This is a genomic window from Nocardioides furvisabuli (genome assembly GCF_021083185.1).
Taxonomy (GTDB): Bacteria; Actinomycetota; Actinomycetes; order Propionibacteriales; family Nocardioidaceae; genus Nocardioides; species Nocardioides furvisabuli.
Window position 1 is genome coordinate 113,302 of the sequence record NZ_JAIGQB010000005.1, and the last position, 56,008, is coordinate 169,309.

Genomic DNA, 56,008 nt, shown 5'->3' on the forward strand with positions numbered 1-56,008 from the left:
CCCCCGGCGTCGCGTCCTCGGCGTCGTCTACTCCGGTGCCGTCGAGGCCGTCGGCCCGGGCGTCGAGGGCGTCGCGGTGGGCGACGAGGTCGTCGGGATGACCGGCGCCGGCATGGGCGCGCACGCCGAGCTCGCCGCCGTGCGCGCCGACCGCCTCGTGCCGAAGCCGGCGTCGGTGTCCCATGCCGACGCCGCAGCCGTCATCTTCGGCGGCACCACTGCACGACACGTGCTGCAGGACGTGGCGACCCCCGGGAGCCGGGTGCTCGTCAACGGCGCGTCGGGCGCTGTCGGGTGCGCGGCCGTGCAGGTCGCGCACCTCGCCGGGGCTCGGGTCACCGCCGTCTGCAGCGAGCGCAACGCCGACCTGGTCCGCTCGCTCGGGGCCGCCGAGGTGGTCGACCACCGCCGGACGTCGGTGCACGACCTGCCCGCGGCGTACGACGTCGTGCTCGACGCGGTCGGCAACCTCGACCGTCGCTCGGGCCGCCGCCTGCTCACGCCCGACGGCGTGCTCGTGCTCGCCGTGGCGAGCCTGCTCGACACCGTGCGGGCCCGCGGCGCCGTGCGTGCGGGGCCGTGGCCGGAGGACCCGGCCCACTTCGCCTGGCTCCTCGACCGCCTCGCGGCCGGCGAGCTGCAACCGGTGGTCACGCAGACCGTGCCGCTCGCTGACATCGCCGAGGCGCACCGCATCGTCGACTCCGGCCGCAAGGTCGGCAACCTGGTCCTCACCCCCTAGCTGCGGCCGCCGCCGTCCCCGGGGTGGGGAACCAGCGGGCGATGACGACGGACTGGCCGAGCGTCCACGCCGAGTTGCAGACCCAGTAGGCCAGCAGCGTCACCGGCACGACACCGCCCGCGACCAGCAGTCCGAGTGCCGACAGCGCGGGCATCAGCTGCTGGACCGACAGGACCGCCTCGGGCATCCCCTCGGTGAGCGTGTTGCGGGCCACGACGTGGCGCTGGGTGACGTACGACAGCGCGGCAGCCGTGACGGCGAGCCCGGCGACGACGGCGAGGTGGGCCGGCCCACCCCCGAGGTAGCCGCTGCCGGCGAGCGTGACGCCGAGGATCGACGCAGCACCGAGGGACGACACGAGCCCGGGGCCCATCGCGCCGACCGCGGTCCCGGAGGCGACGTCCGAGAGCAGGTGGTAGAGCGCCAGCCACACAGGGAGCTGCAGCAGCACCGGCAGGCAGCCGAGCCGGCTGACGCCGTGCTCGTCGGAGACCCGCCGCCGCTCCTCGAGGTGGCGGCGCAGGGCCTCGGCGTCGGGGCGGTCCCCGAGGCGGCCGGACAGCTCGCGCAGGTGGGGCCGCGCCCGCGCGCCGGCGTGCGCCTGGCGTACGCCGTGGACGACGACGGGGAGCAGGGCCAGGCGCAGGACGACGACGACGGCGGCGACGCACAGCAGCCAGGTGGCGCCCGCCGTCGGGTCGGCGCCGAGGGTCGTGAGGGCGTCATGGGTGGCGGCGAGGACCGCGGCGAGGGCGTGCGAGATCGGTTCGAGCAGGGACATGAGGAGGCTCCTGGAGGTGGGACGGGTCGGACGGACGTCGCAGTGCGACGGGTCAGACGAGCCCGGGAGCGCGCGGGCGCTGAGGGTGGTGGATCACGTCGGTGGAGCGTCCGGCCAGGTGCACCAGCACCTCGCCGGCCCACCTGGTGGGCAGCATCAGCGCTCGCACGAGCGGCAGCACGACCACGCGGCGCGAGCCCAGGAGGGCCGTGGCCGCGGTGCTGAGCGCAGCAACCAGGAGCACCGACTCCGCAGAGGCCATCGGTGCCACCACCGACGCCGCGAGCACCGTCGCGACGCCGACGAGGAGCAGCGTGAGGACGGACCGGACCCGCGCGAGGAGCTCGCCGACGGTCCGGGTCATGACCGACAGCGTACGCCCGGGGCGGCGCGGGGCGGGCCGGGCCAGGTCAGTGCAGCTCGTGGGCGCCGAGGTCGGCGCGGTCGGCGGACGGGCGGCGCACCAGGCGGGTGGGGTGGGCGTACTCCAGGAGCGGGCGCCAGCGGCGCGGGACGCGCACGCCCCGATCGACGGCGGGCGAGGAGGCGCGCAGGCGGTAGTCGTGCGCGGCGGCGTCGACGAAGCCGCGCGGACCCACGCGCCGGTTGGCGCGAGCGCTCACCGGTGGACGGCTGGTCAGCTCGCCCGCACCGAGCAGCAGGTTGTTGCGCAGGTGCGCGAGCGCCCCGTCGGCGAGCGCGACGAAGGTGCCCGAGGTGCGGCGGTTGACGAAGGTGTTGTGCACGACCCACAGGGTGCGGGAGGAGTGGGTGAGCCCCTCGGCGCCGTAGGACACGAGCGTGGAGTTCTCCGAGCGCGGGCCCTGGACGACGACGTTGCCGGCCACGAGGGTCCGTCCGCCGTTGGGCACGTCGATGGAGTAGCTCGCGGTGGCCCCGGCGTCGTCGATGCGGTTGGCCACGATCGTGGTGCGCGCGGCGCGCGACTTGAGCTCGTGGCCGACGTCGGCGCCCCAGAGCCAGCTCCCGGTGACGGTCAGCGAGCGGACCGCGCCGACGTAGAGGTTGTGGGTGTAGCCGTCGCCGGCGCCGCTGCGGAAGAAGCGCGAGCGACGGATGACGATGTCGCTGTCGGGGTCGGCGCCGGTGAGGATGCCGTTCTGGTTGTCGTGGAACCAGCTGCGCGTGACGGTGAGGTCCGTGCCCTCCTGCCGGATGCCGGCGCCGTTCTGGTCCGGCACGGCGGCGCCGCTGAACTCGATGCGGTCGATGCGCGTGCGGTCGCCGGCGACGACCCAGATGGCCTTGCCCTGGGCGCTGCGGCCGGCGGCGCGCAGGTGGGCGCGACCGCCCACCCCGCGCAGCGTGAGGTCGTCCTGGGTCCAGGTGGCCACGTCGCCGTCGTAGGTGCCGGCGTCGATGAGCACGGTGTCGCCGTCGCCTGCCACGGCTGCGGCCTGGCTGGGTGCGGTCAGCGCCCGGTCCGGCCCGACCCGCCACGTGCGCGGGACGTCGACGGCGTACGCCGTCGGGGTCAGTGCCGCCGGGGCGGGCGCGAGGCCGAGGAGGCCGAGCGTGAGGGCGAGGGCCCCGGCCGTGCGCATCAGAGGCCCGCGGCCCCGCGCAGGTCGCCCTTGATCGCGTCGAGCCGGCCGGCTGCGGAGATCCGGGCCGCGTCCACGTCCTCCTGGCCCACGGGGATGACGACCTCGAGGTAGCACTTGACCTTCGGCTCGGTGCCGCTCGGACGCACGATGACGCGCGCGCCCTCGACCAGCGTGTAGCGCAGGCCGTCGGTCGGGGGGAGCAGGTCGGAACCTTCGGAGAGGTCTTCCACGCGCTCCACCGCGAGCCCGCCGAGGGTGCTCGGCGGGGTGGCGCGCAGGCGCTCCATCGTGGCGGGGATGTCGGCGAGGTCCTCGAAGCGCACCGAGAGCTGGTCGGTGGCGTGGAGGCCGTGCTCGCGCGCGATGTCGTCGAGGATGTCGGGGAGACCGCGACCCTCGGCCTTGGCGGCGGCGGCGAGCTCGCAGACCAGCAGGAGTGCGGAGACGCCGTCCTTGTCGCGGACGTGCTCGGGGTCGCAGCAGTAGCCCAGTGCCTCCTCGTAGCCGAAGGCCAGGCCCTCGACGCGGCCGATCCACTTGAAGCCCGTCAGGGTCTCCTCGTGCGGCTGGCCGGCGGCCGCGGCCATCTTGCCCAGCAGGCTCGAGGACACGATCGAGTTGGCGAACACGCCGGTGGCGCCGCGGTCGATGAGGTGGTGGGCGAGGAGGGCACCGACCTCGTCGCCGCGCAGCATCCGCCAGCCGTGGGCGTCCGGCACGGCCACCGCGCACCGGTCGGCGTCGGGGTCGTTGGCCACGACCAGGTCGGCGCGGTGCTCGGCCGCGAGCGCCATGGCGAGGTCCATCGCGCCCGGCTCCTCGGGGTTGGGGAAGGACACCGTGGGGAAGTCGGGGTCGGGGTGCTCCTGCTGCTCCACGACGTGGGGCGCGTCGAAGCCGGCTGTCTCCAGCACCTGCGCGACGGTGGTGCCGCCGACGCCGTGCAGCGGCGTGTAGACGATGGAGAGGTCGCGCGGCCCGTCCTGGGCGAGGCCGGCGACGGTGTCGAGGTAGTTGTCGACGATGTCCTCGCCGACGACCTTGCCGGCGTCGCCGCGGGGGAGGTCGGCCAGCGGACCGACGGCGGCGATCCGCTCGGCGATCTCCACGTCGGCCGGCGGCACGATCTGGCTGCCGTCGCCGAGGTAGACCTTGTAGCCGTTGTCCTCGGGCGGGTTGTGGCTGGCGGTGACCATCACGCCGGCCGCGCAGCCGAGCTCGCGGATCGCGTAGGCGAGCAGCGGGGTCGGGAGCGTGCGGGGCATCACCAGTGCCTTGAGGCCCGCGCCGGTCATGATCTCGGCGGTGTCGCGGGCGAAGACGTCGGAGTTGTGGCGGGCGTCGAAGCCGATCACCACGGACCCACCGGCGTGGCCGGTGTCCTCGAGGTACGCCGCGAGGCCGGCCGCGGCGCGCGTGACGACGACGCGGTTCATCCGGTTGGGCCCGGCGCCGAGCGCGCCACGCAGGCCCGCCGTGCCGAACTCGAGGGTGCCGGCGAAGCGGTCGGCCAGGTCGGTCTCCTCGCCGCGCTCGGCGGCGTCGACGAGGGCCTCGAGCTCGGCGCGGGTGTGCTCGTCGGGGTCCTCGGCGGCCCAGGCGCGGGCCTGCTCGAGCAGGGGGGTCAGGTCGGTCATGGGCGCACGCTATCGGGCGCGGCTAGCGTGTGCGCGTGCCCGCCCTCGTCCGCTCCGTCAACGCCGGCCCCCTGGCGACCGTCCCCGGCATGAAGCGACCGAGCGCCATCCGCAAGCACCCGGTCGACGCGATCGAGGTGCGCGACCCGGGCCCGAGGCGCGGCGGCCTCGGCAGCGGTGTGGTGGGCGACGAGATCGGCAGCCGCCGCCACCACGGCGGCGGGACCCAGGCGGTGTACGCCGTGGCGCGCGAGGAGATGGACTGGTGGGGCGGCGAGCTCGGGCGGGCCCTGGCCGACGGCATGTTCGGCGAGAACCTCACCACCACCGGGATCGACGTCGATGCCGCGGAGGTCGGCGAGCAGTGGCGCGTCGGGCCCACCCTGCTGGAGGTCTGCGGACCGCGGGTGCCCTGCGGCACCTTCGCCAAGCACATGGCCGAGCCACGATGGGTGAAGCGGTTCGCCGAGCGCGGACGGACCGGTGCCTATCTCGCAGTCCGCGAGCCGGGGACCATCACGGCCGGCGACCCGGTCGAGGTCGTGCACCGGCCCGGGCACGGGCTGACGGTGCCGATGTTCTTCCGCGCCGCGATGGGCGACAAGGAGCAGGCGGCCGTCCTCCTCGACGCACAGGTCCTGCCGCAGGTCGAGCACGAGTGGCTGGCCTCGCGCCAGTGACCTCAGGGGGAGGTCCCGGCGCGGGGCCAGCCAGCCGGTGCGTGCGGGTGGGTCAGGACAGCGCGGCCACCGCGGCGTCGTAGTCGGGCTCTTGGCCGATCGCGTCGGTGAGCTGGGTGTGCAGCACGGTGCGGTCGGTGTCGAGGACGACGACTGCACGGGCGAGCATGCCCGACCAGGCGCCGTCGGCCATGGCGACGCCGTAGTCCTCGCCGAAGCTCGAGCGGAAGGCCGAGCCCACCTCGACGGCCTCGATGCCCTCGGCGCCGCAGAAGCGGGCCTGGGCCAGCGGCAGGTCGACCGAGACGTTGACGACCGTGGTGTCGGCCAGGCCGGCGGCGAGCTCGTTGAACTTGCGCACGCTCGCCTGGCACACGCCGGTGTCGATGCTGGGGAAGATGTTGAGCACGACGCGCCTGCCGGCCGCGTCGGCGTCGGTGACGGGCTGGAACTTCAGTCCCACCAGGTCCCAGCCAGGTGCCTGCGAGCCGACCGCGGGGAGCTCGCCCACGGTGTTGACGGTGTTGTCGCCGAGTTGTGTGGTTGCCATGGGCGCAAACCTAGCCGCCCCGCACACCCCGGTCGTACGCCACCCGGGCGCCTGCGGACGGCCCTAGAGTGCCCTCCATGCCCCCCATGGCTGCCAACGACCGCACCGCCGTGATCATCGACGTGCTCCGCGACGCCTTCGCCCCGCTCATGCGGGCCGATCCGGCCGCCTTCCGGGCCAAGTACCGCACGATGGCCCGCGACCCGCACGCGTTCTACCGCGGCACCGCGTGCCTGTTCTACAACGACGTCACGTCCGAGACCGACGACTGGTCGCGCCACGGCGCCGAGCGGATCTGGATCCACGGTGACCTGCACGTGGAGAACTTCGGCACCTACCTCAACTCCGACGGCCGGCTGGTCTTCGACATCAACGACTTCGACGAGGCCTACCTCGGCCGCTTCACGTGGGACCTCCAGCGCTTCGCCGCGAGCCTAGCGCTGGTCGCGTGGCAGAAGGCCCTGCCCGAGGACGCGATCCGCAAGCTCATCTCGCGCTACGCGCGCTCCTACCTCTCCCAGGTCAACCACTACGTCGCCTCCGACTCCGACGACGACTTCGAGATCACCCTCGACACCGCGCACGGGCCGGTGCTCGTCGCCCTGGAGGAGGCGCGGTCGATGCGCCGCGCCGACCTGCTCGACGACATGACGGTGATGCAGAAGGGCATCCGCACGTTCGCCGACAGCGCGTCGACGCGTCGGCTGCCGCGCGAGGAGCGCACCGCGGTGGTGGCCGCCTTCCACGACTACCTCGGCACGATCCCGCAGTCCAAGCGCTTCGACCGCGAGCTCTTCTACGAGCTGCGTGACGTCGTCGGCAAGTCCGGCTTCGGCATCGGCAGTGCCGGGCTTCCGGCGTACAACGTGCTGCTCGAGGGCTACAGCCAGGCCCTCGACAACGACGTCGTGCTCAGCATGAAGCAGGCCAACATCCCCGCGGTGAGCCGCTTCGTCGACACGGCTGTCGTCGACGCCTACTTCGACCACGAGGGACACCGCACCTCGGTCAGCCAGCGAGCACTGCAGGTGCACACCGACCCGCTGCTGGGGCACACGGAGGTCGGCGGTGTCGGCTACGTCGTCGCCGAGGTCTCGCCGTACGAGGTCGACCTCGACTGGGAAGAGATCAACGAGCCGGCCGACATGCGCGCGGTCGTCGAGCTGCTGGGCCGGGCGACGGCCAAGATCCACTGCGCCTCGGACGAGGACAGCGAGCAGGACCTCATCGACTTCCAGGTCGAGGAAGCCATCGCCGCCTCCCTCGAGGGTCGGCGCAACGACTACGTCGCCTGGCTGGGCGACTGGGGCATCGCGTACGCAGAGCAGGTGCGCCAGGACCACGCACTGTTCGTCGACGCCTTCCGCGAGGGCCGGGTCGGCATCGCCGCCACCTGACCCCGCGGAGGGCGCGCACGCCTCAGGCGTCGAGCGCCCTGGAACCGCGGGTCGGACCTGCGGAAGTCGCTGTCCTCGAGCGAGCCGGTGCTGATCGCGCCGGCACGGCTAGGTTCGACGCATGAGCGCATCCCGGCGGGACCTGGCAGGCGCGGCCGTGGTGGCGGGGCCCGGCCTCGTGCTGGCCGCGGCCGGGCTGTTCCACCCCCACTCGCTGTCCTGGGCAACGGCTCCTCGCTGGACCGTGCTGCACGTGATCGCCCTGTTCGTGTTCCCCCTGGTCGGCGTGGCGCTGATGTGGCTGGTGCGCGGACGACAGGACCCCGTGGCCTGGCTGGTGCGCGCCAGTGCCTTCGTGTATGCCACCGCCTACACGGCGCTCGACGTGATCAGCGGCGCCAGTGCGGGCTACGTGACCTGGCGGCTGGGCGAGGGCGCCTCCCGGCCGGACGAGGTGCGCTACCTCTTCGCCCTCGGGGGGCGCCTCGGTGAGGTGGGCTCGTGGGCGCTGATCGCATGTGCGGTGGTCGTGGCGGTCGACGCCGTGCGTCGGATCGGGCGGCTCGCACTCCCGGGGCTGCTGCTGGTGCCCGGAGCCTGGCTGGTCCACGTCGACCACATCTTCGCGCCCGCCGGGGTCGTCGGGATGGCGCTGGTCGGTCTCGCGAGCGGGTGGCTCGCCCATGCGAGATCGGCGACACCGAGGTCCTGAAGGTCGCAGAGCCCACCGATGGACGTCGAGGAGTACCGAGCCCCCCGTGCCCTCGAGCGCGACGACATCGCCTCGCGCCTGCTCCACCCGGGCCTCCACCTGGGCCTCCACCTGGGCCGTGAGGTCGTTCAGCCGAGCGCGGGGCGGTGGAACCGGGCCGTGGCGAACGGGCCGCCGACGAACTCCGCCTCGGCCGCGTCGTCGGGACCGGGCTCGATCCGGTCGGCGAAGACCTCGGCGTCGTCCTGCGGCTCGTAGCCCAGCCGCCGGCCCGGCTCGAGGTCCCACCAGGCGCGGGTGTTGGCGCTGATGCCGTGGAGGATCGCGAAGCCCGGGGCCGGAGCGGTGAGCCCGGCCTCGACCATGCGTACGCCGTCCGCGTGCGAGAGCCACGTCGAGAGCCCTCGCAGGCTGGTCGGCTCCTCCAGGAACGAGCCGATGCGGCACACGACGGCGTCGATGCCGTGGCGGTCGGCGAAGAGGTGCAGCAGTGCCTCGGCCGCCACCTTGGCGACGCCGTAGTAGGTGTCGGGGCGGGGGAGGGCACGCTCGGTCAGCTCGCCGTCCGTGCGGGGCGTGCGCCCCACCGCGTGGTTGGAGGAGGCGTAGACGATGCGCGTCACGTCGTGGGCCACCATCGCGTCGAGCAGTGCCGCGGTGGTGACGACGTGGGAGGTCAGCTCGTCGGGCAGCGCGAGCTCCTCCGGCGCGCCGGCGAGGTGCACGACGGCGTCGATGCGCTCCTCGGCGAACACCGCCGCCACGGCGTCGGGGTCGGCGCAGTCGGCCTCGTGCCAGGCGAAGGGCGAGCCCTCGGGGCCCGGCACGAGGTCCAGGCCCACGACCTCGTGACCGACCTCGGCGAGCCCGACCGTGACGACACGGCCGAGGCTTCCCGCCGCGCCCGCGACCAGGACCCGCATCAGACCACCACCCCGATCAGATCTTGGAGACGACCTGGCTGAGCAGGCCGCCCATCCGGCTGGCGGCGGCCTTGCCCGCCTCGAGGACCTCCTCGTGGTTGAGCGGCTCGCCGCTCAGCCCGGCGGCGAGGTTGGTGACCAGGCTGATGCCGAGGATCTCCATGCCTGCCTCGCGGGCCGCGATCGCCTCGAGCGTGGTGCTCATGCCGACCAGCTGGCCGCCGAGGACACCGGCCATCCGGACCTCGGCGGGCGTCTCGTAGTGCGGCCCGGGGAACTGGACGTAGACGCCCTCGTCGAGGCTCGGGTCGATCTCGCGGCACATCGCGCGCAGGCGCGGGCTGTAGAGGTCGGTGAGGTCGACGAAGTTGGCGCCGACGATCGGGCTGGTCCCGGTGAGGTTGATGTGGTCGGAGATCAGCACCGGCTGGCCCGGCTGCCAGCCCTGCTTGAGCCCGCCGCACCCGTTGGTCAGCACGATGGCCGCGCAGCCGGCCGCCGCCGCCGTACGGATCGGGTGGACGACCGCCGCGACGCCCTTGCCCTCGTAGAAGTGGGTGCGGGAGAGGAAGACCAGGAGGTTGCGCTCGCTCCCCTCGGAGTCAGTGCAGCGGATCGAGCGGATCTTGCCGCTGTGGCCTGCGACGGCCGCGGCGCTGAAGCCCGGCAGGTCGGTGGTGTCTATCTCGGCGGTGGCCTCGCCGAGGGCGTCGACGGCCGGCAGCCAGCCCGAACCCAGCACGAGGGCGACGTCGTGGCGCACCACTCCGGTCAGCTCGGCGAGCCTCGCGGCGGCGGCAGTGGCGGCGTCGTACGGGGTCTGGTCGCTCATGGGCCGCACTCTAGGGCCAGCGATCCGACGGTCGGAATCTAGAGCCCGGTGGAGCGGCACGCGCGCCTGCGCAGGGCCGCGACGTAGTCCTCGGGCGCGCCGGCGGCGTCGGCGGCGTCGGCCAGCACGCCGAGGTAGGACGCCGACGGCAGGCCGCCCTCGTAGGCGTCGAGGACGTAGGCCCACACGACCAGCGGTCCGGTCAGCGTCTGCACCCGCACCTTGGTCTTGCGGTAGAGCCCGGTGTCGGCGGCCTCCCAGCCGTCGAGGGCGCGCTCGTCCTCGGGGGTGACGTCGTAGACCGCGACGAAGACCTGCTCGAAGGGGTCCTGGACGATGGTCGACAGCGCGCCGTCCCAGCCGTGCTCCTCGCCGCCGAAGGTGAGCCGCCAGCCCGCGAGCCAGCCGGTGGAGTGGAGGATCGAGTGGGGGCAGCGCTCGCCCATCCGGGCGGGATCGAGGTTCGTCCCGTAGGCGGCGTAGAGCGTCACGGGCCACAGGCTACCGAGCCCGGACCTCGGGTGGTCCCCCCGCGGACGGGAACACTAGGCTGGGGGCGTGACCGACACCCACTTCGACACCCTCGTCCTCGGCGCCGGCCCCGGTGGCTACGTCGCCGCGATCCGCGCAGCCCAGCTCGGCCAGAAGGTGGCCGTGGTGGAGGAGAAGTACTGGGGAGGTGTCTGCCTCAACGTCGGCTGCATCCCCTCCAAGGCCCTGCTGAAGAACGCCGAGCTGGCGCACACGCTCCAGCACGAGAAGGCCAAGTTCGGCATCGAGGGCGACGCCACGATGGCGTTCGGCCCCACCCACAAGCGCAGCCGCGACGTGAGTGCCGGCATCGTCAAGGGCGTCCACTTCCTGATGAAGAAGAACAAGATCACCGAGATCGACGGGTGGGGCACGCTCACCGGCCCGACCGGGATCGACGTCGAGAAGGACGGCCAGAAGACCGGCTACACCTTCGACAACCTCATCATCGCCGCCGGCGCGACCGTGCGCCTGGTCCCTGGCGTCGAGCTCAGCGAGAACGTCGTCACCTACGAGGAGCAGATCCTCACCGACCAGCTCCCCGAGTCGATCATCATCGGCGGGTCCGGCGCGATCGGCGTCGAGTTCGCCTACGTGATGGCCAACTTCGGCGTCGACGTCACGATCGTGGAGTTCCTCGACCGGATGGTGCCGACGGAGGACGCCGACATCTCCAAGGAGCTGGCCAAGCAGTACAAGAAGCTCGGCGTGAAGGTGCTGACCTCCACCGCCGTGAAGAACGTCGAGGACACCGGCTCCGGGGTCAAGGTCACCGTCGCCCCCGCGGCCGGCGGCGACGAGCAGGTGCTCGAGGCCGGCAAGTTCCTCGCCGCCTTCGGCTTCGCGCCGCGCGTCGAGGGCTACGGCCTCGAGAACACCGGCGTCAGCGTCACCGAGCGCGGCGCGATCGAGATCGACGACTTCGGCCGCACCAACGTCGAAGGCGTCTACGCCATCGGCGACTGCACCGGCAAGATGATGCTCGCCCACGTCGCCGAGGCGATGGGTATCGTGGCCGCCGAGACCATCAACGGTGCGGAGACCATGCCGGTCGCCTTCGACTTCGTCCCGCGCGCGACCTACTGCAACCCGCAGATCGCGTCCTTCGGCTACAGCGAGGCGCAGGCCAAGGAGAAGGGCTACGACGTGAAGACGGCGTCCTTCCCCTTCAGCGCCAACGGCAAGGCCATGGGCCTCGGGGAGCCGATCGGCTTCGTCAAGGTCGTCGCCGACGCCGAGCACAACGAGATCATCGGCGCCCACATGATCGGCCCCAACGTGACCGAGCTGCTGCCGGTGCTCACCATGGCCCAGCAGTGGGACCTCACCGCCGACGAGGTGGCCCGCAACGTCTTCGCGCACCCGACCCTGGGTGAGGCCGTCAAGGAGGCCGTCCACGGCATCGCCGGCCACATGATCAACTTCTGAGGCCAGCAGCCACCGAGCTCGCGAGGTGGATGCGTCGGCCGAAGAGGTCGAGTGCCGCCGCGGCTGAGGAACGAAGCCGCGACGCGGTGTATCGAGACCTAGGAAGATCGAAGTGACCATGAGCATCAGCAATCACATCGTCATCATCGGCGGCGGCCCCGGCGGCTACGAGGCCGCGCACGTCGCCGCCCAGCTGGGCGCCGAGGTCACCGTCGTCGACACCGACGGTGTCGGCGGCTCGGCCGTGCTCACCGACTGCGTGCCGAGCAAGACGCTGATCGCCACGGCGGAGCTGATGACCGACATGGCCACCGCGCAGGAGCTCGGGGTCAACTTCCACGACCACCAGGGTGACGCGGCGACGGCGATCGCCGTCGACCTGGCCCGGGTCAACGCCCGCGTGAAGCAGCTCGCCGCCGACCAGTCGAGCGACATCGCGGCACGACTCGACCGCGACGGCGTACGCGTCCTCACCGGCCGCGGTCGCCTCGGTGCCGACATGGCCGTCGAGGTCACCACCGACGGCGGCAGCGAGACCCTGCAGGCCGACGCCATCATCCTCGCGACGGGCGCCGCGCCGCGCACGCTGCCGAGCGCGCAGCCCGACGGCGAGCGGATCCTCACCTGGGAGCAGGTCTACGACCTGACCGAGGTGCCGGAGAAGCTGATCGTCGTCGGCTCCGGCGTCACGGGCGCGGAGTTCGCGAGCGCCTACCTGTCCCTCGGCATCGACGTCACCCTCGTGAGCAGCCGCGACCGGGTGCTGCCCGGCGAGGACGCCGATGCCTCCGCCGTCCTCGAGGACGTCCTGACCCGCCGCGGGATGAACGTGCTCGGCCAGTCGCGGATGCAGTCGGTGACCCGCGACGGCGACACCGTCACCGTGACGCTCACCGACGGCCGGACCGTCTCGGGCAGCCACTGCATCCTGGCGCTCGGCTCGATCCCCAACACCGCCGACCTCGGGCTCGAGGAGGCCGGGGTGGCGACCGACGAGGGCGGCTTCATCACCGTCGACCGCGTCTCGCGGACCTCGGCCCGCGGCATCTACGCCGCCGGCGACTGCACCGGCGTGCTGATGCTCGCCTCGGTCGCGGCGATGCAGGGACGGATCGCGATGTGGCACTTCCTCGGCGACGCGGTGGCCCCGCTGGACCTCAACAAGGTCTCGTCCAACGTCTTCACCTCGCCCGAGATCGCCACCGTCGGCTGGTCGCAGCAGGCCGTGGGCGCCGGCGAGATCACCGCCGAGGTCGTCATGCTGCCGTTGGCCGGCAACGCTCGGGCCAAGATGCAGGGCGTGCGGGACGGGTTCGTCAAGCTCTTCTGCCGCCCCGGGACCGGCATCGTCGTCGGGGGAGTGGTCGTCGGGCCGCGGGCCTCCGAGCTGATCCACCCGGTCTCGATCGCTGTCGCCGAGTCGCTCACCGCCGACCAGCTGGCTCAGGCGTTCACCGTCTACCCCTCGATGAGCGGCTCGATCGCCGAGGCCGCCCGGCGCCTGCACCGGGTCTGAGCGCGGGGCCTGTCCGCGCCTCCGGGCCGGGCCCGGGCTGGCACGCCGGGCACCACCAGGTGCGGCGGTTGGCGGCGTCACCCGGCACCTCTGCGGTGACGCTGATCGGTCCGCCGCAGCGACGGCAGCCGCGGCGCTGGCGCCCGGTGACCCAGTGGTCGTCGCCCCTGGCCGAGGAGCCGGTGGTCACCTGGTAGGCGCCCTCGACGGTCGCCGAGTGCCGCAGCATCGTCGCGGAGCGCTCCACGAGGCGCTCGACGTCGACGTCGCCGACCGGGGTCCACGGGCTGACGCCGGTGAGGAAGGCCAGCTCGTTGGCCCAGAGGTTGCCCAGCCCGGCCAGCGCGCGCTGGTCGAGCAGGGCGCTGACCAGCGGACGCCGCGGGTCGGCCGCGAGGCGGCGTACGGCTTCGGCGGGGTCCCAGTCCTCCCGCAGCGGATCGGGGCCGAGGTGGCCGACGAGGTCGTGCTCGCGGTCGGTCGGGACCAGGTCGAGGTCGTGGAGCCGGATGCCGTGCACCGTGCGGTCGTCCTCGAGGCCCAGGACGAGCCGCACGTGGGGGTGGAGCTTCGCCGGCAGCCGCTTGCCCGGCGCCAGCGTCGACCAGGACCCGTCCATCCTGAGGTGGCTGTGGAGCGTCGCCGCCGGCGACCCGGCGGTCGCGGAGAGCCGGGTCAAGAGGTGCTTGCCGTGGGTGTCGTGGCCCAGCACCTCCCGACCCGCCACGTCCCGCGTCGCCAGCCGCGGGGTGCGGAAGTCCGAGCGCACGACCGTGTGGCCACGCAGCTGGCGGTCCAGCCGGCGCGCGAGCTTCCAGACGCTGTCTCCCTCGGGCACCCGGCCAGTGTCACAGGCGGGTGCGACACCGGGTCACCCCGAAGGGACCGTCGACCCCGCTCGCTCCGTCGGTCGTCTGGTCGAGGTGGGCCCGGCGCGCCGCGCCGTGGGACGCCCTCAGCCGTCTCCACCGCCCCCTCCGCCGTCGCCACCTGCGCCGCCGACGTCGCCCCCTGGGCCGATCCCGCCGTCACCCCACCCGGAGTAGTCGTGGCCGCCGATCATGCCGCTGTCGGACCACGCGCCTGGGTCGCTCCACGCCGCCGCGATCGGCAGCTGGGGCCCGCCTGCCCGGCTGGGGAGATCAGCGCCGGCGTACGCCATGGTCAGGCGCTCCGCCTCGATCCTGCCCTCGGCAACGAGCTCGGCGTACCACCCGCCGGCCCAGGCGGCGTAGCGTGGTCCGGACGCGAACCACGCGACGCGCCGGTCGCCGAGGCGCACGAGCCGGACCTCGGGCTGTTCCCCGGCCGTGAGCCGCTCGGCGTCGCGGAAGCAGACGGGGACCTGGCGCGCCACCCCTCCCGTCGGCGCCCACTCGACGTCGCGCGAGGCCGGGCCGTGCGCCGGGTCGAAGAAGCACGGGGGCCTGCGCGCGGGGCGTGCCTCACCCGCCTGCGCGGCCAGCACGCATGCGTGGTGGAAGCGGCCGTCGGCCAAGGAGCTGGTCACGCCGCTGACGTCCGAGGTCGCCGACGAACGGGCGAGTGCAGCCTTCGCCTGCTCGTAGGCGTCGAGGGCCCGCTGGTAGTCCGAGCTCATCTGCTCGTCGAGCTCGGTGCCGAGGGTGTCGAGGTGGAGGCCGCTGAGCTCCTCGCCGAAGCGGGTGACGTCCTCGTCCGCGGCACGCCTCACCATCCGGAAGGAGTCCAGCTCGGCCAGCTCCTGCTCGCGCCTCTCCCGTCGGCGGCGGCCCATCATCTCTCCACTGTGCCACCGATCGGGTCTCCGCGGACCCCTGCGGGGGTTCGTCCTCCGCCTGTATTCTCGGTGGTTCTGCTCGCTGATGTCTCGGGGGAGAACCCACGCCATGTCCATCACCGTCCGCCCACGACGTGCCCGCCGGCTGCTCGCCGCCGCCGCGGGTCTGCTGCTGGTCCCCGCCCTGGCCACCGGCGCCTCGGCCGAGGGCGGCGAGCGCCGCGCGGTCGAGACCTGGCCGACCCCCGGCAGCACCGCCATCACGGTGACCGGCCACGGCTTCGGGCACGGCCACGGGCTCTCGCAGTACGGCGCCCTGGGCGCCGCGGAGCAGGGCCTCACGTGGCAGCAGATCGTCGGCTTCTACTATCCCGGCACCACCTGGGGCCGCATCGGCGGCAAGCTGCGCATCTGGATCACCGCCGACACCGGCCGTGACGTCCAGGTCGTCTCCGAGCGCGCGATCAAGGTGACCAGCCTCGCCCGCCAACGATCCTGGCGCCTCCCGGCCGTGGGTGCGAGGAAGTGGCGCCTGGTCGCGCAGGGCAGTGACACCGCGGTGCAGTGGAGCAGGGGTGGGCGCTGGAAGACCTGGCGGACCGTCCCGGGCGAGGCCGAGCTCTCCGCGGCCGACGGGGTGCTCACGCTCGTCGTGCCGGGCGCCCGCCGCGACTACCGCGGCACCCTGCAGTCCGTGGCACCCCGCGGGGGCAAGCGGATCACCGTCAACAAGCTGGGCATGGAGGCCTACCTGCGCGGTGTCGTGCCGCAGGAGGTGCCGGCGCTCTGGGAGCCCGACGCGGTCAGCGCACAGTCGGTGGCCGCCCGCACCTACGCCGCCTTCGAGCGGCAGGCGAGCAAGGGTGAGCGCTACGACCTCTGCGACACCACGCAGTGCCAGGTCTACGGTGGCGTCGACGTCGAGCACCCGGCAGCGACCGCGGCCATCAGGGCCACCCGGGGCCAGGGCGTGCTCTACGACGGCCAGCCGGCCTTCACCCAGTTCTCGGCCAGCAACGGCGGTTTCTCCTCGGCCGGGTCCATGCCCTACCTCGTCGCGCAGCCCGACCCCTACGACGGCCTCGCCAACCCGACGTACTCGACCTGGAAGAAGACCCTCGACGACACCATGGTCGAGAAGCAGTGGCCCGCCATCGGCGACCTCACCAGCATCGAGGTGACCGCCCGCGACGGCAACGGCGACTGGGGCGGTCGGATCACCGACATGGCCTTCGTCGGCACCAGGGGCACCGCGCGCGTCGACGGCGACACCGTCCGCTCCGCCTTCGGCCTCAGCTCCGACTGGTTCACCTTCGCGGTCGAGCCGCGGCAGAAGGGCCGGGCGCGGCAGTGAGGGGCACCGGACGACTCGCCGCCACGCTCGGCGCCCTCGTCCTCGCGACCACGGCGTGCGAGGCCGGCGGCGCGAGTGGGAGCGACCTCCCCGGCCTCGTCGAGCCCGAGGTGAGCTCCGGCATCGACTACGTCGCGCTCGGTGACTCGTTCTCGGCCGGCCCCTTCATCGGCACCATGCGCAGCGACCCCGAGGGCTGCGCGCGCTCGCGCGACAACTACCCTGCCTTCCTCGCCGACTGGCTCGACGTCGCGAGCTACACCGACGTCACCTGCTCGGCGGCCACGACGACCGACCTCTACGGCACGATGACGATGTTCAACGGCGCCACGACGGGTCCACAGCTCGATGCCGTGACCGCCGATACCGACCTGGTGACGATCGGGATGGGGGGCAACGACTTCCGGATCTACGACTCGCTCATCCGCTGCCAGAGCGGCCAGCCGTGCGCCGTCGACGACCTCACCGCCGACGCCCGCAAGGTCGCAGGTCGCATCGAGAAGGCCGTACGCCGCATCACCAATGCCGCTCCCGCGGCGAGCGTGTTCGTCGTCGGCTACCCCGACATCCTGCCGACCCAGGGCACCTGCCGCGCGGTCGGCGTCCGGGCCGACGTGCTCGGGCCGGTCGCCGAGGTCGCCGAGGTCCTCAACGCCTCCCTGCGACGCGGCGCGGAGGCGGCGGGAGCGTCGTACGTCGACATGGAGTCCGCCTCGGAGGGGCACGACGTCTGCGCCAAGGGCCGGGCGTGGGTCAACGGGCCGCAGCTCCGTCCCGGTGTCGCCGCGCCGTTCCACCCCAAGGTCAACGGCATGCGCGCCGTGGCCGTCGAGGTCTTCGGCGAGTTCACCGGCGAGGAGCCGGAGGTCACCGAGTACGCCGAGCCCGACCCCGACGTGATCGTCCTCAACGAGGGCTGATCGCCAGCACCAGGTCGCCGCCCTCGACGGCCTGCGTGGTCCGCACGGCGAGCCGCGACACGGTCCCGGCGACGGGTGCGGTGATGGAGGCCTCCATCTTCATCGCCTCGATCGTGGCGACCGTCTGCCCGGCCTCCACCTCGTCGCCCTCGGCGACCGACACCGTCACCGCCCCGTCGTAGGGCGCGGCCACGTGGCCCGGCGTCCTCGGGTCGGCCTTCTCGGTCGACACCTCCTCGGCCGCGACGCTGCGGTCACGCACCGACACCGGACGCAGCTGGCCGTCGATGGTGGCCATCACGTTGCGGTAGCCGCGCTCGTCGGGCTCGCTGATCGCCTCGAGGCCGAACAGCATCTCGCGTCCCTCGCGCACCAGCACCCGGTGCTCCTCGCCGCGGCGGAGGCCGTAGAGGTAGTCGACGGTGGAGATCGCCGACAGGTCGCCGTAGGTCTCGCGCGAGTCGTGGAAGGCGGCGTTGGGTCCGGGGAAGAGCAGCTCGTTGAGCGTCTCGCGCCGGTCGGTCCCCAGGCTCGCCTGCTGCTCGGGGGTCAGGGTCTCCGTGGGCTGCTTCCAGGCGCGGCCGGCCAGCGCCTTCGTGCGGAAGGGCTCAGGCCAGCCGCCGGGCGGATCGCCCAGCTCGCCACTGAGGAAGCCGATCACCGAGTCCGGCACGTCGTACGACGCCGGGTCGGCCTCGAACTCGGCCGGGTCCGCACCCGCGGCGACGAGCGCCAGGGCGAGGTCGCCGACGACCTTCGAGGACGGGGTCACCTTCACGACGTTGCCGAGGATGTCGTTGGCTGCGGCGTACATGTCCTCGACCTGCTCGAACTTCTCGCCCAGGCCCAGCGCGATCGCCTGCTGGCGCAGGTTGGAGAGCTGGCCGCCGGGGATCTCGTGGCGGTAGACGCGACCGGTGGGGGCGGGAAGGCCCGACTCGAAGGGCGCGTAGACCCGGCGGGTGGCCTCCCAGTAGGGCTCCATCGCGTTGACCGCGGCGAGTGACAGCCCGGTCTCGCGCTCGGAGTGGTCGGTCGCGGAGACCAGCGCCGAGAGCGCCGGCTGCGACGTGGTGCCGGCCATCGCGGCGCAGGCGGCGTCGACCGCGTCGACCCCGGCGTCGATCGCGGCGAGCAGGGTGGCGAGCTGGCCGCCGGGGGTGTCGTGCGTGTGGAGGTGCACCGGGAGGTCGAAGCGCTCGCGGAGCGCGGTGACCAGGGTGCGTGCGGCCGGGGCGCGCAGCAGGCCGGCCATGTCCTTGATGGCCAGCACGTGGGCGCCGGCGTCGACGATCTGCTCGGCGAGGCGGAGGTAGTAGTCGAGGGTGTAGAGCTTCTCCCCGGGCGAGGACAGGTCGCCGGTGTAGCAGAGCGCGACCTCGGCCACGGACGTCCCGGTGCCGCGCACGGCCTCGATGGCCGGGCGCATCTGGGAGACGTCGTTGAGGGCGTCGAAGATCCGGAACACGTCGATCCCGGTCTCGGCGGCCTCCTGGACGAAGGCCTCGGTCACCTCGGTGGGGTACGGCGTGTAGCCGACGGTGTTGCGCCCGCGCAGCAGCATCTGGAGGCCGATGTTGGGCACCGCCTCGCGCAGGGCGGCCAGCCGCTCCCACGGGTCCTCGGAGAGGAAGCGCAGCGCGACGTCGTACGTCGCCCCGCCCCAGCACTCCAGCGACCACAGCTGCGGCGTGGTGCGGGCGACGTGGTCGGCGACCGCGACCAGGTCGCGGGTGCGCACGCGGGTGGCGAGCAGCGACTGGTGGGCGTCGCGGAAGGTGGTGTCGGTGACGGCCACGCGGTCCTGCGCGCGCAGGCGGCGGGCGAACTCGTCGGGCCCGATCTCGCGCAGCAGCTGCCGGGTGCCGTCCGGCACCGGCTGGGAGCGGTCGAGCTCGGCGAGCTTGCTCGCCGGGGCGACGGTGACCGGGGCAGCGCCGTGCGGCTGGTTGACCGTGACGTCGGCGAGGTAGGCCAGCAGCTTCGTGGCGCGGTCGCGGCCGAGCTGGGCCTTGAGGAGGCCGGGGTGGTCCTCGATGAAGGAGGTTGTGACACCCCCGGCGGCGAAGTCGGGGTCGGCGAGGACGCCCTGGAGGAAGCCGACGTTGGTGGACACCCCGCGGATGCGGAACTCCAGCAGCGCGCGCCGCGCCTTCTGCACGGCCGCCTCGAAGGTGCGCCCACGACAGGTGAGCTTGGCGAGCATCGAGTCGAAGTGGGGGCTGATCTCGGCGCCGGTGTAGGTCGTGCCGCCGTCGAGGCGTACGCCGGGCCCGCCGGGGGAGCGGTAGGTGGTGATCTTCCCGGTGTCGGGCCGGAAGCCGTTGGCCGGGTCCTCGGTCGTGATGCGGCACTGGAGCGCGAAGCCGCGGGGCTGGACGGAGTCCTGGGTGAGGTCGAGGTCGGCGAGGGTGGCACCCGCGGCGATGAGCATCTGCGACTGCACGAGGTCGACCGCGGTGACCTCCTCGGTCACGGTGTGCTCGACCTGGATGCGGGGGTTCATCTCGATGAAGACGTACTTGCCGCTGGGGTCGAGGAGGAACTCGACCGTGCCGGCGTTCTTGTAGCCGATCTCGCGGGCGAAGCGCACCGCGTCGGCGCACATGCTCATCCGGACCTCGGGGTCGAGGTTGGGTGCGGGCGCGATCTCGACGACCTTCTGGTGGCGGCGCTGGACCGAGCAGTCGCGCTCGTAGAGGTGGATGACGCCACCCTCGGACCCGGTGCCGTCGGAGAGGATCTGCACCTCGATGTGGCGCGGGTCGACCACGGCCTGCTCGATGAAGACCGTCGGGTCGCCGAAGGCGCCCTCGGCCTCGCGCATGCAGGTCTCGATGGCCTCGCGGAGGTCGGCACGGTCGTCCACGCGCCGCATGCCGCGCCCACCGCCGCCGGCGACGGCCTTGACGAAGAGCGGCGCCTCGATCTGCTCGGCCGCGGCCAGCAGCTCGTCGACGTCGGTCGACGGCGGCACCGACTCCAGCACGGGGACGCCGGCGGCCTTGGCCGCGGCGATCGCACGGGCCTTGTTGCCGGTCAGCGTCAGCACCTCGGCGCTCGGGCCGATGAAGGTGATGCCCGCCTCGGCGCAGGCCTCGGCGAGTGCGGGGTTCTCCGAGAGGAAGCCGTAGCCGGGATAGATCGCGTCCGCCCCGCACCTCACCGCCACCTCGACGATCGCCTGCGGGTCGAGGTAGGCGCGGACCGGGTGGCCGACCTCACCGATCTGGTAGGCCTCCTCGGCCTTCATCCGGTGCTCGGACCAGCGGTCCTCGTGGGGGAAGACGGCCACCGTGCGCGCGCCGATCTCACGCGCGGCACGGAAGGCCCGGACTGCGATCTCGCCACGGTTGGCGACGAGCACCTTGGAGAACATGGACCGCACGCTATCGAGTGACGGGTGTGACCTGGGTTACTCGTCCGTACCTCGGGCGGGGTCAGGCGGTCGCGCGCTCCTGCTCACGCCACTTCGACGTACGACGGAAGTGGCTGGGGCACCGCTGCTCTGCCCGGCCCAGGGGCGAGCTCAGTCCTTGATCTCGCAGATCACGGCGCCGTTGGTGACCGTGGCGCCGACCTCGGCCTGCAGGCCGGTGACGGTGCCGGCGCGGTGGGCCTTGAGGGGCTGCTCCATCTTCATCGCCTCCATGACGACCACGACGTCGCCCTCGGCGACCTCCTGGCCGTCGGTGACGGCGACCTTGACGATGGTGCCCTGCATCGGCGAGGTGACCGCGTCGCCCGACGCGGCGGCACCGGCCTTCCTGGCCGAGCGCTTGGGCTTCTTGGCGCCACCCGCGGAGCCACCGGCGGACAGACCGCCGAGCCCGGCGGGGAGGACGACCTCGAGGCGGCGTCCGCCGACCTCGACGGTGACCTTTTGGCGCTCGCCGGCCTCTGCTGCCTCCGCGGAGTCGCCGGAGTAGGGCTCGATCTGGTTGTCGAACTCGGTCTCGATCCACTGGGTGTAGACGGTGAACTCGCCCTCGCCCGACGGGGTCGAGGCGCCGACGTAGGCCGGGTCGGACACGACCGCGCGGTGGAAGGGGATGACGGTCGGCATGCCGTCGACGACGAACTCGTCGAGGGCACGGCGCGAGCGCTCGAGCGCCTGGGTGCGGGTGGTGCCGGTGACGATGAGCTTGGCGATGAGGGAGTCGAACGAGCCCGGGACGGTCTCGCCGTTCTCGTAGCCGCCGTCGAGGCGTACGCCGGGACCGCTGGGCGGCGACCACGCCGACAGCGTGCCGGGGGCGGGCATGAAGTTGCGCCCGCCGTCCTCGGCGTTGATGCGGAACTCGATCGAGTGGCCGCGGACCTCCGGGTCGCCGTAGCCGAGCTCCTCGCCTGCGGCGATGCGGAACATCTCGCGGACCAGGTCGATGCCGGTGACCTCCTCGGACACGCAGTGCTCGACCTGCAGGCGGGTGTTGACCTCGAGGAACGAGATGGTGCCGTCCTGTGCCACGAGGAACTCGCAGGTGCCGGCGCCGTAGTAGCCGGCCTCGGTGAGGATCCGCTTGGACGACTCGTAGAGCTCGGTCATCTGCTCGTCGGTGAGGAACGGCGCGGGGGCCTCCTCCACCAGCTTCTGGTTGCGGCGCTGCAGCGAGCAGTCGCGGGTGGAGACCACGACGACGTTGCCGTGCTGGTCGGCCAGGCACTGGGTCTCGACGTGGCGCGGCTTGTCGAGGAACTTCTCGACCAGGCACTCGCCGCGACCGAAGGCGGTCACGGCCTCGCGCACGGCGGACTCGTAGGCGTCGGGGATCTCCTCGAGCGTGCGGGCGACCTTGAGGCCGCGACCGCCACCACCGAAGACGGCCTTGATGGCGACCGGGAGACCGTTGGCCTTCGCGAACTCGACGACCTCGTCGGCGTCCTGGACGGGGTCCTTGGTGCCCGGCGCGAGCGGCGCGTTGGCCCGGTCGGCGATGTGCTTGGCCTTCGCCTTGTCGCCCAGCGCCTCGATCGCCGCGGGCGGCGGGCCGATCCAGATCAACCCGGCGTCCATGACGGCCTGGGCGAAGTCGGCGTTCTCGGCGAGGAAGCCGTAGCCGGGGTGGATCGAGTCAGCGCCGGACTTCTCCGCGATCGCGATGATCTTGGCGATGTCGAGGTAGGACTCCGCGGGCGTGGCTCCGCCGAGGGAGTGCGCCTCGTCGGCCAGGCGGACGAAGAGCGCGTCGCGGTCCGGGTCGGCGTAGACGGCGACGGAGCCGATGCCGGCGTCCTTGCAGGCGCGGATGACGCGGACGGCGATCTCGCCGCGGTTGGCGATGAGGACCTTCTTCAAGCTCACGCGGGGACTCCTGGATCGGCTGTGCGGTGGACGGGAGGCGTGCCGCTCGGCAGGCTACCGCGAGGCGAGGATGGCGCGACCGACAGCCTGATGCACCGGACGTACGACGCGCGCGTAGGCGATGCCGACTGTGAGCGACGCCACAAGGGCGAGCCACTGGTGGCCGGCGTCCTCCAGGGCGGGGTAGACCTGCCAGTGGGTGAGGTAGATGAACAGGCTCGCGCCCGCCAGGACGCCGGCGGCCCGCGCCAGCACGGGCGGCAGGGACACGTGCGGGAGCCACAGCATGAGCAGGAAGCCGCCCAGCACGATCGCCTCGCGGTGGGGCTGGCCGAAGAAGCCGATCGTCAGGCCCGCGGCGAGCGCGGTGACGAGCAGGCGCCGGCGGGTGTCGTCGGCGCGGGCCGCGACCCAGCCGAGGGCGAAGAAGAACGCCACCACGAGCGTCGTGTAGCGCTCCGTGGCACCGGCGCGCAGGCCCACGTCGAGGAAGCGCGCCAGGGCGGTGACCACCAGCACGCCCAGCGCGAAGCCGAAGGGCGTGCGCCGCTCCAGCCGGTGCAGGCGCGGGACGCAGGACACGGCGAGCGCGGCGGCGGTGATCCAGACCAGTGACTCCAGGAACCACAGCTGCCACTGGTCGTCCCACTCGGTGCCGTTGACCACCTCGCGCACGAAGAGCGCGGTCGTCAGGTCGTAGCTGCCGATCAGCAGCGCGACACCGCCGACCCAGATCAGCGACGGGACCACGAGCTGGGCCAGGCCCGACAGACCGTGGCGCAGCCGGTCGCGGGCACCCCCCGCAGCGGAGAGCTGGAAGCGGGCGAAGTTGAAGCCGGCCAGCGCGAGCAGCAGGTGCGCGCCGCCCTCGAGGCCGACCAGGTCGACGTGGCTGGCCACGACGAAGACGATCGCCAGCGCGCGCAGCGCGACGGTGGTGTCGAGGCGCGCCCACCGGCGTGGGCGGGCCTCGCCCTCCACCGGGCGGGCGGCCAGCGCCTCGAGCTCGGCCAGGGGGCGGGTGTGCCACCCCGCGGGCAAGCCCTGCGGGAAGTGGGCGGCGAGCCGGGTCGCGAGCTCGACGTAGGACAGCGAGTCGCCGCCGAGGTCGACGAAGGAGTGCGACTCGGCGGCGTCGGGGCGGCCCAGCACGCGCACGAAGTCGGCGCGGACGGGGTCGAGACCGGCGGCCTCGGACGGGTCGGCGGCGGACTGCTCGGCGAGGTCGGCCAGGTCGCCCAGCGCGGAGTAGTCGGTCTTGCCGGTGCTGGTGAGCGGGACTTCGGCGAGCACCGTGACGCGTACGGCATGGGCGGGCAGGCCGCTGTGGCTCGTCGCGAGCGAGCGGGCGGCCCCGCTCGCGCGCCCGTGGGTGAGGAACACGTGGACCATCCGCTCGGTGGCCACCACCCGGGCGTGGCGGTCGAGGGTGGCACGCAGGGTCTGCTCGACGGCGTCGAGGTCGATGCGCAGGCCGAAGACCTTGCCGTAGCGGTTGCGGCGCCCGACGACCTCGAGGAGGCCGTCGACCCGGCGGGCGAGGTCGCCGGTGCGGAGCTCGGTGGTGACCCGGCCGAGCGCGAGGTCGGCGGGCGCCTCGGCGTAGCCGAGCATCACGTTGGGCCCGGTGTAGACCAGCTCGCCGATGCCGGGACGGTCGTCCACGGTCTCGTCGAGGCGCAGCTCGCCGCCGGGGATGGCGACGCCGATCGCGCCCGGGTGGTCCTCGGCGAGGTCCGGCGGCAGCCAGGCCATGCGTGCGGTGGCCTCGGTCGCGCCGTACATCACGACCAGGTCCCACCCGTGGCTGCGCCCGAAGCGGCTCCAGCGGCGTACGGCGTCGGGGTCGAGGCGTCCACCCGCCTGGGTCACCTGACGCAGGCGGGGGAGGTCGCGCTCCTCGAAGCCGCTGGTGGCCAGCAGGTCGAAGGTGTGCGGGACGCCGGCGAGGGTCGTGGCGCCGGCGCGGGCGAAGAGGTCCCAGAAGCACTCGTCGACCACGCTCAGAGAGGTCAGCACGACGCTGGCGCCCGCGACGAGGTGGGAGTGCAGCACCGACAGGCCGTAGCAGTAGTGCAGGGGCAGTGCCGTGATCGCGCGGTCGTCGGGGGTCAGGCGGAGGTAGTCGGCGATGGCGGCGGCGTTGCTGGCCACGTTGTCGCGCGAGAGCCGCACCAGCTTGGGCGACCCGGTCGTGCCCGAGGTGCTCAGCAGCAAGGACAGGTCGGGGTGCAGGTCGTGCGCAGAGACGTCACGGCGTACGTCGTCGGGGGCGCCGGTGGTGCAGACGATGTCGGGGTCGTAGGCAGCGACCATCGCGGCGCGCTGGGCCTCGCGCCCGTCGGGCACGACGAGCGCGACGTGGCCGTGCTGGAGCGCGGCGAGGTAGGCGACGAGGGCCTCGAGGTCGTTGGCGCCCTCGACCAGCACCAGGCGACGGGCCGGTCCCCAGCTGCGCGCCCGGTCCGCGACGCGACGGGCGAGGTCGCAGTGGCTGAGCACGTCGTCGCCGTCGAGGATCGCCGGGGCGTCGCCGAAGTGCGCGTGGTGCAGGACCTCGGTGGTCGTGCCGGTGGGCTGCTGCGGGGAGTGGGACGTGAGGGTCACGGCAGCCCCGCGGGACGGTAGGCCCGGACCAGTCCCGTCACCCGGAGGTGGACGGGGTCGCCGGCGACGGGGTGGCGCACGCCGGCCATCCGGGCGAGCACCGACGTGCCCTCGTCGAGGCGCACCTGCACGGCGCAGTCGTGGCCGTAGTAGCTGACCTCCTCGACCGTGCCGGGCACGCCCTCGGCGTGGGTGAGGTCGACGAAGACCTGCTCAGGACGCACCATCAGGGCCACGTCTCCCTCGGCGGGGGCGGTCAGCACGACCTCGCCGAGCGCGCACGTGGCGCGCGTGCCCCGCGCGGCGCCGGGCAGCACGACCGCGCGGCCCACGAACTCCGCCACCTGCGGGTCGCTGGGGGAGAGGTAGACCTCGCTCGGCGGCGCCGACTGCACCAGGCGCCCGCCGCGCATCACCGCGACCTGGTCGGCCAGGGAGAGCGCCTCGTTCTGGTCGTGGGTCACCAGCAGCGCGGTGGTGTGGGTGGCCTGCAGCGCCCGGCGCACGGCGCGCGCGGTGCTGCCGCGCAGCCCGGCGTCGAGGGAGGAGAAGGGCTCGTCGAGCAGCACGACCGCCGGGGCGGGCGCCAGCGAGCGGGCCAGGGCCACGCGCTGCTGCTGGCCGCCGGAGAGCTCGTCGGGGCGGCGGTCGCGGAAGTCGCGCGGCAGCTCGACGAGGTCGAGCATCTCGGCGACGCGGTCCCCGCCGGTCGTGCCGCGCTCCTCGCGGGACAGGCCGAAGGCGATGTTGGCGGCGACGTCCAGGTGCGGGAAGAGCGCGCCCTCCTGGGGGACGTAGCCGACCCGGCGCGTCTGCGGGGGCATGGGGCGTACGCCGTCGCCGGCGACGACGGTGCTGCCGAAGGCGATCGTGCCGGACTCCGGCACGAGGAAGCCGGCGATCAGGCGCAGCAGGGTCGTCTTGCCGCAACCCGAGGGGCCCAGCACGGTCGTGAAGGAGCCGTGCGGGACCTCGAGGGTCACGTCGTCGACCGCACGGGTGGTGCCGAACGACTTGGTGACCCCGGTGATGGTCAGGGAGCTCATGCGGGGACCCTCTCCTCGACGACGGCGGTGGCGGTGGCGGGGCTGTCGGTGCGCATCAGCAGCACCGTGGCAGGGATGGAGACGAGCACCAGGAGCAGCGCGTAGGGGGCGGCGGCGCCGTAGCGCAGCTCCGAGGAGGCCGACCAGAACTCGGTGGCCAGGGTGCTGGTGCCGATCGGCGAGAGCATCAGCGTGGCCGTCAGCTCGGTGGAGATCGCGAGGAAGACGAGCGCGGCGCCGGCGCCCAGGCTCGGCGCGATCAGGGGCAGCGTCACGCGGCGCGCGGTCGCGAGCGGGCCGAGCCCGAGGCCGTGCGCGACGTCGTCGAGCACGACCGGCGCCTGCTCCAGCCCGGCACGCACGGTCACCACGGCACGCGGCAGGAAGAGGATGGCGTACGCCGCCACGAGCAGGCCCGCGCTCTGGTAGACCACCGGCACCACGCGCAGCGAGGCGACCACGAGGGCCAGGCCGACGACGATGCCGGGCAGCGCGTTGGCGACGTAGGTGCTGCGCTCGATGACCGTCGAGGCCCAGCCGCGGTGGCGCACCGCGAGCCAGACCACCGGGATCGCGGCGAGGGTGGTGGCGACCGCGCCGGTCAGGGCGAGGACGACGGTGGAGACGAGCGCCTGGGTGAGCTCCCCGAGCGGGAACTCGGTCGAGGTGCCGACGAGCAGCCAGCGGAGGAGCGAGAACGCCGGCACGCCGATCGCGAGCACCACGACCGCGCCGACCGTGGCGACCAGCGGCCAGCGCCACGTGCCGAGGGTCAGCGGGACGGCGCCGCGGGCGGCGCCGCGGCCGAGGCGGGCGTAGCGCCGGTCGCCGCGCAGGCGCAGCTCGGCCAGCAGCAGCACCAGGCACAGCAGCACCAGCACGCCCGCCATCGCGGTCGCGGCGGCGCCGTTGAAGGTCGAGCCGTACTGGTCGTAGATCGCGGTGGTGAAGGTCGGGAAGCGCAGCAGCGACAGCGCGCCGAACTCCGCGAGCAGGTGCAGGCCCACCAGCAGCGCGCCGCCGAGCAGTGCCGGGCGCAGCTGGGGCAGGACCACGGTGCGGAAGGTGCGGGTGCGGGAGTGACCGAGCGACCACGCCGACTCCTCGAGCGCGGGGTCGAGGCGGCGCAGCATCGCGACGACGGGGAGGTAGACGAGGGGGTAGTAGGACAGCGTGACGACGAGGAAGGCGCCGCCGAACCCGTTGATGCTGCGGTCGAGGGAGACCCAGGCGTAGCCGTTGACGAAGGCCGGCACGGCCAGTGGGGCCACGAGCAGGCCGTGCCAGAGCCGGCGTCCGGGGAGGTCGGTGCGCTCGACGAGCACGGCGAGTGCCACGCCGAGCACGGACGTCGCGGCCATGCAGGCAAGGGCGAGCGTCACGGTGTTGCGGAGCAGCTCGGCGATCCGCGGCCGGGCGATGAGCTGCCACAGGTCGACCGGGCCGATGATCACGACGTAGGAGGCCACGTAGGCCAACGGGACCAGCGCCAGGAGTGCCACGAGCGCCCCTGCTGCGAGCAGCAGGGGCGGCGTGCGGCGCCCGGAGTCGGTCAGAGCAGGCCCGCCTCGGTCATCAGGTCGGTGACCTGCGGGCCGTTGAGCGAGGAGACGTCGACCTGCGGCGGCTCGAGCTCGCTGAACGGCTTGACCTCGGGGTCGAGGCTGGCGTCGGGGTTGAGCGGGTACTCCAGGGCGTACGACTCGGCCATCGCCTGCTGGGCCTCGGTGCCGGTGAGCCAGGTGAGGAACTCCTCGGCCTCCGCCTGCTTCTCGCTGCTCGCGAGGATGCCGGCACCGGAGATGCTGAGGAACGCGCCCGGGTCCTGGTCGCCGAAGAAGTGCAGCGCGGAGGTGTCGGAGTCGGCGCCGTTCTCCTCGCGGTCGCGGTACCAGTAGTAGTGGTAGGCGATGCCGGCGTCGACCTCGCCGGAGTCCACCGACTGCATCACGACGAGGTTGTTCTGCACGATGACGCCGTTGGCCTTCAGGCCCTCCAGCCAGGCGCGGGTGGCCTCCTCGCCCTCGAGCTCGAGGACGGCGGACACGATCGCCTGGAAGTCGGCGCCGGTGGGGGAGAAGGCCACGCGGCCCTCCCACTCGGGGTCGGCGAAGTCGAGGATCGATGCGGGCATGTCGGCCTCGGTCATCGAGTCGGTGTTGTACATCGCGACGGTGGAGCGGGCCAGGAAGCCGGTCCAGGCCCGGTCCGCGGGGACGTAGTCGTCCGGGATGGTGGCCGTCACGGCCTCGGGCAGCTCGGTGAAGAGCCCGGCGTTGTCCACGATGGTCATCGCGGGGGAGTTCTCGGTGAGGAACACGTCGGCGGGCGAGTCCTCGCCCTCCTCGGTGATCTGGTTGGCCATCTCGAGGTCCTTGCCGTGGCGCAGCTCGACGTCGAGGCCGGACTCCTCCTCGAACAGCGGGATCAGCTCGTCGAGCAGCTGCTCGTGCTGGGCGTTGTAGATGACGAGGTCGGGGGAGCCGAAGACCCCGCAGCCCGACAGGGTCGAGGCGGCGAGCAGGGTGCTGGCGAGCGCCACGTTGACGCGCGTGGCCGAGCGGCGGGGAGAGGTCGTCACTAGGGCATCCTTACTTTGCTTAGGCTCACCTAACTGTAGTGGGGAGTCGTCCGCGTGGATGAATCCGGACCGGGTGACGCCCGTCTCATCGGGGGTTAGCGATCGCTAACCTGATCGGGCTAGCATGCGAGGCATGACTTTCGAGCTGTCCCCCGAGCACGAGCAGTTCCGTCGCAGCGTCCGCGACTTCGCGGAGGCCGAGATCGCGCCGCACGCGGCGCAGTGGGACCGCGAGCACCACTTCCCGACCGACGTCGTGCAGAAGATGGGCGCGCTCGGCCTGATGGGCCTCACCGCACCCGAGGAGTTCGGCGGTGCGGGCATGGCCGGCGAGGACGGCGGCTTCACCTCGCTGTGCCTGGCCATCGAGGAGGTCGGCCGCGTCGACCAGTCGATGGGCATCACGCTCGAGGCGGCGGTGGGCCTGGGCATCAACCCGATCCTGACCTTCGGCACCGACGAGCAGAAGACGACCTGGCTGCCCGACCTCATCGCCGGCGAGAAGCTCGCCGGCTTCGGCCTCACCGAGCCCGGCGCGGGTTCCGACGCCGGGGCGACGAGGACGAAGGCAGTGCTCGAGGGCGGCGAGTGGGTCGTCAACGGCTCCAAGCAGTTCATCACCAACTCCGGCTCGTCGATCACCTCGCTGGTCACCGTGACGGCCCGCACCGGCGAGCGCGCCGACGGCCGCCCCGAGATCTCGACGGTCATCATCCCCTCGGGCACGCCCGGCTTCACGGCCGAGAAGGCCTACGACAAGCTCGGCTGGCACGCCTCCGACACCCACCCCCTGTCCTTCAGCGACGTACGCGTCCCCGAGGCCAACCTCCTCGGTGAGCGCGGTCGCGGCTACGCCCAGTTCCTCGCCACGCTCGACGACGGCCGGGTCGCGATCGCCGCCCTCGCGGTCGGCTGCATCCAGGCCTGCCTCGACATGTCGGTGCAGTACGCCGGCGAGCGCCAGACCTTCGGCGGTCCCATCGGGCGCAAGCAGGGTCTCGCCTTCCAGGTCTCCGACCTCCAGGTCATGCTCGACGCCTCGCGCCTGCTGACCTACAAGGCGGCCGCGATGAAGGACGCGATGGACGCCGGCAAGCCGGTTTCGATGGGCGCCTTCAAGCAGGCCGCCGCCGTCGCCAAGCTCTACGCCACCGAGTCGGCCGTGACCGCCACCCGCATCGCGACCCAGGTCTTCGGGGGCTACGGCTTCATGGAGGAGTACCCGGTCGTCCGGTTCTACCGCGACGCCAAGGTGCTCGAGATCGGCGAGGGCACCTCGGAGGTCCAGCGGATGCTCATCGCGCGGGGGCTCGGCCTGCCGGTCGAGTGAGGCGGGTCGTCAGGTGTTGTCGGTGATTCGTCGAAGGGCGTTCCGCCGGGAGGAGTAGATCTGCTCCACTGGGGCATCACCCACGTCCTCGGAAGGCTCCTCATGCGCGCTCGTCTTGCCGCCGTGCTCTCCACCGCCGCCCTGGCACTCGCCCTGGTGGCTCCGACCGGGCCCGCGGCCGCGAGCACGGGCGGGACCGTCGACTCGGCCAACCGCTACTCCGGGGTCGGCATGATCGCCTTCTACGACGACGGCGGTCGCTACCGCTGCTCCGCCACGCTGGTCAGCCCGACCGTGCTCCTCACGGCGGCCCACTGCACGTCCGGCACCGACGGCAAGACGGCCGTGACCTTCTCCCTGCTCGTCGACGACGCGGCACCGTCCAACCTGCCCGCCGCGTCGGACCCGGCCGTGGGCTACACCGCCGAGGACCTCGTGGGCACGGGCTACGTCTCCGGCACGGCTGTCACCCACCCGGAGTACTCAGACTTCACCGACGTGGACAACTGGAACGACGTGGGGGTGATCCTCCTCGACGCCCCGGTCACCGGCGTCGCCGTCACGCCGATCGCCGACGAGGGCACGCTGGACGAGATCAAGCGGCGCGACCTGCGCAAGACCATCTTCCGTGCCGTGGGCTACGGCACGGAGGTGCGGCAGGCGACCTCCGGCCCTCGGAAGCCGACCCCCCAGAGCTACCCCATCATCCGTCGCTACGTCGACATGCCCGGCCAGAAGCTCACGCCGCAGATCCTCCAGACCAACGGCAACGAGAACGACAACGCCGGCACCGGCGGCACCTGCTTCGGTGACTCCGGCGGCCCGCTCCTCCTCGGCGGCGAGATCGTCGGCGTCACGAGCTACGGCTACACGTCCAACTGCCGCTACATCGACGGCTACCAGCGCGTCGAGATCGGCGTGGTCCAGGACTGGCTGGCGGGCTTCGGCCTCTGACCCGGCTCAGGCCGGCCGTGGGGCGTACATGATCACGGCGACGCCGACGAGGCACACGAGCGCACCGACGACGTCGTAGCGGTCGGGGCGGAAGCCGTCGACGGCCATGCCCCACGCGAGCGAGCCAGCCACGAACACCCCGCCGTACGCCGCCAGGATCCGCCCGAAGTGGGCGTCGGGCTGCAGCGTGGCGACCAGGCCGTAGAGCCCGAGTGCCACGAAGCCGGCCCCGATCCACAGCCAGCCGCGTTGCTCCCGCACGCCCTGCCACACCAGCCAGGCCCCGCCGATCTCGGCGACCGCGGCAAGGGCGAAGAGCAGCAGCGACTTGGCGATCGTCATGGAGGCGAGTCTGGCACTGCCCCGGCACTCACCCGGTCAGGACGTAGTCGACCTGGAGTGCTGGGAGCGTCCGCCTGCGGATCGTCGCGATGGGTGGCGGTCTCGTGGAGCAGGTGTGGCCGGTCGGCAGGGTGGTCGTCACGCTGCCGTCCGGCCCGGGTCTGGCCCGCCAGCGAGGTGCCTCCTTGGCGTAGTTGCAGGCCTCGCAGAGCCCTTCGCCGTTGTGACCGGACGTGGGACCCCCGGTCCCGTGGGACTTCACGTGGTCGATGTGCCGGATCGGTGCGTCGCACCACGGAGTGCGGCAGACCTGGTCGCGCAGCCGGATGAAGCGGGCCAGGCCGGCGGGGAACAGGCGTGCCCGGCTGTCCATGGCGACGAGCTCGCCGGTCGTGGGCGAGGCATAGAGCCGGCGCAGCCAGACCTCGTCACCCGAGGCCACCGCTCCGGCGACCAGCTCGCGGGCGAGCTCGGCCGGGATGGGACCGAGGTCGACGAGATGGGCCGGCTGGTCGCTCGTGCCGAGCAGGGCGTCGCAGGGCATGACGAGGTCGAGGGTGACGCCGGGGCCGCGGTCGGCGCCGTCACTGGTGACGCGGGCGACCAGCTCGTCGGCCATCACCTGCCCCTTGGTCCGTGGATCACCCTGGGCGCGGGCAGTGTCGGCCTCCCGGGTCAGGGCGGCGTGGACCGCGACGCCGGACGCCACCGGGAGCAGCGCGGTGAGCCACACCATCGTGTCGGGCGCGGGACGGATCGAGACGCACCGCTCCGACTCGGCCTTGCGGCGCCGCAGCACCAGGGAGGCGGCGTCGAGCCGGGCGGCCTCCGCGGTGGCGGCAGCGACGACCTGGCGATCGCTCATCGCCTCGATCGCGACAGGGTCGGAGGCCAACGCCTCGTCGACGGCACGTCGGTGCTCGAGGGAGAGGCACGCGGTCTCGCGGGCGATCACGGTGGCCCGCCCCTCGGTGATGCGGCCTGCCCGCCAGGCCGACCAGGTGTGGGGCAGCTCTCGCTGGACGACCCGAGCGAGGCCGAGGTGTCGCCGACCGCGGTGGGGTGACTCACGCCGCGCGAGAGCCACCATGGACGCCACGCCCTGGCCACGCCGGTCGGCAGGGATGCCGAGGGTCTCCTGGTCACCGTCGACGGACTCGGCGAGCTCCGCCGCCAGCGCCGTCTGCGCAGCGCTCACCGTGCAGGCGAGCTCCTCCAGCGCGCGGATGGCGTCGAGCCGGCCCGCGTCGTCGAGGCCGCTCGGACCGTCGAGCGCCACCTGCACCTCGCGCCGCATCGCCGCGATCGCGGCTGCGGTGGGCGGGTGCTGGGCGGTGGGCATGGATCCACTCAACACGAGGGGTCCGACAGTGGGCCGACGGGTTGTGGACAGCTCCGATCTCCCCCTCCCGACGGATCCGTCGGGTCACGCGGCGATCTACCCTCGCCCCATGTCCCGACCGACCCAGCGCATGCTCGACTGGTTCGGCGTCGACGACGTGTGGGAACGCCCACGACCGGGCGTCGGGCGCCAGGACGTCGTGCTGGCGGTGAGCGTGGCCGCGATCAGCCTGCTGGCCCTCGAGCTGGTGCGCAGCGCCGGCGGCTTCGAGCAGACCGACGTCGCGGTGTGGGCGCAGTGGCTCGCAGTCGCCAGCGGTGCGGCGCTGCTGCTCGGTCGTCGGCGCTGGCCGCTGGCTGTGGCGCTCCTCGCAGCCGGACACATGTTCGTCGCCGGCGTGACGATGCCGCAGGTCATGGGACAGGCGTCGCTGCAGATCGTCTACTTCCTCGCCCTGCTCTCCGGCGTCGCGTGGGCGCGCGACCGGCGCGCGATGGTCATCACCGTGAGCGTGATCGTGCTCTTCATGTTCGCCTGGATCGGCTGGCAGTTCGCCGTCGGCTCGGCGGCGCAGGACTGGGTCGACGAGGAGATGGGCACCGAGCGGATCGGTTTGTTCCCGCAGATCCCTGCCGCGGTCGCGATCACGCTGGTCGTCAACGCGATCTACTTCGGCGGCGCGATCGTCGGTGGGGGCGTGTCGTGGCGCGCGGCCCGCCAGCGCCACCGGCTGCAGGAGCAGGCCGCCACCATCGCCGGCCAGGCCAGCCGGCTGCGGGAGCAGGCGGTCGTCGATGAGCGGCTCCGCATCGCCCGCGAGCTGCACGACGTGGTCGCCCACGGCGTCTCCGCGATGGGCATCCAGGCCGGCGCCGCACGCCGGGTGCTCGACCGCGACCCCGACGCGGCGCGTACGGCCCTCGCCAACGTCGAGGAGGCCTCGCGCGACGCCGTCGCGCAGATGCGCGGCCTGCTCGGCACCCTGCGGGAGGGAGCGGGGGAGAACGGGGCGCGCGAGCCCGGCGGGACGCGTACGACGGACGCGGGCGTCCGCGACCTCCCCGGTCTGGTCGCCGAGGTGGGCGACGAGGGCCTCACGGTGTCCCTCGACGTGGTCGAGGCCCGGGAGGGCGCGGCCGACCGGCTCCCGCGCGGGATCGGGCTGGCCGTCTTCCGCACGGTGCAGGAAGCGCTCACCAACGTGCGCCGCCACTCCACCGCCGACGCCGCGTCGGTGGTCGTGCGCATCGACGAGGCGGTGTCCTACGCCGAGGTGGAGGTCGTCGACAACGGCCGTCCCCGCCACGGCACGTCCGGCAGCGGCCTGGGCCAGCTCGGCATCCGCGAGCGCGCCGCCACGCACGACGGTCAGGTCGACATCGGTCCCCGGGTCACCGGCGGCTACCGCGTCCGCGTGCGCTACCCCCTCGGGGGGCGCCCGTGACCGCGCCGCTGCGGGTCCTCCTCGTCGACGACCACGCCATGGTGCGCTCGGGCTTCGCCATGGTGCTCTCGGTCGAGGACGACATCGAGGTGGTGGGGGAGGCCGCCGACGGCCTCCAGGCCCTCGAGCAGGCCCGGACGACACGACCCGACGTGGTGCTCATGGACGTGCAGATGCCCCGCATGGACGGCATCGAGGCCACCCGGCACCTCGTCGCGGAGGACCTGGGTCACGTGGTGATCGTGACGACCTTCGACCGCGACGACTACCTCTTCGACGCCCTCGACGCGGGCGCGAGCGGCTTCCTGCTCAAGAACGCCGGGCCGGAGCAGCTCCTCGATGCCGTACGCGCTGCGGGGCGCGGGCACGCGCTCCTCGCCCCCGAGGTGACCCGGCGCGTCATCGGGCAGAGGGCGGTGGGTCGCGCGAGCGTCGCCCGCACCGAGCCCGACGAGCTGTCGCGCCTCACCGCCCGCGAGCGTGAGGTGCTGGTGCTGCTCGCCCGAGGGCTGTCCAACGGCGAGATCGCGGGCTCGCTGGTGCTGGGGGAGGCGACGGTGAAGACCCACGTGTCCAACGTGCTCGCCAAGCTCCACCTCCGCGACCGCGTGCAGGCCGTCGTCTATGCCTACGAGGCCGGCCTCGTCCTCCCGGCGGAGAAGTGAGGTCCGCGGGTTCAGTCCCGCGGGGGATCCGCGACGGCACCGCCCGGCCCTAGCGTCGGTGGCATGTTGGAGATCCGGGAGCTGACCAGGCGGTTCGGCGAGCACACCGCCGTCGACCGCGTCTCGTTCGAGGTGCCGGCCGGGCTGATGACCGGCTTCGTCGGCGGCAACGGTGCAGGCAAGACCACCACCATGCGGATGGTGATGGGCGTGCTCGGCATCGACGAGGGCGAGGTGCGGTGGCGCGACCAACCCATCACCCGGCTGGACCGCCGCTCGTTCGGCTACATGCCGGAGGAGCGCGGGCTCTACCCCAAGCAGCCGATCCTCGACCAGCTCGTCTACGTCGCCCAGCTCAAGGGCATGGGCCGCGTCGAGGCGCGCACCCGGGTGCAGGAGCTGCTGGAGCGCTTCGGCCTCGGCGAGCGGGGCAAGGACCACCTCGAGAAGCTCTCCCTGGGCAACCAGCAGCGGGTGCAGATCATCGCCTCGGTCCTGCCGAAGCCCGCCGCGCTGGTCCTCGACGAGCCCTTCTCCGGGCTCGACCCGGCGGCGGTCGACTCGATGGTCGACCTGCTGCGCGAGCACACCCGAGACGGCGTGCCGGTCCTGTTCTCCAGCCACCAGCTCGACCTGGTCGAGCGCCTGTGCGACCGCCTGGTCGTGCTGGCCCACGGACGCCGGGTCGCCGCCGGGACGGTGACGGAGCTGCGCGACGCGGGGGTGCCGCGCTTCCGTCTCGTCCTCGGCGGTGACGCCGGTTGGGTCCGCAACGAGCGCGGGCTCGACGTCCTCGACCTCGACGGTCCCACCGCCCTCGTCGAGGTGCGCGAGGTCGGCGCCGAGCAGCACCTCGTCGCCGAGGCCACGCGTCGCGGCGACGTCCACGAGTTCGTCCGGGTCCGACCGGCGCTCAGCGAGATCTACCGGGAGGCCACCGCATGAGCACCGCCCACGACCGCGAGCGCGCCTGGCTGCTCGTGACCCGGCGCGAGGTCGTCTCGCGCATCACCGACAAGTCCTTCCTGATCGGCACCGTGCTGATGGTCGCCATGATCGTCGGCTTCATCGGCTTCACCGCGTGGCAGGAGGAGCGGACCGACGAAGCCACCCTGGGGGCGACGCCCGAGGCAGTGGCGATGGCGCAGGCCGTCGCCGACGCCGCGCCACAGGTGGACGACAAGCTCGAGGTGCGCCTCGTCGAGCTCGACGACGACGCCGCGGCACGCGCCGCGCTCGAGGCCGACGAGGTCGACGCCTGGCTCCACCCGGTGGACGGGGACTGGCAGCTGACCTCGGAGTCCAGCGAGCAGGACTCGCTCACCGCCGCCACCCGCGTCGTCGTACGCCAACAGGTGCTGGCCGACAACGCCGCACGCGTCGGGTCGACGGTCGAGGAGCTCGAGGCGGGCAGCACCGTCGGCACCGAGTTCCTGCGCGGTGACGCCGAGCGCGCCGCCGTCGCCGAGGCGGTCGGGTTCGTCTTCGTCTTCCTCTTCTACTTCGCCGCGCTGGTCTTCGGCATGCAGCTGGCCTCCTCGGTGATCGAGGAGAAGCAGAGCCGCATCGTCGAGATCATCGCCGCGGCGATCCCGCTGCGGCACCTCCTGGCCGGCAAGGTCCTGGGCAACACCGCCCTGGCGCTGATCCAGCTGCTGGTCTACCTCGCCGTCGGGCTGGTCGGGCTGACCTTCACCCCCTACAAGTCCTACGTCCCGGCCCTGTCGGGACCGGCCGCGTGGTTCCTGGCGTTCTTCCTCGCCGGCTTCGTCGCGCTCGCCTGCCTGTGGGCCGTCGCGGGTTCGCTGGCCTCGCGCACCGAGGACCTCCAGGCCACCTCGACGCCGCTGACCATGCTGATGCTGGTGATGTTCTTCGGAGGCCTGTCGCTCGACGGTCGCGGCCAGGTCATCGCGTCCTTCGTCCCGCCCGTCTCGGCGGTGGTGATGCCCAAGCGGATCCTGGCCGGTGGAGTCGACTGGTGGGAGCCGCTGGCGGCGCTCGGGCTGCTCGCCGCCTTCGCCCTCGCGACCGTCTGGGTGGGCGAGCGGCTCTACCGCCGGGCCCTGCTGCAGACCGGCGGCCGGGTGAGCCTGCGCCAGGCCTGGTCGGCCGCCGAGTAGGCAGGTGGGACCGGCTCAGAGGAGGCCGATGAGCGACGTGGTGCCCGCGACCACGGCGCAGAAGCGCAGCCCGCGCCCCAGCAGCCCGGTGACCATGAAGATCCAGAAGGGCACCCGCAGCATGCCGGCCAGCACCGCCGTCACGGCGTACGGCGGGATGCCGGTGCTGGCGGACACGAAGAGCAGTCCCGCGGTGAACCAGGGTCGTCCCTCCGCACGTGCGTGCCACCTGTCGAGGGACGCCCTGGCCTTCGGCTTCTGCAGGTGCTTGTGCACCCAGGGGGCCCGGTCGGCGTTCATGCCGCCCCAGTACCAGAGGATCTTGCCGATCATCTGGCCGGCGGTCGCGGCCAGGACCAGGCCCCAGGTCGCGGCGGGCGCCTGGCTGACGGCGACGGCGAGGATCGCCTCGATGTTGATCAGCGGGAGCAGGGCGGAGCCGATCGAGGCGCCCAGCACGCTCCAGAAGAGCATCAGCCGCGTCCGCCCGGCACCGGCAGCCCGATCCGCAGCAGGCGGTGGAGCGAGACGCACTTGAGCACGAGCAGTGCGGTGGCGATGGCGAGGCCGACCCACATCCAGCCGGTGACGAGCAGGAGCACCGCGAAGAGCGCGCTGTTGACCGCCTTGGCCGGCTTGGACCAGTTCCACACCCAGGTGGGCCGGTCGACGACGAAGAAGTAGTTCGGGCTGCGCACCGGCCAGGCGAGGAAGGCGATGGAGAGGAAGAAGTCGACGACCATGAACTCGGCGAGGTAGACGAAGATCGCCGGGGACAGGTCGGGCTGGAGCCAGGCCAGGCCGATGTAGAAGGCGGCGGCGTTGAAGCGGTCGCACATGATGTCGAGCACGGCGCCGATGCGGGTCTCGCAGTCGCGCACCCGCGCGTAGAACCCGTCGAGCATGTCGCCGACCCAGTAGACGACGAGGGCGACCACCAGCAGCGTCAGGCTCTGCTCGTACGCCGCTGCGGCGGCGAGCGCCACGGACGCGATCGTGCGCACGCCGGTGATCACCGTCGCGCCGGTCAGCAGACGCTCGTCGCGCACCCCGTAGCGGTCGTCGGGATCGGCGACAGGCTGCGCCTGCACCCTCCCTCGACCCCCGCTTGCCACGGTCGGGATGCTAGCGGGTCACCGCCACAGGTCGGGCCACCCGTGCCCCAGCTCGAGGACGAGCTCGCGGAGCAGGGGAAGGCTGACACCCACCACGTTGTGGTGGTCGCCCTCGATCCCGGCGATGAAGGCTCCGCCGAGGCCGTCGATGGTGAAGGCGCCCGCGACGTGCAGCGGCTCGCCGGTGGCGACGTAGGCGTCGATCTCGTCGTCGCCCACGTCGGCGAAGTGGACGGTGGTGGACCCGGTCGCCGCCGCCACGCGACCTGATGCCGTGTCGTGCAGGCAGTGGCCGCTGTGGAGCACGCCCGAGCGTCCCCGCATCGCCTGCCATCGCCGCCTCGCCTCGTCCGGGTCATGGGGCTTGCCGAGGGCCTCGCCGTCGAGCTCGAGCACCGAGTCGCAGCCGAGGACGAGCGCGCCGGCCGGCACCTCGTCGCGCCCGACGACGGCCGCGCACTTCAGCTCGGCCAGCTGCAGTGCGAGCTCGGCCGGCGGGAGGTCGACCAGCTGGGACTCGTCGACCCCGCTCACGACGACGATCGGGTCCAGGCCCGCGGCCTGAAGCGTCGTACGCCGTGCGGGGGAGGCCGACGCCAGCACCAGCGGCACGACCGGACGGGTGCTCACAGCCGCCCCAGCGCGGTGCGCAGCGGGTCGAGGCCGAGCGAGCCCAGGTCGAGGGCGGCGCGGTGGAAGGCCTTGAGGTCGAAGTCGTCGCCCTGGCGCTGCTGCACGGCCGCGCGCGCCTCCAGCCAGATGCGCTCGCCGACCTTGTAGGACGGGGCCTGGCCGGGCAGGCCGAGGTAGCGCTTGACCTCGAACTGGATGACCTCGTCGTCCATGCGGCAGTGCAGCCGCATGAACTCCAGGCCCAGCTCGGGCGTCCAGGTCTCGCCGGGGTGGAAGGCAGCGCCGTCCGGACCGAGCCGGTTGTGCTCGGGGATCGTCAGCTCGAGGTGCATCCCGATGTCGACGACCACCCGTGCCGCTCGCAGCGACTGGCCGTCGAGCATGCCGAGCAGGTCGGCCGGGTCGTCGAGGAACCCGAGCTCCTCCATCAGGCGCTCGGCGTACAGCGCCCAGCCCTCGCCGTGGCCGCTGCACCAGCACATCAAGCGCTGCCAGCGGTTCAGGGTGTCGCTGCGGTAGGCCGTCTGGGCGACCTGCAGGTGGTGCCCCGGGACGCCCTCGTGGAAGACTGTGGTGACCTCGCGCCACGGGTGGAAGGCCTCGATCCCGTCGGGCACCGACCACCACATGCGGCCCGGTCGCGAGAAGTCCTCCGAGGGTCCGGTGTAGTAGATCCCCCCGTCGTTCGTGGGCGCGAGCATGCACTCGATGCGCCGGACCGGGGCCGGGATGTCGAAGTGCACGTCGGCCATCGCCGCGATCGTGCGGTCGGCGAGGTCCTGCATCCACCCGCGGAAGGCCTCCCGGCCGTGCACCACCCGCGCCGGGTCGGTGTCGAGGTGGGCGACCACCGCGTCGACGCCGGCGCCCGGGAGGATGCGATCGGCGGTGGCGTGCATCAGGTCGGACAGCCGCTGGAGCTCGGCCCAGCCCCACTCGTAGGTCTCGTCCAGGTCGACCTCGGCGCCCAGGAAGTATCGGCTCGCCAGCGCGTAGACCTCGCGGCCCACGCCCTCGCGGTCCTTGCCCTGGGGCTCGAGCTCGTCGCTCAGGAAGAGCCCGAAGGCGACGGTCGCGGCGCTCGCAGCCGCGGCGAGGCGACGCAGCTCGTCGCCGCCGTCGAGCCGCTCGACGAGGCCGAGGTAGAAGTCGCCCGCGTCACCGACCTGCCCGGTCCAGCGGCGCACCTGATCGGCCACCTCGGCGTACTGGCGCGCGGCGACGACGTGGCCCTTGCGTGCCTCGTCGGTCAGGGTGACGCGCAGCCCCTCCAGCGCCGCGGGCACACCGGCGAGGCGGGACGCGATCGCCGCCACCGCCTCCTCGCCCTCGGTGGGCATGAGGTCGAAGACGCTGCGGATCTCGTGCAGCGGGCTCCACAGCACCGACATGCGCGAGCGGTTGACGCCGGCCTCCTCGAGCTCGATCTCGAGCCGGGTGCGTTCGAGGAAGGCGTCGCGCGCCGAGGCCTCGCGGTCGTCGACCGGGGTGGACGCCTCGACCGCTGCGACCGCCGCGCGGGCCAGTGCCTCGCGGGCGTCGAACCCGGACGGGGAGTAGTCGGTCATCTCGTGCTCGTGGCCCGCCACCCCGATCGAGGTGGCGGTCAAGGGGTCGAGGGCGCAGAAGTCGTCGACGTAGGCCTCGCAGAGGGCATCGATGGCACGTTCGCTCACGCGGCGACCCTAGTCCCGCCGGGTGTCTGCTCAGTCGGAGATCCCCGGGACGGCGACGCGGCCCTGGGAGGAGCACTGGCCGAAGTTCGTGCCGTCGCTGGCGTTGGTGCCGGTCGTGCGGATGACCGAGACCTGGCGGGTGAACTGGTCGACCTCCTGCCACGGCCCGTTCTGCCCGCTCAGGGAGCGCTCGAGCGTCCAGGTGATCGAGAAGCTCGTGGGCTGCGTGCGAGACCGCTCGGCGCTGGTGCGGTAGGTCAGTGCGAAGCGCCGGCAGGCGCCGAGGACGGGGTCGTTGATGTCCAGGAACACCGCGGGCCGGTAGCCCCGTGAGGGCCCGTTCTGGTCGGCGTGCAGGCCGTCGACCTCGATCTGGAAGTTCGACAGGGTGTCGGTCTCGCGCCAGCGGTACCAGCCGGTGATCCGGTCGCAGGTGCAGATGTCGATGTACTGCGGGAGCTGGCCGGTGCCGTAGACCTGCTTGATGGTCGTCGGGTTGGTCTGCTGGGACTGGCTGGAGCAGATCGCCCGGTAGCTCGTGGTGACGTTGGGCCCCACGGTGATGCCGCCGGCCACGGCGCAGCGGGACGCGGCGAAGGCGGGGGCGGTGGTGGACGCGGCGATGACCGGCGCGGTCCACGCGATGCCGCGGACCACGCTGCGACGGTTGAGGGTCTGGCTCATGCTGGTTTCCCCTTCGAGGGTGCTCACGGTGCTCTGCCCTCGAGGGCTCGGGTGCACGCCGACGCGCAGGCGCGCCGGATGTCACGACGGATCGACGCGGCGGCAGCGCCTGCCCAGCACGAATTCCGGGCCTTCACCGCACGCCGACAGCGATCACGCCGTCATTGTGTTACCCGCCCCCCCAGGAGCTGGACTCGCACCGTACTGACGGCGCGGGGCACCCGAGAAGGCGCTGCGTCCAACGTGGGGGAAACCTGATGGAAGTGGTCCGGTTCCTTGACGGGAGGTGGACGAACCTCAGCGGGGGAGCCCGCTGGTCCGCCACCCCTCGGGACCCGGACGGGGCGTACGCCGTACGCCGCGGGCGGGTGCACCCCACGACGGCCGAGGCCGGCGCGGGGCCTGGGCGGCGCCCCCCGACACGGCCGAGAGCACCGCGACCAGTGCGGCGACCTCCTCGGGCGTCGCGTCGGGGTTGACCACCTCGAGCAGCGGACGCTGCTCGTCGCGCCCGCTCACAGCGGGATGTTCCCGTGCTTCTTGGGCGGCAGGTTCGCGCGCTTGGAGCGCAGCAGGCGCAGCGCACGGACGACCTCGGTGCGCGTCTCGTGCGGGGTGATGACGGCGTCGACGTAGCCCCGCTCGGCGGCGATGTAGGGGTTGGCCAGCGTGGTCTCGTAGTCCTCGATGAGCTCCGCGCGGGTCGCCTCGACGTCCCCGCCGTCGTCGGCGACCTTCTTGAGGGTCTTGCGGTGCAGGATGTTGGCCGCGCCCTGGGCGCCCATGACGGCGATCTGGGCGGTGGGCCAGGCGACGTTGATGTCAGCGCCGAGGTGCTTGGAGCCCATCACGTCGTAGGCGCCGCCGTAGGCCTTGCGGGTGATGATCGTGACGAGCGGGACGGTCGCCTCGGCGTAGGCGTAGATGAGCTTCGCGCCGCGGCGGATGATGCCGTCCCACTCCTGGTCGGTGCCCGGCAGGAAGCCCGGCACGTCGACGAAGGTCAGCACCGGGAGGTTGAAGGCGTCGCAGAAGCGCACGAAGCGCGCGGCCTTCTCCGAGGCGTCGATGTCGAGGGTGCCGGCGAACTGCATCGGCTGGTTGGCCACCACGCCGACCGAGCGCCCCTCGACGCGGCCGAGACCGACGATGATGTTGGGGGCGAACAGCTCCTGGACCTCGAGGAACTCCTGGTCGTCGAGCACGGCGGTGATCACGTCGTGCATGTCGTAGGGCTGGTTCGGGCTGTCGGGGATGAGCGTGTCGAGCGCCCGGTCGAGGTCGGTGACCTCCATGTCGGGGACCTCGTCGAGCTCCGGAGCCGGATCGAGGTTGTTCTGCGGGAGGTAGGACAGCATCGACTTGACGTAGTCGATGGCGTCCTCCTCGTCGGAGGCCATGTAGTGGGCGTTGCCCGACTTGGTGTTGTGGGTGCGCGCCCCGCCGAGGTCCTCCATCGTCACGTCCTCGCCGGTGACGGTCTTGATGACGTCGGGACCGGTGATGAACATCGCGGAGGTCTTGTCGACCATCACCGTGAAGTCGGTGACCGCCGGGGAGTAGACGTGGCCACCGGCGCAGTTGCCCATGATCATGCTGATCTGCGGGATCACGCCGGAGGCGTGGACGTTGCGGCGGAAGATCTCGCCGTAGAGGCCGAGGCTGACCACGCCCTCCTGGATGCGGGCGCCGGCGCCCTCGTTGATGCCCACGATCGGGCACCCCGTCCTCATCGCCAGGTCCATGACCTTGGTGATCTTCTCGCCGTAGACCTCGCCCAGCGAGCCGCCGAACACGGTGAAGTCCTGGCTGAAGACGCACACCATGCGCCCGTCGACCTCGCCGTAGCCGGTCACCACGCCGTCGCCGTAGGGACGGTTCTTCTCCAGCCCGAACGCCGTGGAGCGGTGCCGCGCGAGCTCGTCGAGCTCCACGAAGGTGCCCTCGTCGAAGAGCATCTCGATGCGCTCGCGCGCGGTCTTGCGACCCTTGGCGTGCTGCTTCTCGACGGCCTTCGCCGAGCCGGCGTGCACGGCCTCGTCGAGTCGCCGCTCGAGGTCGGCGAGCTTGCCCGCGGTCGTGTGGATGTCGATGCCTGTCTCCTGCGAGGGGACGTCGGTGCCCTCACCCGGCTGTGCACTCACGCGATGGTCTCCTGGTCGGTCGCTGGTCAGGTCCATCGGGCAATCTAGTGCCATGAGCCACGCACCGGCACCGCGCCCACCCCTCGATCCCGACCGGCTGCTCGTGCCGCACGGGTGGCGGGTGGAGGTGGAGGAGGCGACCCCGTCGACCAACGCCGCGCTGGCCGAGCGGGCCCGGGCGGGCGAGGAGGCCGGGCTCGTGCTGGTCACCGAGCACCAGACGGCCGGTCGAGGCCGCCTCGACCGCGCGTGGGAGACCCCGCCGCGCGCGTCGCTGACCTTCTCGGTCCTGCTCGCCCCCGACGTGCCGCAGGCCGCGTGGTCGTGGCTGCCCCTGCTGACCGGGTACGCCGTCCAGGCCGCACTCGCCGACCGGCTCCCCGACATCGCGCTGAAGTGGCCCAACGACGTGCTGGTCGACAACGGCGCCGGGGTCGGACGCAAGGTCTGCGGCATCCTCGTGGAGCGGATCGAGACCGACCGTGGACCGATGGCCGTGGTGGGGGTGGGGATCAATGTCGACCAGACGCTGGAGGAGCTTCCGATCGCGCTCGCCACGTCCGTGGCGCTGGAGACCGGCGAGCCGGTCGAGCGCACCGGCCTGCTCGGGCAGGTGCTCGGCTCGATCCACGGCCTCCAGGGCCTGCTCGACGACACCGAGTCGCTGCGCCGGGCGTACGCCGACGTGTGCGTCACGCTGGGCGCGACGGTCGACGTCCACCTGCCCGCGGGCGACGTACGCCGCGGCGAGGCGCTCGACATCGACGCGAGCGGGGCGCTGGTCGTCGGGACGGACGACGGCACGTTCACGGTGGCCGCCGGCGACGTGGTGCACGTGCGGCCTGCCTGATTCGTCGCGCAGCGACGTGCGGAGTGACATGATCGGCGCGTGGCCTTTCCGACCAAGCTCCTCAACGACGGCGAACACGTCGTGGTCTCGACCCGGACGCACGTCAAGGCCCTGATCCTGCCCGGCCTCGTCGTCCTCGTGGCCCTCGCTGCGGCGGTCTTCCTCGACCGCCTCGTCGACGGCTCGGTGGCCACCCTGGTCATCTGGGCGCTGTTCCTCGCCGTGGTGCTGTGGTTCCTCGTCGGGCCGTTCTTGCGCTGGTTGACCACGACCTACACCTTCACCAACCGTCGCTTCATCAAGCGCTCCGGCTTCATCGCCAAGGAGGGCCGCACGATCCCGCTCAACCGGATCAGCGGTGTCGACTTCGACATCGGTGTGATCGACCGGATCTTCGGCTGCGGCACGCTCGTGGTCTCCGACGCCAGCACCGACGGCAGCGTCGAGCTCTCCGACATCCCCGACGTGGAGAAGGTCCAGCTCCAGGTGTCGAACGAGCTCCATCGCCTCGCCGGTGGTGACCGCCGCGACGATGGCGCCTGACCGCGCGTCGCGGGGCGAGCGTCCCGACCGGCTGTCGGGCGAGCAGCTCGACGACGCGATCCTGCGCAGCCAGCCGGCGTTCAACGCGCTCGAGGTGGCCGCCGAGACCGGCGTGACCATCGAGCAGACCCGCCGGCTCTGGCGGGCGCTGGGCTTCCCGGAGTTCGTCGGCGAGAAGGCCTACACCTCCGCCGACGTCGAGGCTGTCGCCACGTTGATGGGTTTCGTCGACGCCGGCGCCGTCGACTTCGACATGGCCGTCAACCTCACCCGCGGGGTCGGGCAGACCATGGCCCGCCTCGCCGACTGGGAGGTCTCGACGCTGGTGAGCCGCGTGGAGGAGATGGAGGCCGGCGAGGAGGCCACCGGCTCGCGCATCGGCTCGGCCCTGCGCCTGATCAACGAGGTCAACCCGCCCTTCGAGCGGCTGCTGATCTATGCCTGGCGCCGCCACCTCGCCGCGGCCGTGGGTCGCATCGAGGCCATGGGCGCCAAGGATGAGGACCTCCACACCATCGACGTCAGCGTCGGCTTCGCGGACCTGGTGTCCTTCACCGCCCTGTCCAACACCCTCGACCGCGACGAGATCGGCGACCTGGTCGAGGTCTTCGAGAGTCGCTGCCAGGACGTGGTGGCGCGCTATGCCGGGCGCATCATCAAGAGCCTGGGCGACTCGGTGCTCTTCGTGACCAACAGCGCCGAGGACGCGGTCGCGGTGGCCGAGGGGATCATCAACGTGATCGGTCGCGACTCCAAGATGCCCGACGTGCGCCTCGGGCTGGCCAGCGGGCCGGTGGTCCAGCGACTCGGCGACATCTTCGGCCCGCCGGTCAACATGGCCGCCCGGCTCACCCAGGTCGCGCGCCGCAACCGGCTCATCGTCGACCAGAACACCGCCGACCTGCTGCCGGCTGCCGACTGGGAGAGCCGGCGTCTGCCGGCGCGCCCCGTGCGCGGCTTCGGGCTCGTCGAGCCGGTCGCCGTGCGCCGCCGCTGACGCACGGACGGTCTCACCCGGTGGACTGGACCACCCGGGCCATTTTCGGTCATACGGGCCCGCCGACAGCGGTGCCGTCCCTACCGTCGGCCCGTGTTGGCTGTGCAGGACGTGCGACTGGATCCGACCACGCGGCAGGTGTGGCGGGGCGAGCGCGAGATCAGGCTCTCGCGCAAGGAGTTCCAGCTCCTCCATGCGCTCATGGCGCGCCCCGGTGACATCGTCACGCGCGGCGAGCTGATGGCGGACGTGTGGCAGACGTCGTTCTACACCAACTCCAAGACCATCGACGTCCACCTCGGCTGGCTGCGCCGCAAGCTCGACGACGACCCGCGCAGCCCCACCCTGATCACGACGCACCGGGGACGCGGGCTGCGCTTCGAGACCGCCCAGGACACGGTCGCGAGCTGAGCGCCCGCGGGCCTTCTATAGGCTCGCCGTCGTGTCCTCGCCAGGTCAGCACCGCGCCCCCACGCTCGCCGTCATCGGGGGAGGCCAGCTGGCCCGGATGATGGCGCAACCCGCCATCGCGCTCGGCCTGCCGCTGCGGCTGCTCGCCGAGGCCGAGGGCGTCTCCGCCGCCCAGGTCATCCCCGACCAGCTCGTCGGCGACTACACCGACCTGCCCACCCTGCGCCGCGTCACCGAGGGCGCCAGCGTGGTCACCTTCGACCACGAGCACGTCCCGACCGACCACCTGCACGCGCTGGAGGCCGACGGGGTCGCCGTACGCCCCGGGCCGGGCGCGCTGGTGCACGCCCAGGACAAGGCCGTCATGCGCCGGCGGCTCGCCGAGCTCGACGTGCCGTGCCCGCGCAACGCGGTGGTCACCTCGACCGCGGACGTCGAGGCGTTCGGCCTGCCGTGCGTCCTCAAGACCACCCGGGGCGGCTACGACGGCAAGGGTGTGTGGGTGGTCCGCGGCCTCGACGATGCGCAGGTCGCCTTCGACGCCGCGGCCGCGGCCGGCGTGGAGGTGCTGGCCGAGGAGCTCGTCGACTTCCGCCGTGAGCTCTCCGCCCTCGTCGCCCGCTCGCCCAGCGGGCAGGCGGCGGCGTACCCCGTCGTCACCTCCACCCAGCTCGACGGGATCTGCCACGAGGTGATCGCCCCTGCACCCGACCTGGAGCCCGCCCTGGCCGGTCAGGCGCAGGAGATCGCCCTGCGCGTCGCCGGTGCGCTCGACGTCACGGGCATCCTCGCCGTCGAGCTATTCGAGACGACCGACGGCCGGATCCTGGTCAACGAGCTGGCGATGCGCCCCCACAACACCGGCCACTGGAGCCAGGACGGCGCGGTGACGTCCCAGTTCGAGAACCATCTGCGCGCCGTCATGGACCTCCCGTTGGGTTCGCCGGCCCCGCGCTCGCGCTGGACCGTGATGGTGAACATCCTCGGCGGACCCACCGACACCGGCCGCCTCTACGACGGCCTGCCCCACGCGATGGCCCGCGACCCGCAGCTGCGAGTGCACTTCTACGGCAAGGACCTGCGACCCGGCCGCAAGGTCGGCCACGTCAACGCCTTCGGCGACGACCTCGCCGACTGCCTCGAGCGCGCGCGGCACGCCGCCGCGTGGTTCCGCGGCGACCTCGGCAACGAAAGTGAGTGAGCAGATGGACGACACCACCGCGACCCCGAAGGTCGCCATCGTCATGGGCTCGGACTCCGACTGGCCCGTCATGCAGGCCTCCGGGGAGGTCCTGACCGAGCTCGGCATCGCCTGGGAGGCCGACGTCGTCTCCGCCCACCGGATGCCGACCGAGATGGTCGCGTGGGGACAGCAGGCCCACACCCGCGGCCTGTCGGTCGTCATCGCCGGCGCCGGGGGAGCGGCGCACCTGCCGGGCATGCTGGCCGCGCTCACCCCGCTGCCGGTGATCGGTGTCCCGGTGCCGCTGAAGTACCTCGACGGCATGGACTCGCTGCTCTCGATCGTGCAGATGCCCGGCGGCATCCCGGTCGCGACGGTCGCGATCGGCAACGCCAAGAACGCCGGCATCCTCGCCGCCCGGATCCTCGGCACCAGCGACCCCGACCTCCAGCAGCGCCTCGTCGACTACCAGGCCGCGCTCGCCGAGACCGCCCACGCCAAGGGCGACGTCGTACGCCGTGCGGCTGCCGGGGACACCCGGCGCGTGGGCTTCTAGTCCCGGTCTCGGTCCCGGACCCGCCCGCGCAGGGCCTTGGTGCCTGCGCGCTCCTTCTTCGCGCGCAGCCGGCGCTCCTTGGAGCCGCGCGTCGGCCGGGTCGTGCGCCGTGGCGGGGGCGGGGGAGCCAGCGCCTCGCGCAGCATCTCGGCGAGACGCTCGCGCGCGGCGACGCGGTTGCGGTGCTGGGAGCGGTGCTCGGAGGCCGCGATCGCGATCCGGCCGTCCGGCCAGCGCCGCAGCGCCCGGGTGCGCTGGGTGTCGGTGAGGGCCGTGGTGGAGGCGAGGTCGAGCTCGAGCTCGACGCGCGAGTCGGAGGTGTTGACCGACTGCCCGCCGGGGCCGGGTGAGCGGGAGAACCGCTCGACCATGTCGGCGGCAGGCACGACGAGACCCTCGGGCAGGCCCGGGCCGGCCGGGACGTGGAGGTCGCGCATACCCCCATTATGGGATTGGACAGGGTGTGGCTTGACGCCTCCAGCGCGAGCGAGCACCGTCCTCCTCATGGGGGACGCACGGGTCGGCATCGTCGGGGGTGGCATCCTCGGCGTCGCGATCGCGCGCGAGGTCGTCCGACGCCGCCCGGGCACCGAGGTGGTGGTGCTCGAGAAGGAGGACCGCCTCGCCGCGCACCAGACCGGGCGCAACTCCGGCGTCGTCCACGCCGGCATCTACTACAGGCCCGGCAGCCTCAAGGCAGAGCTGTGCACGCGCGGTCGCGGCCTGCTGCGCGACTTCTGCGCCGAGCACGCGATCCCCTACGTCGAGTGCGGCAAGCTCGTCGTGGCCGTCGACGCGGCCGAGACGGGCCGCTTCGACACCCTCGAGCGGACCGCCACGGACAACCGGGTGCCGGGGCTGCGCCGGCTCTCGCCGCCGGAGATCCGCGAGGTCGAGCCGCACGCCGTCGGGCTGGCCGCGCTGCACTCGCCCTCGACGGCGATCACCGACTACACCGCGATCACCCGGGCGATGGCCGACGAGGTGGTCGCGGCGGGCGGGCAGGTGCGCCTGGGTGCGCGGGTGGTCGACATCCTCCGCCGAGGCGCAGGCGTCGTCGTCCGCGTCGAGGGCGACCCCGAGCCGCTCCACCTCGACCACGTCGTGGTGGCCGCCGGCCTCCAGGCCGACCGGGTCTCCTCGATGGTCGACGGCGAGCGGGGACCCGTGATCGTGCCGTTCCGCGGCGAGTACCTCGGCGTCAGCGAGGCCAAGCAGGACCTGGTGCGCGGCATGATCTACCCCGTCCCGGACCCGCGCTACCCGTTCCTCGGCGTCCACTTCACCCGCCGCGTCGGCGGCGGGCTCGAGGTGGGGCCCAACGCCGTGCTCGCCACGCGCAGGGAGGGCTACCGCCGCCGCGACGTCTCGGCCCGCGACCTGCGCGACGTGCTGTCGTGGCCCGGCTCGTGGCGGCTGGCGCGCGCCCACTGGCGTACGGGCGTCGACGAGGTCATCGGCTCGGCCTCGCAGCGCGCCTTCATGCGCTCGGCCTCGCGCTACGTGCCTGCGATCGGCGTCGCCGACGTCTCCCGCGCGGGCAGCGGGGTGCGGGCGCAGGCGGTGGACCGCGACGGCAGCATGGTCGACGACTTCCGCATCACCCACGCCGACGGCGTGACGTGCGTGCGCAACGCACCGTCGCCCGGCGCGACGTCGAGCCTGGCGATCGCGGCACACGTCGTGGACGCCACCTGGCCGGGGGAGTCGCGGGGCCGGTCGCAGGGGCAGCCGCTCGGCGCCTAGGGTCGGGTCCATGACCACCCGCTGGGGAATCGCCGCGACCGGCCGGATGGCCGCCGCCTTCACCTCCGACCTCGCCCTGCTGCCCGACGCGGAGGTCGCCTTCGTGGGCAGCCGCTCGCCGGAGTCGGCTGCGGAGTTCGCGGGTCGCTTCGGGGCAGGCGCCTCGGGCACGTACGCCGACCTCGTCGCGGCCGGCCGCGCGGGCGACGTCGACGTCGTCTACGTCGCGACGCCGCACCCCCAGCACCACGCGCTGGCCCTCGCCGCGATCGAGGCGGGCACGCCGCTGCTGGTCGAGAAGGCCTTCACCGCCACCCTCGCCGGCGCCGAGGAGGTCGTCGCCGCGGCCCGCGCCGCCGAGGTGTTCTGCATGGAGGCGATGTGGACCCGCTTCCAGCCGGCGGTGGCCCACGTGCGGGAGATGGTCGCGGCGGGCGAGATCGGCGACGTCGTGCTGGTCCAGGCCGACTTCGGTGCCCACCGCGCCTTCGACCCGGCGAGCCGGCTCTTCGACCTGTCGCTGGGCGGCGGCTCCGTGCTCGACCTCGGCGTCTACCCGATCTCCCTGGCCCAGCACCTCCTGGGGCGACCGGACCGGGTCATCGCCACCGGCACCACCTACCCCAACGGCGCGGACGCCTCGGCCGCGATCCACCTCGCGTGGGCCGACGGGCGGGCTGCGGCGCTGACGTGCTCCCTGGCCAGCTCCACCCCGGGCCGCGCGGTCATCGTCGGCACGGAGGGCTCCATCGAGCTCGAGCCGCCCTTCCACCACCCCGAGCGCGTCGTCGTACGCCGCAACGGGCAGGAGCCGGAGGTGATCGAGCGCGTGGCGACCGGGCGCGGCTACGTCCACCAGGCCGCGGAGGTGCAGCGCTGCCTCGCCGAGGGGCTCCTCGAGAGCCCGGTCATGCCGCTCGCCGACACCCTCGACGTGCAGTGGGTGCTGGAGGAGTGCCTGGACCAGCTCGGCATCGCGATGGCCGAGCAGCCGGTCGGGCTGTAGGGGTCAGCGGCCCCGGCGCCGCCACTCGATGGCGGGGCAGGTGTCCATGACCATCGCGACGCCCGCGGCGCGTGTGCGGGCGAAGGCGTCCTCGTCGACCACGCCGAGCTGGAACCACACCCCCTTCGCGCCGATCGTCACGGCCTGGTCGGCGAACTCGCCGGCCGCGTCGGAGCGACGGAAGACGTCGACCACGTCGACGGGGAAGGGGACGTCGGCCAGCGCGGCGTACCCCTGCTCGCCGAGCACCGGGTGCGCGTGCGGGTCCGCGAACACGGGATGGATCGGCACGATCCGCTTGCCGCGCTCCTGGAGCAGCGAGGCGATCGAGTACGCCGTGCGCGACGGGTCTCCGGAGAGGCCGACGACCGCCCAGGTCTCGAGGTCGTCGAGCATCCGCCCGACCGTCTCCGGGTCCTGCCAGGACTGTGCTGACGTGGTCATGGCCACACCGTAGACCTCTGCCCCTGAAAGCTTGGACGTCCTAGAATTGCGGGTCATGAGCGACTTCCCGATGTACGCCCTCTCCGAGGAGCACCAGGCCATCCGCGAGGCAGTCCGCGCCGTCGCCGACGCCAAGATCGCGCCGTTCGCGGCCGCGGTCGACGAGGAGGCGCGCTACCCCCACGAGGCGGCCGAGGCGTTGCTCGCCTCGGACTTCCACGCCCCGCACGTGCCCGAGGAGCACGGCGGCGCCGGTGCCGACGCGCTGGCCACCGTGCTGGTCATCGAGGAGGTCGCCCGGGCGTGCGTCTCGTCCTCGCTGATCCCCGCGGTCAACAAGCTCGGCTCGCTGCCGGTGCAGCTCGTCGGGTCGGAGGAGCTCAAGCAGAAGTACCTCGGCGCCCTGGCCCGCGGTGAGGGCGGCTTCTCCTACTGCCTCTCAGAGCCCGACGCCGGCTCCGACGCCGGCGGCATGAAGACCCGCGCGGTGCGCGACGGCGACGAGTGGGTCATCGACGGCGTGAAGCGCTGGATCACCAACGCCGGTGAGTCGGAGTTCTACACCGTCATGGCCGTCACCGACACCGAGAAGAAGACCCGCGGTGGCATCTCGGCCTTCGTCGTCGAGAAGTCCGACGCCGGTGTCTCCTTCGGCGCGCCGGAGAAGAAGCTCGGCATCAAGGGCTCGCCGACCCGCGAGGTCTACTTCGACAAGGTCCGCATCCCCGCTGACCGGATGATCGGCGAGGAGGGCACCGGCTTCGCGACCGCGATGCAGACCCTCGACCACACCCGCGTCACCATCGCCGCGCAGGCCGTCGGCGTCGCGCAGGGGGCGCTGGACTACGCGCTGGACTACGCCAAGGAGCGCCAGCAGTTCGGGAAGTCGATCGCCGACTTCCAGGGCCTGCAGTTCATGCTCGCCGACATGGGCATGAAGGTCGAGGCCGCCCGCCAGATGACGTACGCCGCCGCGGGCCGCTCCGAGCGCGGCGACGACGACCTCACCTTCTTCGGCGCGGCCGCCAAGTGCTTCGCCTCCGACGTCGCAATGGAGGTCACCGTCAACGCCGTGCAGGTGCTCGGCGGCTACGGCTTCACCCGCGACTACCCGGTCGAGCGGATGATGCGCGACGCCAAGATCACCCAGATCTACGAGGGCACCAACCAGGTCCAGCGGATCGTGATGGCACGTCAGCTCCTGGCTGGGGTCCAGTCCGAGCTCTGACCTGCGGTCTCTCCGCGTCCGGGCTCCGAGGTTGGAGCCATTGTGCCGTAGGCGTGGCGCCTGCAGTGGCGCTGCGTCGGCGCGAAGCGGCACTTCTGGGAGCCGATCGGCGCCGCTCGCACCGCGTGTCGTCGTCCGGTGCACCCATGCGGTGACCGTTGCTCGAGAGTGCACCGCGGGCTGGAGTGTGATCTCGGCCGCTGACGGATGGGACGCGGGAGCGCTGTCAGTGTGGCCGCGCAGCCCAGGTCGCTAGATCGCCCGCGCCGTGCGGACGTCCGGGGCGCCGAGTCGCGCGGCGTCAGCGGTGCGGTCGTCCGGCTGTCGTTGCGAGTCCAGTTCGGCTTCGACGCGGCGAAGGTAGTGGTCGACCTCGTTCGCCTTCTGCTCCGCGGTCCAACCGAGCGCTGAAGCAACGAGGTCAGCCACCTCAGTCGCGGCGGCCACGCCGCGGTCAGGTGTCTGCACCGAGATCCGGGTGCGGCGGGTGATGATGTCGTCGAGGTGCAGCGCACCTTCGTGGGTGGCGGCGTACAGCGCCTCCGCCTTCAGGTAGGTGGGCGCCCCCACCAACGGCTGCCCCAGCTCGGGGTGCCTGGCGATCTGCGTGATCAGCTCCCCAACCAGGGTGCCGTAGCGCTGAAGCAGGTGCTCTACCCGTGCGCGGTCCAGCCCGGTCTCGCCGACGATCCGCTCACGGTCGTTCCACGCGGCGGAGAAGCCCTCAGCTCCGACGAGGGGAATCTGGTCAGTGACCGAGCTGGGTACAGAACGCGGAAGGTGGCGTACGACTGCATCGACGGCGTCCATCGCCATGACGCGGTAGGTCGTGTACTTCCCGCCGGCGACCATAGTCAGCCCGGGCACGGGACTCACCACGGCGTGCTCACGCGAGAGCTGCGAGGTGTCGTCCGACTCCCCGGAGAGCAACGGGCGCAGCCCGGCGTACACGCCGACGACATCATCGTGTGTCAGGGGGGTGACCAGGTGACGGTTGGCCTGTTCGAGGATGTAGTCGACGTCGGTGCGGCTCGCAGCGGGGTGAGCCTTGTCGAGATCCCAGTCGGTGTCGGTGGTCCCGATGACCCAGTGCTCGTTCCACGGGATGAGGAACAGCACGCTGGTCGGTGTGCGTGTGATGAGCCCGGACTCGGCACGGATCCGGTGACGGAGCACGACGATGTGCACGCCCTTCGACGCGCGGACGTCGATCTGCCCACGACCTCCGACCATCGGTTGGAGCTCGTCGGACCAGACGCCGGCGGCGTTGATGGTCTGGCGTGCGCGGACCTGCAGGTGCTGTCCGGTCTCGAGGTCGAGGACCTCCGCGCCGGTGACGCGGTCCCCGTCTCGCAGGAACCCCGTGACGCGGGCACTCGTCGACAGGTGGGCTCCGTACTCCGCGGCGGTGCGCGCAAGCATCATCGTGTGCCGGGCGTCGTCGACCTGCCCGTCGTAGTAGCGGATCGCTCCGACGAGGGAGTCCTCCTTCAGCGACGGGAAGACCTTCAGCGCCTCTCGCTTGGTGAGGTGCCGGTGCGCGGGTGCGCCGCGACGACCTCCCAGGACGTCGTAGAGGGCGATGCCGCTGCCGACGTAGAGGCGCTCCCACACGCGGTGCCGCAGGGGGTAGAGGAACGGTACGGGCCGTGCCAGGTGCGGGCACAGCCGGTCGAGGATGAGGGAGCGTTCGCGCAACGCCTCGCGGACGAGCCGGAAGTTGAGCTGTTCGAGGTAGCGCAGTCCGCCGTGGATGAGCTTGCTGGAGCGGCTGGAGGTGCCCGCAGCCCAGTCGCGTGCCTCGAGCAGTCCGACCGTCAGGCCCCGGGTCGCTGCGTCGAGGGCCACGCCGGCGCCCACGACGCCGCCGCCGATGACGAGGACGTCGAGCTCGCTGCCGCTCATCGCGTCCAGCGCGGCGCGCCTGGTGTCGGGGTTGAGCGCCATGGCGCTCTCATTCATCTTCATCGAGGTCCACCCAGTCCAGTGTTCGCGCGACGGCCTTCTGCCATCGTGCGTGTGCCGTGGCCCGCCGTTCGGGGTCCCACTCGGGGTGCCACCGTCGACCTTCCTCCCAGCTGCCGTGGAGGTCGCTGACGTCACCCCAGAAGCCGACCGCAAGTCCCGCGGCGTAGGCCGCACCGAGTGCCGTGGTCTCGGTGAAGACGGGGCGGCTGACGGGGACGCCGAGGACATCGGCCTGGATCTGCATGCACAGGTCGTTCGCGGTCACGCCGCCGTCGACCCTGAGCACCTCGAGGGCGACCCCCGAGTCCTTCACCATCGCATCCGCGACGTCGCGTGTCTGGAAGGCGATCGCCTCGAGCGTCGCGCGGGCCAGGTGGGCCCGGGTGTTGAAGCGAGACAGCCCGACGATCGCTCCCCGGGCATCGGAGCGCCAGTAGGGGGCGAACAGCCCTGAGAAGGCCGGCACGAAGTGCACGCCGCCGTTGTCGGGCACGGACGCGGCAAGCTGTTCGACCTCGGCTGCGTCACCGACGATGCCAAGTTGGTCGCGCAGCCACTGCACCGCGGCCCCGGTGACCGCGGTCGATCCCTCGAGTGCGTAGACCGGTGGCGCGTCGCCGAGCTGGTAGCAGACGGTCGTGAGGAGCCCGTTGTGCGACCGCACCGGCCGGTCGCCGGTGTTGAGGAGGAGGAAGCTGCCGGTCCCGTAGGTGCTCTTGGCGTCACCGGGGGAGAGGCAGAGCTGGCCGACCATCGCCGCCTGCTGGTCACCGAGTGCGGCTGCGAGCGGTACCCCGGGCAGCGGCCCCGCGGGGTGCCCTCGCCCGTAGAGGCGCCTGTCGGATGAGGGACGGATCTCGGGCAGGATCGAACGAGGTATGTCGAAGAACGCGAGGAGCTCCTCGTCCCAGTCGAGACTCTCGAGTTCCATCAGCATCGTGCGGCTGGCATTGGTCACATCGGTCACGTGGATGCCGCCGTCGACCCCGCCGGAAAGGTTCCACAGCAGCCAGGTCTCGATCGTCCCGAAGAGTGCCTCGCCCCGCTGGGTTGCGTCTCGTACGCCGTCGACGTTCTCGAGGATCCACTGCATCTTGCCGGCAGAGAAGTACGTCGCTGGAGGCAGGCCGGTGCGGTGTCGGATCACCTCGCCGCGGCCGTCAGCTTCGATGGCCGCGGCGATCTTGTCGGTTCGCAGGTCCTGCCACACGATGGCGTTGCACCACGGCTGGCCCGTGCGTGGGTTCCACACGACGGTGGTCTCGCGCTGGTTGGCGATGCCGAGAGCCGCCAACGCAGAGGCGTCGATGCCCGCCGAGGCGAGCGCCTTCACCACCACGTGCTGCGTGGCATTCCAGATCTCCACCGGGTCGTGCTCCACCCAGCCCTGACGAGGCATCACCTGCTCGTGCTCGACCTGTGCGCGGCTCACCTCACGTCCCGCGCGGTCGACGACGATGCACCGGGTGCTGGTGGTGCCTTGATCGATGGAGCAGACGTAGCCGTCACCCGGCACGGGGCCACACCTCCTGGACCACTACGCCGGTGAGCGTGAAGAGGGCAACCGAGGTCAGCAAGAAGGGGTGCGGCCGACCGGTCGATGTCAGGACGAGGAGTGCGGCCCCGGCGACGAGTGCCAGGACCGCGAACGCGGCGCCGGGCACCGACACCCCGTTCGAGCTGGCGTGACGCAGCTCGATGAGGGCCAGCACGACGAAGCCGGTGGCCGTGCGGCGCCAGGCGAGCTGGGTGCGC

Annotated in this window: 53 protein-coding genes (2 of these 53 running past the window's edge); 23 read left to right on the top strand and 30 right to left on the bottom strand. The window is 72.5% G+C overall.

Annotation, left to right across the window (positions count from 1 at the left end; all coding sequences use genetic code 11):
- Positions 1–742, top strand: the 3' portion of a protein-coding gene (locus K4G59_RS11570; protein ID WP_231251215.1) for an NAD(P)-dependent alcohol dehydrogenase. The gene continues 200 nt to the left of window position 1, outside the view; 742 of the gene's 942 nt are visible here — the last part of the coding sequence; the start codon falls outside the window, past its left edge; its stop codon occupies positions 740–742.
- Here K4G59_RS11570 and yidC read toward each other — a convergent pair.
- The 4 genes from yidC to K4G59_RS11590 are packed head-to-tail and all read right to left on the bottom strand — an operon-like array spanning position 732 to position 4,728.
- A complete protein-coding gene (gene yidC / locus K4G59_RS11575; protein ID WP_231251216.1) occupies positions 732–1,523 on the bottom strand; it encodes a membrane protein insertase YidC in 792 nt (263 codons plus the stop codon). The two genes, K4G59_RS11570 and yidC, sit on opposite strands and share 11 nt — an antisense overlap.
- A gap of 52 nt (positions 1,524–1,575) precedes the next feature.
- Positions 1,576–1,887, bottom strand: a complete 312-nt coding sequence (locus K4G59_RS11580) for a hypothetical protein (protein WP_231251217.1) — start codon at positions 1,885–1,887, stop codon at positions 1,576–1,578.
- A 46-nt stretch (positions 1,888–1,933) separates the two neighbouring features.
- On the bottom strand, positions 1,934–3,088 hold the full coding sequence (locus K4G59_RS11585) for a right-handed parallel beta-helix repeat-containing protein (protein WP_231251218.1): 1,155 nt from the start codon (positions 3,086–3,088) through the stop codon (positions 1,934–1,936).
- Positions 3,088–4,728 carry a phospho-sugar mutase gene (locus K4G59_RS11590; protein WP_231251219.1) on the bottom strand — a complete coding sequence of 547 codons (1,641 nt, stop codon included), beginning with the start codon at positions 4,726–4,728 and terminating at the stop codon, positions 3,088–3,090. The genes K4G59_RS11585 and K4G59_RS11590 overlap by 1 nt, the downstream gene beginning before the upstream one ends.
- A 35-nt stretch (positions 4,729–4,763) precedes the next feature.
- On the opposite strand from K4G59_RS11590, the gene K4G59_RS11595 reads away from it, so the two are divergent.
- Complete coding sequence (locus K4G59_RS11595; RefSeq protein WP_231251220.1) at positions 4,764–5,408, top strand: MOSC domain-containing protein; 645 nt, start codon at positions 4,764–4,766, stop codon at positions 5,406–5,408.
- A 52-nt stretch (positions 5,409–5,460) separates the two neighbouring features.
- On the opposite strand, the gene tpx is transcribed toward K4G59_RS11595, so the two are convergent.
- Positions 5,461–5,958 carry a thiol peroxidase gene (gene tpx, locus K4G59_RS11600; RefSeq protein WP_231251221.1) on the bottom strand — a complete coding sequence of 166 codons (498 nt, stop codon included), beginning with the start codon at positions 5,956–5,958 and terminating at the stop codon, positions 5,461–5,463.
- A 77-nt stretch (positions 5,959–6,035) separates the two neighbouring features.
- Here tpx and K4G59_RS11605 point away from each other — a divergent pair, with 77 nt between their 5' ends.
- Both K4G59_RS11605 and K4G59_RS11610 read left to right on the top strand, forming a co-directional pair.
- The gene (locus K4G59_RS11605) at positions 6,036–7,355 is read left to right on the top strand and encodes a DUF2252 domain-containing protein (RefSeq protein WP_231251222.1); all 1,320 of its coding nucleotides are present in this window, start codon (positions 6,036–6,038) and stop codon (positions 7,353–7,355) included.
- Positions 7,356–7,476: 121 nt separating this feature from the next.
- Positions 7,477–8,067: a hypothetical protein gene (locus K4G59_RS11610; RefSeq protein WP_231251223.1), complete on the top strand. Its 591-nt coding sequence runs from the start codon at positions 7,477–7,479 to the stop codon at positions 8,065–8,067.
- A gap of 128 nt (positions 8,068–8,195) precedes the next feature.
- On the opposite strand, the gene K4G59_RS11615 is transcribed toward K4G59_RS11610, so the two are convergent.
- Genes K4G59_RS11615 through K4G59_RS11625 form a run of 3 tightly spaced genes read right to left on the bottom strand, consistent with a single transcriptional unit; the run spans position 8,196 to position 10,313 of the window.
- Positions 8,196–8,990, bottom strand: a complete 795-nt coding sequence (locus tag K4G59_RS11615; protein WP_231251224.1) for an NAD-dependent epimerase/dehydratase family protein — start codon at positions 8,988–8,990, stop codon at positions 8,196–8,198.
- Between the two features lie 16 nt (positions 8,991–9,006).
- Positions 9,007–9,822 (bottom strand): purine-nucleoside phosphorylase, encoded by an 816-nt coding sequence (locus K4G59_RS11620; RefSeq protein ID WP_231251225.1) that lies wholly within the window; start codon positions 9,820–9,822, stop codon positions 9,007–9,009.
- 38 nt (positions 9,823–9,860) lie between these two features.
- Positions 9,861–10,313, bottom strand: coding sequence for a gamma-glutamylcyclotransferase (locus tag K4G59_RS11625; RefSeq protein ID WP_224275229.1), 453 nt, complete (start codon positions 10,311–10,313; stop codon positions 9,861–9,863).
- 67 nt (positions 10,314–10,380) lie between these two features.
- On the opposite strand from K4G59_RS11625, the gene lpdA reads away from it, so the two are divergent.
- Together lpdA and K4G59_RS11635 are read left to right on the top strand one after the other, a co-directional pair.
- A complete protein-coding gene (gene lpdA / locus K4G59_RS11630; RefSeq protein ID WP_231251226.1) occupies positions 10,381–11,781 on the top strand; it encodes a dihydrolipoyl dehydrogenase in 1,401 nt (466 codons plus the stop codon).
- A 118-nt stretch (positions 11,782–11,899) separates the two neighbouring features.
- Complete coding sequence (locus tag K4G59_RS11635; RefSeq protein WP_231251227.1) at positions 11,900–13,297, top strand: NAD(P)H-quinone dehydrogenase; 1,398 nt, start codon at positions 11,900–11,902, stop codon at positions 13,295–13,297.
- On the opposite strand, the gene K4G59_RS11640 is transcribed toward K4G59_RS11635, so the two are convergent.
- Together K4G59_RS11640 and K4G59_RS11645 are read right to left on the bottom strand one after the other, a co-directional pair.
- A complete protein-coding gene (locus K4G59_RS11640) occupies positions 13,233–14,135 on the bottom strand; it encodes a DNA-formamidopyrimidine glycosylase family protein (protein WP_231251228.1) in 903 nt (300 codons plus the stop codon). The genes K4G59_RS11635 and K4G59_RS11640 overlap by 65 nt on opposite strands.
- 117 nt (positions 14,136–14,252) lie before the next feature.
- Positions 14,253–15,056 carry a hypothetical protein gene (locus K4G59_RS11645; RefSeq protein ID WP_231251229.1) on the bottom strand — a complete coding sequence of 268 codons (804 nt, stop codon included), beginning with the start codon at positions 15,054–15,056 and terminating at the stop codon, positions 14,253–14,255.
- A 109-nt stretch (positions 15,057–15,165) separates the two neighbouring features.
- On the opposite strand from K4G59_RS11645, the gene K4G59_RS11650 reads away from it, so the two are divergent.
- Both K4G59_RS11650 and K4G59_RS11655 read left to right on the top strand, forming a co-directional pair.
- On the top strand, positions 15,166–16,410 hold the full coding sequence (locus K4G59_RS11650; RefSeq protein WP_231251230.1) for a SpoIID/LytB domain-containing protein: 1,245 nt from the start codon (positions 15,166–15,168) through the stop codon (positions 16,408–16,410).
- The gene (locus K4G59_RS11655) at positions 16,407–17,330 is read left to right on the top strand and encodes an SGNH/GDSL hydrolase family protein (RefSeq protein ID WP_231251231.1); all 924 of its coding nucleotides are present in this window, start codon (positions 16,407–16,409) and stop codon (positions 17,328–17,330) included. Before K4G59_RS11650 ends, K4G59_RS11655 begins: the two co-directional genes overlap by 4 nt.
- Here the strand turns inward: K4G59_RS11655 and K4G59_RS11660 are convergent.
- The 6 genes from K4G59_RS11660 to K4G59_RS11690 form a co-directional block, all read right to left on the bottom strand.
- Entirely contained in the window at positions 17,317–20,709 is a 3,393-nt protein-coding gene (locus K4G59_RS11660) for a pyruvate carboxylase (protein ID WP_231251232.1), read from the bottom strand. The two genes, K4G59_RS11655 and K4G59_RS11660, sit on opposite strands and share 14 nt — an antisense overlap.
- A 150-nt stretch (positions 20,710–20,859) precedes the next feature.
- Positions 20,860–22,635 (bottom strand): acetyl/propionyl/methylcrotonyl-CoA carboxylase subunit alpha, encoded by a 1,776-nt coding sequence (locus K4G59_RS11665; protein WP_231251233.1) that lies wholly within the window; start codon positions 22,633–22,635, stop codon positions 20,860–20,862.
- Between the two features lie 54 nt (positions 22,636–22,689).
- Positions 22,690–25,242: an AMP-binding protein gene (locus K4G59_RS20145; RefSeq protein ID WP_308189390.1), complete on the bottom strand. Its 2,553-nt coding sequence runs from the start codon at positions 25,240–25,242 to the stop codon at positions 22,690–22,692.
- Positions 25,239–26,288, bottom strand: coding sequence for an ABC transporter ATP-binding protein (locus K4G59_RS11680; protein WP_231251234.1), 1,050 nt, complete (start codon positions 26,286–26,288; stop codon positions 25,239–25,241). The genes K4G59_RS20145 and K4G59_RS11680 overlap by 4 nt, the downstream gene beginning before the upstream one ends.
- On the bottom strand, positions 26,285–27,790 hold the full coding sequence (locus tag K4G59_RS11685) for an ABC transporter permease (RefSeq protein WP_231251235.1): 1,506 nt from the start codon (positions 27,788–27,790) through the stop codon (positions 26,285–26,287). Before K4G59_RS11685 ends, K4G59_RS11680 begins: the two co-directional genes overlap by 4 nt.
- Positions 27,791–27,840: 50 nt before the next feature.
- Positions 27,841–28,869, bottom strand: a complete 1,029-nt coding sequence (locus tag K4G59_RS11690; RefSeq protein WP_231251236.1) for an iron ABC transporter substrate-binding protein — start codon at positions 28,867–28,869, stop codon at positions 27,841–27,843.
- Between the two features lie 133 nt (positions 28,870–29,002).
- On the opposite strand from K4G59_RS11690, the gene K4G59_RS11695 reads away from it, so the two are divergent.
- Positions 29,003–30,199, top strand: coding sequence for an acyl-CoA dehydrogenase family protein (locus K4G59_RS11695; RefSeq protein WP_231251237.1), 1,197 nt, complete (start codon positions 29,003–29,005; stop codon positions 30,197–30,199).
- Positions 30,200–30,301: 102 nt separating this feature from the next.
- Positions 30,302–31,153 carry a S1 family peptidase gene (locus K4G59_RS11700; RefSeq protein ID WP_231251238.1) on the top strand — a complete coding sequence of 284 codons (852 nt, stop codon included), beginning with the start codon at positions 30,302–30,304 and terminating at the stop codon, positions 31,151–31,153.
- Between the two features lie 6 nt (positions 31,154–31,159).
- On the opposite strand, the gene K4G59_RS11705 is transcribed toward K4G59_RS11700, so the two are convergent.
- Both K4G59_RS11705 and K4G59_RS11710 read right to left on the bottom strand, forming a co-directional pair.
- Positions 31,160–31,495, bottom strand: coding sequence for a YnfA family protein (locus K4G59_RS11705; RefSeq protein WP_231251239.1), 336 nt, complete (start codon positions 31,493–31,495; stop codon positions 31,160–31,162).
- Between the two features lie 28 nt (positions 31,496–31,523).
- Positions 31,524–32,837, bottom strand: a complete 1,314-nt coding sequence (locus K4G59_RS11710; protein WP_231251240.1) for an HNH endonuclease signature motif containing protein — start codon at positions 32,835–32,837, stop codon at positions 31,524–31,526.
- A 109-nt stretch (positions 32,838–32,946) separates the two neighbouring features.
- Between K4G59_RS11710 and K4G59_RS11715 the strand changes: the two genes are divergently transcribed.
- The 4 genes from K4G59_RS11715 (at position 32,947) to K4G59_RS11730 (ending at position 37,069) form a co-directional block, all read left to right on the top strand.
- Positions 32,947–34,281, top strand: a complete 1,335-nt coding sequence (locus K4G59_RS11715) for a sensor histidine kinase (protein ID WP_231251241.1) — start codon at positions 32,947–32,949, stop codon at positions 34,279–34,281.
- Positions 34,278–34,946, top strand: a complete 669-nt coding sequence (locus tag K4G59_RS11720) for a response regulator (protein WP_231251242.1) — start codon at positions 34,278–34,280, stop codon at positions 34,944–34,946. Before K4G59_RS11715 ends, K4G59_RS11720 begins: the two co-directional genes overlap by 4 nt.
- Before the next feature lie 63 nt (positions 34,947–35,009).
- Entirely contained in the window at positions 35,010–35,891 is an 882-nt protein-coding gene (locus K4G59_RS11725) for an ABC transporter ATP-binding protein (protein ID WP_231251243.1), read from the top strand.
- Complete coding sequence (locus tag K4G59_RS11730) at positions 35,888–37,069, top strand: ABC transporter permease (RefSeq protein ID WP_231251244.1); 1,182 nt, start codon at positions 35,888–35,890, stop codon at positions 37,067–37,069. Before K4G59_RS11725 ends, K4G59_RS11730 begins: the two co-directional genes overlap by 4 nt.
- A gap of 15 nt (positions 37,070–37,084) precedes the next feature.
- On the opposite strand, the gene K4G59_RS11735 is transcribed toward K4G59_RS11730, so the two are convergent.
- The 7 genes from K4G59_RS11735 to K4G59_RS11765 form a co-directional block, all read right to left on the bottom strand.
- Positions 37,085–37,543, bottom strand: coding sequence for a VTT domain-containing protein (locus tag K4G59_RS11735; RefSeq protein WP_231251245.1), 459 nt, complete (start codon positions 37,541–37,543; stop codon positions 37,085–37,087).
- On the bottom strand, positions 37,543–38,184 hold the full coding sequence (locus K4G59_RS11740) for a CDP-alcohol phosphatidyltransferase family protein (protein ID WP_231251246.1): 642 nt from the start codon (positions 38,182–38,184) through the stop codon (positions 37,543–37,545). The genes K4G59_RS11735 and K4G59_RS11740 overlap by 1 nt, the downstream gene beginning before the upstream one ends.
- An 18-nt stretch (positions 38,185–38,202) precedes the next feature.
- Positions 38,203–38,814: a Maf family protein gene (locus K4G59_RS11745; protein WP_231251247.1), complete on the bottom strand. Its 612-nt coding sequence runs from the start codon at positions 38,812–38,814 to the stop codon at positions 38,203–38,205.
- A complete protein-coding gene (locus K4G59_RS11750; protein WP_231251248.1) occupies positions 38,811–40,493 on the bottom strand; it encodes a DUF885 domain-containing protein in 1,683 nt (560 codons plus the stop codon). Before K4G59_RS11750 ends, K4G59_RS11745 begins: the two co-directional genes overlap by 4 nt.
- Positions 40,494–40,523: 30 nt before the next feature.
- Positions 40,524–41,177 (bottom strand): hypothetical protein, encoded by a 654-nt coding sequence (locus K4G59_RS11755; RefSeq protein WP_231251249.1) that lies wholly within the window; start codon positions 41,175–41,177, stop codon positions 40,524–40,526.
- Positions 41,178–41,474: 297 nt separating this feature from the next.
- Positions 41,475–41,696 (bottom strand): acyl-CoA carboxylase subunit epsilon, encoded by a 222-nt coding sequence (locus K4G59_RS11760; RefSeq protein WP_231251250.1) that lies wholly within the window; start codon positions 41,694–41,696, stop codon positions 41,475–41,477.
- Positions 41,693–43,357: an acyl-CoA carboxylase subunit beta gene (locus K4G59_RS11765; protein ID WP_372461813.1), complete on the bottom strand. Its 1,665-nt coding sequence runs from the start codon at positions 43,355–43,357 to the stop codon at positions 41,693–41,695. The genes K4G59_RS11760 and K4G59_RS11765 overlap by 4 nt, the downstream gene beginning before the upstream one ends.
- A 16-nt stretch (positions 43,358–43,373) precedes the next feature.
- Here K4G59_RS11765 and K4G59_RS11770 point away from each other — a divergent pair, with 16 nt between their 5' ends.
- The 6 genes from K4G59_RS11770 (at position 43,374) to purE (ending at position 47,861) form a co-directional block, all read left to right on the top strand.
- Positions 43,374–44,171: a biotin--[acetyl-CoA-carboxylase] ligase gene (locus tag K4G59_RS11770; RefSeq protein WP_231251251.1), complete on the top strand. Its 798-nt coding sequence runs from the start codon at positions 43,374–43,376 to the stop codon at positions 44,169–44,171.
- 39 nt (positions 44,172–44,210) lie between these two features.
- The gene (locus K4G59_RS20510; protein ID WP_231251252.1) at positions 44,211–44,714 is read left to right on the top strand and encodes a PH domain-containing protein; all 504 of its coding nucleotides are present in this window, start codon (positions 44,211–44,213) and stop codon (positions 44,712–44,714) included.
- Positions 44,689–45,711, top strand: a complete 1,023-nt coding sequence (locus K4G59_RS11780; protein WP_231251253.1) for an adenylate/guanylate cyclase domain-containing protein — start codon at positions 44,689–44,691, stop codon at positions 45,709–45,711. Before K4G59_RS20510 ends, K4G59_RS11780 begins: the two co-directional genes overlap by 26 nt.
- Positions 45,712–45,804: 93 nt before the next feature.
- A complete protein-coding gene (locus K4G59_RS11785; protein WP_231251254.1) occupies positions 45,805–46,122 on the top strand; it encodes a winged helix-turn-helix domain-containing protein in 318 nt (105 codons plus the stop codon).
- Between the two features lie 31 nt (positions 46,123–46,153).
- Positions 46,154–47,323, top strand: coding sequence for a 5-(carboxyamino)imidazole ribonucleotide synthase (locus K4G59_RS11790; protein ID WP_308189391.1), 1,170 nt, complete (start codon positions 46,154–46,156; stop codon positions 47,321–47,323).
- 4 nt (positions 47,324–47,327) lie between these two features.
- Complete coding sequence (gene purE / locus K4G59_RS11795) at positions 47,328–47,861, top strand: 5-(carboxyamino)imidazole ribonucleotide mutase (RefSeq protein ID WP_231251476.1); 534 nt, start codon at positions 47,328–47,330, stop codon at positions 47,859–47,861.
- Here purE and arfB read toward each other — a convergent pair.
- Positions 47,858–48,298 carry an alternative ribosome rescue aminoacyl-tRNA hydrolase ArfB gene (arfB, locus tag K4G59_RS11800; RefSeq protein WP_231251255.1) on the bottom strand — a complete coding sequence of 147 codons (441 nt, stop codon included), beginning with the start codon at positions 48,296–48,298 and terminating at the stop codon, positions 47,858–47,860. The two genes, purE and arfB, sit on opposite strands and share 4 nt — an antisense overlap.
- 67 nt (positions 48,299–48,365) lie before the next feature.
- On the opposite strand from arfB, the gene lhgD reads away from it, so the two are divergent.
- Both lhgD and K4G59_RS11810 read left to right on the top strand, forming a co-directional pair.
- Positions 48,366–49,607, top strand: a complete 1,242-nt coding sequence (gene lhgD, locus K4G59_RS11805) for an L-2-hydroxyglutarate dehydrogenase (RefSeq protein ID WP_231251256.1) — start codon at positions 48,366–48,368, stop codon at positions 49,605–49,607.
- A 10-nt stretch (positions 49,608–49,617) separates the two neighbouring features.
- Complete coding sequence (locus K4G59_RS11810) at positions 49,618–50,613, top strand: Gfo/Idh/MocA family protein (protein WP_231251257.1); 996 nt, start codon at positions 49,618–49,620, stop codon at positions 50,611–50,613.
- A gap of 3 nt (positions 50,614–50,616) precedes the next feature.
- Here K4G59_RS11810 and K4G59_RS11815 read toward each other — a convergent pair whose 3' ends face one another.
- On the bottom strand, positions 50,617–51,057 hold the full coding sequence (locus K4G59_RS11815; protein ID WP_231251258.1) for a CoA-binding protein: 441 nt from the start codon (positions 51,055–51,057) through the stop codon (positions 50,617–50,619).
- 55 nt (positions 51,058–51,112) lie between these two features.
- Between K4G59_RS11815 and K4G59_RS11820 the strand changes: the two genes are divergently transcribed.
- Positions 51,113–52,285 (top strand): acyl-CoA dehydrogenase family protein, encoded by a 1,173-nt coding sequence (locus K4G59_RS11820; RefSeq protein ID WP_231251259.1) that lies wholly within the window; start codon positions 51,113–51,115, stop codon positions 52,283–52,285.
- Between the two features lie 252 nt (positions 52,286–52,537).
- On the opposite strand, the gene K4G59_RS11825 is transcribed toward K4G59_RS11820, so the two are convergent.
- The 3 genes in view from K4G59_RS11825 to K4G59_RS11835 are tightly spaced (each overlapping or abutting the next) and all read right to left on the bottom strand, a layout consistent with a single transcriptional unit that may run on beyond the window.
- The gene (locus K4G59_RS11825; protein WP_308189392.1) at positions 52,538–54,253 is read right to left on the bottom strand and encodes a glycerol-3-phosphate dehydrogenase/oxidase; all 1,716 of its coding nucleotides are present in this window, start codon (positions 54,251–54,253) and stop codon (positions 52,538–52,540) included.
- The gene (gene glpK / locus K4G59_RS11830; RefSeq protein WP_231251260.1) at positions 54,240–55,769 is read right to left on the bottom strand and encodes a glycerol kinase GlpK; all 1,530 of its coding nucleotides are present in this window, start codon (positions 55,767–55,769) and stop codon (positions 54,240–54,242) included. Before glpK ends, K4G59_RS11825 begins: the two co-directional genes overlap by 14 nt.
- Positions 55,759–56,008: the 3' portion of a DUF202 domain-containing protein gene (locus tag K4G59_RS11835; RefSeq protein WP_231251261.1), read on the bottom strand. Its footprint extends 29 nt past the window's final position; only the last 250 of its 279 coding nucleotides appear in the window; the start codon falls outside the window, past its right edge; its stop codon occupies positions 55,759–55,761. The genes glpK and K4G59_RS11835 overlap by 11 nt, the downstream gene beginning before the upstream one ends.

Excerpts from the sequence above, each read along its gene's own strand:
- yidC (WP_231251216.1), bottom strand. The coding sequence starts at position 1,523 with ATGTCCCTGCTCGAACCGATCTCGCACGCCCTCGCCGCGGTCCTCGCC.
- K4G59_RS11580 (WP_231251217.1), bottom strand. The coding sequence starts at position 1,887 with ATGACCCGGACCGTCGGCGAGCTCCTCGCGCGGGTCCGGTCCGTCCTC.
- K4G59_RS11585 (WP_231251218.1), bottom strand. The coding sequence starts at position 3,088 with ATGCGCACGGCCGGGGCCCTCGCCCTCACGCTCGGCCTCCTCGGCCTC.
- K4G59_RS11590 (WP_231251219.1), bottom strand. The coding sequence starts at position 4,728 with ATGACCGACCTGACCCCCCTGCTCGAGCAGGCCCGCGCCTGGGCCGCC.
- tpx (WP_231251221.1), bottom strand. The coding sequence starts at position 5,958 with ATGGCAACCACACAACTCGGCGACAACACCGTCAACACCGTGGGCGAG.
- K4G59_RS11605 (WP_231251222.1), top strand. The coding sequence starts at position 6,036 with ATGCCCCCCATGGCTGCCAACGACCGCACCGCCGTGATCATCGACGTG.
- K4G59_RS11610 (WP_231251223.1), top strand. The coding sequence starts at position 7,477 with ATGAGCGCATCCCGGCGGGACCTGGCAGGCGCGGCCGTGGTGGCGGGG.
- K4G59_RS11615 (WP_231251224.1), bottom strand. The coding sequence starts at position 8,990 with ATGCGGGTCCTGGTCGCGGGCGCGGCGGGAAGCCTCGGCCGTGTCGTC.
- K4G59_RS11620 (WP_231251225.1), bottom strand. The coding sequence starts at position 9,822 with ATGAGCGACCAGACCCCGTACGACGCCGCCACTGCCGCCGCCGCGAGG.
- K4G59_RS11635 (WP_231251227.1), top strand. The coding sequence starts at position 11,900 with ATGAGCATCAGCAATCACATCGTCATCATCGGCGGCGGCCCCGGCGGC.
- K4G59_RS11645 (WP_231251229.1), bottom strand. The coding sequence starts at position 15,056 with ATGATGGGCCGCCGCCGACGGGAGAGGCGCGAGCAGGAGCTGGCCGAG.
- K4G59_RS11650 (WP_231251230.1), top strand. The coding sequence starts at position 15,166 with ATGTCCATCACCGTCCGCCCACGACGTGCCCGCCGGCTGCTCGCCGCC.
- K4G59_RS11660 (WP_231251232.1), bottom strand. The coding sequence starts at position 20,709 with ATGTTCTCCAAGGTGCTCGTCGCCAACCGTGGCGAGATCGCAGTCCGG.
- K4G59_RS11680 (WP_231251234.1), bottom strand. The coding sequence starts at position 26,288 with ATGAGCTCCCTGACCATCACCGGGGTCACCAAGTCGTTCGGCACCACC.
- K4G59_RS11695 (WP_231251237.1), top strand. The coding sequence starts at position 29,003 with ATGACTTTCGAGCTGTCCCCCGAGCACGAGCAGTTCCGTCGCAGCGTC.
- K4G59_RS11700 (WP_231251238.1), top strand. The coding sequence starts at position 30,302 with ATGCGCGCTCGTCTTGCCGCCGTGCTCTCCACCGCCGCCCTGGCACTC.
- K4G59_RS11705 (WP_231251239.1), bottom strand. The coding sequence starts at position 31,495 with ATGACGATCGCCAAGTCGCTGCTGCTCTTCGCCCTTGCCGCGGTCGCC.
- K4G59_RS11710 (WP_231251240.1), bottom strand. The coding sequence starts at position 32,837 with ATGCCCACCGCCCAGCACCCGCCCACCGCAGCCGCGATCGCGGCGATG.
- K4G59_RS11715 (WP_231251241.1), top strand. The coding sequence starts at position 32,947 with ATGTCCCGACCGACCCAGCGCATGCTCGACTGGTTCGGCGTCGACGAC.
- K4G59_RS11725 (WP_231251243.1), top strand. The coding sequence starts at position 35,010 with ATGTTGGAGATCCGGGAGCTGACCAGGCGGTTCGGCGAGCACACCGCC.
- K4G59_RS11730 (WP_231251244.1), top strand. The coding sequence starts at position 35,888 with ATGAGCACCGCCCACGACCGCGAGCGCGCCTGGCTGCTCGTGACCCGG.
- K4G59_RS11735 (WP_231251245.1), bottom strand. The coding sequence starts at position 37,543 with ATGCTCTTCTGGAGCGTGCTGGGCGCCTCGATCGGCTCCGCCCTGCTC.
- K4G59_RS11755 (WP_231251249.1), bottom strand. The coding sequence starts at position 41,177 with ATGAGCCAGACCCTCAACCGTCGCAGCGTGGTCCGCGGCATCGCGTGG.
- K4G59_RS11765 (WP_372461813.1), bottom strand. The coding sequence starts at position 43,357 with ATGGACCTGACCAGCGACCGACCAGGAGACCATCGCGTGAGTGCACAG.
- K4G59_RS11770 (WP_231251251.1), top strand. The coding sequence starts at position 43,374 with ATGAGCCACGCACCGGCACCGCGCCCACCCCTCGATCCCGACCGGCTG.
- purE (WP_231251476.1), top strand. The coding sequence starts at position 47,328 with ATGGACGACACCACCGCGACCCCGAAGGTCGCCATCGTCATGGGCTCG.
- arfB (WP_231251255.1), bottom strand. The coding sequence starts at position 48,298 with ATGCGCGACCTCCACGTCCCGGCCGGCCCGGGCCTGCCCGAGGGTCTC.
- lhgD (WP_231251256.1), top strand. The coding sequence starts at position 48,366 with ATGGGGGACGCACGGGTCGGCATCGTCGGGGGTGGCATCCTCGGCGTC.
- K4G59_RS11810 (WP_231251257.1), top strand. The coding sequence starts at position 49,618 with ATGACCACCCGCTGGGGAATCGCCGCGACCGGCCGGATGGCCGCCGCC.
- K4G59_RS11815 (WP_231251258.1), bottom strand. The coding sequence starts at position 51,057 with ATGACCACGTCAGCACAGTCCTGGCAGGACCCGGAGACGGTCGGGCGG.
- K4G59_RS11820 (WP_231251259.1), top strand. The coding sequence starts at position 51,113 with ATGAGCGACTTCCCGATGTACGCCCTCTCCGAGGAGCACCAGGCCATC.
- K4G59_RS11825 (WP_308189392.1), bottom strand. The coding sequence starts at position 54,253 with ATGAAGATGAATGAGAGCGCCATGGCGCTCAACCCCGACACCAGGCGC.